This is a genomic window from Paenibacillus sp. 23TSA30-6, assembly GCF_014858585.1.
In the GTDB taxonomy this organism is placed as follows: Bacteria; Bacillota; Bacilli; order Paenibacillales; family Paenibacillaceae; genus Paenibacillus.
The window spans coordinates 57,672-115,342 of sequence record NZ_SLTL01000012.1 but is presented as its reverse complement, the minus strand read 5'-3'; the positions used below and the strand labels follow the sequence as shown (position 1 = coordinate 115,342).

Sequence of the window (57,671 nt, the reverse complement as noted above, 5' to 3'; positions counted from 1 at the left end):
ATTGACCACCCTTACCTGGATGCCGCCAGTAACGGGCTGACGTATGTAGTAGAACGCTTCAAGCAGGAAGGGATTAGCGGACATATTATGCTGGAAAAAGGAGAGCGCTCCAAACTGGCGCAGTTGGCAGCAGATTTGCTGTAGCAGCTCCTATCACTATTCACTATCAATTTTTATATACTGCACAGCATTTTGTTGCAAATAAGAAGACCTCGGGAACATCCCCGGGGTCTCTTATTTTTGTCCATGTATTATTTATAAATAGCTATACAAGGGTGAAAAAGGCTTAATTCAGGCTCAGTTCTAGCTTAACCTCAAGTACCCCCGCTATGGTGCGTACCTCTGTGGCCTTGACATAAGAAATGAGCTGCTGCGGATAGAAGCCCAGATCAAAATCCTTTTCCAGCTTGTTACGGGTCGTATCTGGCAGCTCCAGTCCGTTAAAGACGAGCCGGTCCACATGGAACAAAATCGCATTTTGCGGTTCTTTCTCAACCGTATAGTGTCCCTCTACCCTCAATTTCATGGTCCCCTGTTGACCTTCTACAACAATACGATCCTGCCCGAAGGAAAAGTTGAAGTGATTAAATAATTCATTTTCCGATTTCAGAAAACGGTTAAAATCTTCCTCACGTATGCTTATCGTAATGACTTTGCCGTTTGTAATCATGGCTCCTTGCTGTTGTTGAATAAATTGAGGCAAATCCTGCATCGCTTGAGCCAGCGCTTTAAAATGCTTGTTCACCTCGTAGACGCCTACATTCTCCCAATAGGCTGTCATTTCGCTGATTAGCTTGCGTAGCGTATCCGGGTCATTGCTGTTGTTAACACCGGCATTTACACGCTCCTGAAGCAAAACAATGCGCTTACGTTGTTCCAACAAGTTTGTTTTGACCGTTCCCAAATCCGATGAGGCCCGTGTGACCTGTTCTTCCGTTTTTCGCATATTCCGATAATTGGACTCGTATTCCTGAAGCACATCCTGATCGTGGCTAACCAGCAACAAGTAGTAATCGTACAGGGAGAGAAGCTGTTTAAGATTTTTAGCTCCCAGCACTACACTGAGCAGCTTGTCCCTTTCGCCCATATAATAGGAACGCAGTACAGAACTCGCACGTTTCCTTTGCCTGATCATCTGCTCCTGCTGAGTGGCGAGATTGCTCCGCAGTTCCTGCTGACGTTGTAAAAGTATCTGTTGTTCCTGACTGATCCGCTCAATTTCATGATCAATCTCGACGATTGACAGACTATCTTGCAAAATCCGGTTTGCCTCTTCTGAAGGAGCGGCCAGAACAGGACGTACAGGCATGGTGGTTAGTATCAAAATGATCGTTAGCAGAGTACAACTTATCATTTTTAGAGTGGATCTGTTCATTGGTTTTCCCCTTTTATGTATTCCCGCAAAAAGTCTAACAGTAATATATATGTTCCTTTCTTATTCTTTAACCATTGATTTATTGTACAGCACCCAGAGGATGCTTGAAACCCGAAACTATATTTGTCCACGTATGAGTTCTTATAGAAATGGAAATACAATTTAGTATCAAATAGATTCTATGAACTCTACGAGAGGCATAGAAATGAATAAACAGCTTTTATACCCTATTCAAATACCGGTAAGACCGGTTCATGAAGACGGTTATTTCAGGATGTTGTTAGGAGGGCTAGAGGCATGACTGCAATAAGACAAGATGCATGGAGTGCAGAAGATGATTTGATATTGGCGGAGGTGACATTGCGTCATATCCGGGAAGGCGGAACACAGCTAGCCGCATTTGAAGAGGTTGGGCAAAAAATAGGAAGAACCTCCGCAGCATGTGGCTTCCGCTGGAACAGTTGCGTGCGCAAGCGTTATGATGAAGCCATCAGTATTGCTAAAGCGCAGCGTCAAAAACGCAGTTATATTCGCAAGCAGAGTCCAGTTGGTGTATCTCAGGTGGCGGCTTTTGCCACGCTTGATATGGGTGAAGGGGTATACAGAGCGGATGGAACGAGTGAGGATACGTTGTCCATCGACGCTGTGATCCGCTTTTTGCGTCAATGGAAGGGATCTGTACAGGAAACCAATCGACAAATTAAAATGCTGGAAAAAGATTTACGTGACAAGGAAGAGGAATTAAATCAACTTCGCTCTATTAATGACCGGCTGTCCAAAGAGGTTAACGAGGTGCAAACCGACTATCGTGTTGTAAATGATGATTACAAAGCCCTGATTCAGATTATGGACCGGGCTCGTCGCTTGGCTTTAATCACCGAGGATGAGGAAGAGCTAAAATCCAGATTCAAAATGGACGCCAATGGGAATCTGGAGCGCATTGAGTAGCAAAATTACAGCAGCACATGTTAAATAAAACGTCAACTCGCGCTTTGCCGTAGTTGGCGTTTTTTGTATTTCTCTAGAGTGCATATGATATAGTAGAAAAAAAGATGGAAGCGAGACGATACATAGGTGATTGATATTATTGGAGCAGGTTCGCTCGGATTGTTGTTTGCCGGGAGGCTGGCAGCCTCAGGCACGAAAGTAAGGTTATGGACACGAACGCTTGAGCAGGCACGTATCATTGCATGTGAGGGGATTACTGTGCTTGAAAAAGAGGGACAGGTTGCTGTTCATGTGATCGGAGACACATTGAAGGTAGCGCCGTTGGCAGATTGGCAACGCTTGAATTCACAGGTTTCGCCACGATGGATTTTGATAATGACCAAACAGGGGGCGATTGAGGAAGTATTGGAGCAGATTAAACCTGCGGATAATATCGAAAATGATATCGGAATTATTTGCTTACAGAACGGAATCGGACATATAGAACGAATCAGACAAGCCTGTCCTGAAGCTACGGTATACCCTGCGGTAACGACCGAAGGAGCCAAGAGAATGGGAGTAGCATCCGTCGTACATGCCGGGATGGGGGCTACGGAAATTGGCTGTCCGGATGAACTGGAGGAAGTACAGGCAGGGAGTTTCAAACAATGTGTGCTAAATCGTCTGCTTGCAGCAGGATTTGACGTTTGCTTGTCGAAAGAAATCGAGAACGGTATATACCGCAAGTTGCTGATTAACGCCGTGATTAATCCACTGACAGCAATATGGCGAATCCCCAATGGAGAGTTGCTTTCCGACCCGGGTCGTATACAAATGATGCGTAAGCTATACGAAGAGGGCATTCAAGTGTACGAAGCCAATGGTATTCGGTGGGACAGTGTATGGTGGGCTCAGATTATGAAGGTTTGCCGGGCAACGGCAGAGAATCAGTCGTCTATGCTGACCGATGTACTTGCACATTCCATGACGGAGGTTGCTTCCATTAACGGACAGCTGGTGCAGATGGCAGAGCGAGCGGGGGTTACTGCACCAACCCATGCGGTATTATGGAAATTAATTGAGGGCATGCGGCTAAAAGAGGGGTGATCAGTTGAGTCTCATACAAGGTACCATCATCACATTTAGTATTCTTCCCTTTTTTCCGTTTCTGATCGTGTTTGCGGTTTGCCGCTACCTGCTTAAAATGGAAAAAAAGAAGTCGCTGCTTATATCTATGGACATTACCACGGCTTTTCTGATACTATCCGTCGCGGCGCTCTTTAACGTCATTTTTGCATCACGATTCGGTTTTTATTTGATATTATTGTTGCTTCTTCTGGCGCTGGGTTTAATTGGAGGAGCCCAAAATCGAATAAAAGGTAAGGTCGATGGCAAAAGATTATGTAGAGCAGTCTGGAGATTGACTTTTATAGCAATGACATTGGCGTATATTTTATTAACTATTGTTGGCATATTTAAAAATATATTCAATAACATGTGATATAACATGACATGAAAACCTGAAAAAATATGAATTAATCATGTTTTTTTGAAAAAAAAGCTCAATTTAAAGAAATGTGATGTAGATTTTTTTGACCGCTGGTTGTATAATCTATAAACATATACCACTTTAGAACTAGGGGGAAAACGCTAGATGAAAAGGAAAAGCTTTTTAGTCCTTTTGACACTCATTCTTGCAGTTGGCGCACTGTTAGCAGGTTGTGGCTCCAGCAGCAAGAACGAAAACAATGGCAAGGGCGCGCAAGAAAATACCTCAACTACACCGGCTTCGGCAGACAAACAGATTTTGCGCATTAATTTGCTCTCCGAGCCGCCAACATTCGACCCGGCACAAGCTCAGGACAGTCAAACTAACACGGTTCTGAAAACATTGTATGAAGGTCTTGTACGCATGGGCCCTGATGGCAAAGAAATTCCTGGCGTAGCTGAATCCTGGAAAATTTCCGATGACGGCAAAACCTATACGTTCAAGCTTCGTGATACTGCAAAATGGAGTAATGGCGACCCGGTCAAAGCAAGTGACTTCGTATTTGCTTGGCAACGGGTATTGGATCCTTCAACGGCTCCAGCACCTCCATATGCTTACCAATTGTATTATATTAAAAATGCTGAGGGTTACAACCTGAGCACTTCTAAATCTTTTAAAGGCACTAAAATTACAGACTTCAAAGATGTAGGTGTCAAAGCAGTTGATGACCATACATTGCAAGTAGAGCTGGAACACCCAACTCCTTACTTCCTGGGCTTGACTTCTTTCTACACCTTCTACCCTGTAAACCCTTCTGTTAAGGGCAATGATAAGTGGGCGGTGCAGAAAGACAAGATGATCACTAACGGACCTTACACATTAACAACTTGGGACAGCGGTCAAAAGATCGAAGTGACCAAGAGTGAAAACTATTGGGGTAAAGACCAAATCAAGCTGAACAAAATCACGATGTCCCTTGTAAATAGCGGTGCAACAGAACTGGCTTCTTACAGAAGTGGACAACTTGATTATGCTGGTTTGCCAAACGGTGAAATTCCTACCGACCAAATTCCGGCTGTGAAAAAAGAATTGCCGAACGAATTTGAGGCTAAAGGGATTGCAAGTACGTATTACTATTTGTTTAATGTAACTGAAAAACCATTTAACAATGTTAAAATCCGTAAAGCGTTTGCGATGGCTATTCAACGCCAACCAATCGTTGAAAGAGTAACATTGGGCGGTCAAATTCCTGCATACGGCTTTGTACCTCCAGGTATCAAAGGAGTATCTCAAGAATTCCGTACTGAGCATAAAGACGATTACTTCAAAGAGGACTTCACTGAAGCGAAGAAATTGCTTCAAGAAGGTATGAAGGAAGAAGGCGTAACTACACTTCCTCCGGTAACCTTGCTGTATAACTCCAGTGAAAGTCACCAAAAAATTGCTTTGGCAGTCGCTGATATGTGGAAGAAAAACCTTGGTGTGGACATCAAAACCCAGAACCAAGAGTGGGGCGTATTTATCCAAACACGTAACAAGCTGAATTTCCAAATCGCTCGTGGTGGTTGGTCTGCCGACTACAATGATCCAATGACATTCCTGGATATGTGGACAACGGGCAATGGAAACAACAATGCGGGTTACTCCAACCCTGCATACGATGCTTTGATTCAAGCAGCAAAAACAGAAACCGATCCAGCAAAACGCATGGAAGATTTCGCAAAAGCAGAGAAAATTCTGGTTCAAGACGATATGGTAATGCTTCCGATCTACTACTATTCAAATGTTTCTTTGACGAAACCGAATGTAAAAGACATCGCTCTTGACTTTAGTGGAGCGATTGATTTCACAAGAGCGTATATTACACAGTAACTAAAGCTCAATTCTGAAGTTTGATAGTTACTTCGGGATATATATGTGGGTACAACCATATATATCCCGTTTTTTTGTGTGTCATGGTCTTTTCCATTATCATGTAACCATGCAAATAAGTAGGTTGGACATTCCAATTCTATTTCGATAAAATCGAATGGTGTCGAAAAAAATTTATGGGGGGTGTAAACGGGCAATGACGCGTTATTTGATCAGTAAATTTTTCTATATGCTGCTTTCTTTGTTCATTCTGATCTCTGCGACGTTTTTTCTCATGAAAGCAATTCCGGGTAACCCCTTCATGAGTGAAAAAGCGACTTCTCCTGAGATTCAAGCCCGGTTAATGGAGCAATATGGGCTGGATAAGCCTGTATATGTCCAATATTTTAAATACTTAGGTGATATTGCTTCAGGTGATTTTGGTATTTCTATGAAAAAGCTGAATCAAAGTGTGACTGACATTATTGGACAAACTTTTTCGGTATCGCTTAAATTGGGCTTTGTCGCCATAATTGTGTCGATTATTGTCGGACTCTTGCTAGGTATGCTCGCAGCTTTGTACCATCGCAGGCTTATTGACAACGTAGCAATGATTTTAGCGATTATGGGGATTGCAGTTCCCAGCTTTGTTCTAGCATCGTTGATTCAGTTCTACTTTGCTCAGGAGCTAGGCTGGTTTAATGTTATGGGCTTTGATGGTCCAATGGATTACGTCCTGCCTGTTGTCGCTTTATCCGCTTCGCCAATTGCGTTTATCGCTCGACTAACGCGTTCCAGCATGCTGGAAGTACTTCATGCGGATTATATCAAGACTGCCAAAGCTAAAGGTTTGAAACCTGTTACTGTAATGTTCAAACACGTTGTACGGAACGCCATTTTGCCGGTTGTTACCTATGTGGGGCCGATGACGGCAAATATTATTACCGGTTCTGTCGTTATTGAACGTATTTTCGGGATTGGTGGTATCGGTAAAGTGTTCGTAGAGAGTATTACGACCCGTGACTATACTATGATCATGGGAGTAACTATTTTTTACGGCATTTTGCTGATGGTGGCACGTTTTATTACTGATATTGCATACGGTTTTATTGATCCACGGATTAAGCTGACCGGCGGGAAGGAGGGATAACTTTATGTCTGTGAAAGACAATGCTGTGAATTTGGAGAAACTTCAGGTAAAACCGGAAGACTTTCAGAAAATCGGAGCGGATGAGAGGCAGTCTGAAGTTATTCAGCGCGAAAGCTTGTCCGCCTGGCGTGATGCTTGGGAGCGACTTCGTAAAAATAAGATGGCTATGACAAGCTTGAGTGTTTTGATTCTCATCGTACTTGCTTCTATTATAGGTCCGGAAATTTCGAATTATGATGACCGCACGAATGATTTGTTGAGCACCAATCTTCCGCCTTCCGCGGAACACTGGTTCGGAACAGATGATTTGGGCCGTGATATGTTTGTACGTACATGGATGGGTGCCCGAATTTCCTTGATTATCGGTTTGGCCGCAGCAATGATTGACTTGCTGATTGGTGTAATTTATGGTGGAATTATGGGTTACTTTGGTGGCCGTGTAGATGAAATCATGAATAAATTCTCTGAAATTCTGTATTCCATTCCTTATCTGCTTGTTACGATCCTATTGCTGGTTGTACTGGAGCCAAGTATCACAACCATTATTATTGCGCTCTGTGTGACCGGGTGGATTAACATGTCGTGGATTGTGCGTGGTGAAATGCTACAGCTGAAAAATCGGGAATTTGTGCTTGCTTCCCGCTCGATGGGAGCTGGTGCAGGTCGTCTGCTGTTCCGTCACCTGTTGCCTAACGCAGTGGGCCCGATTATCGTCACATTGACTTTGACGGTTCCAAGTGCTATTTTTTCCGAGGCTTTTCTGAGCTTCTTGGGATTAGGGGTACAGGCTCCTCAAGCGTCGCTGGGTTCAATGATTGAATCAGCTCTGACAGGATGGATGTACTATCCTTGGCGTATGCTTTTCCCGGCAGGTTTGATCAGTTTGATTATGCTTGCGTTCAACCTTTTTGGTGATGGATTGCGTGATGCGCTTGATCCGAAGCTGAAGAAATAGGAGGTGAGATCATGGTGAGTAGCAACAATTTAATTGAGGTTGAAGGTCTTAAAAAGTATTTTAATGTTGGCAAAAACCGTGTGCTCAAAGCGGTGGACAACCTGAATTTTTATATTCGCGAAGGCGAAACACTAGGTATGGTTGGTGAATCAGGTTGTGGTAAATCTACAGCGGGCCGTACCATTCTTCGCTTATATGAGCCTACAGCAGGTAGCGTGCGCTTTAACGGTACGGATATCTACAAATTATCATCAGGTAAAATGAAAGCCATGCGCCGTGATATGCAGATGATCTTCCAAGATCCGTATGCATCCTTGAACCCGCGTTTTACGGTTTCTGATATTATTGGTGAGGCACTGGATATTCATAACATGGCAGGCAGCCGTGCTGAGCGCAAAAAACGGATTGAAGAGTTGCTGGATCTGGTAGGTTTGAACCCGGATCATGCAACCCGTTATCCCCATGAATTTTCCGGTGGTCAGCGTCAACGTATCGGTATTGCCCGTGCGCTGGCGGTTAATCCTAAATTCATTATCTGTGATGAGCCGATCTCGGCTCTTGACGTTTCTATTCAGGCTCAGGTTGTCAACTTATTAAAAGAGCTTCAAGAGCGTCTTGGTCTGACATACCTGTTCATTGCGCATGATCTCTCGATGGTCAAGCATATCAGTGACCGGGTAGCCGTAATGTATATGGGTAAAATGGTTGAGCTTGCAGAAAGCGCGGAGTTGTATGCAAACCCGATCCATCCTTATACGAAAATGCTTCTATCGGCGATTCCGGTTCCCGATCCGGAAGTTGAAGCTAACAAAAAACGGATTATTATGCCTGGCGATCAAGCCGGTCCAATTCATACAAATGATGCATCCGGCAATAAGTCAGGAGCCTATAACCTGGAAAATGCCAAGCTGATCGAAGTGTCCAAAGGACATTTTGTAGCTGAGCCTTACGCCTGATGTTGTTTTATGCACCAACCGCCGAGTTTGCTCGGCGGTTTTTTTGTGAGAAGCTTTGACGCGGACAAGGGCTTTCGGTACAATCAAGCAGTAAGGTTTTGGTGGAGACAGGAGGCAGACCCATGAGAATAATTCCGGCAGAGCTTCGCGGAGGGTCGGCTTTGGCAGAAGATTACATACAGGGTACAGGACGCGCACGCGATTTGTATGAATATGATGTTCTGCATGCCGATGCTTATGCCCAACGAGCGAAGCGACTGGATGAGACGGAGCATCTACGATTAAACCGTAAGGATGTCGTAGCATGTCTCCGCATATACAATGAGCAATACAACGCACACGAGGCGGTTTATGCTTCATTGGATCGGCTGGAGCAACCAGACGCTCTGGTGGTAGCTGGCGGGCAGCAAAGCGGACTGTTCACAGGTCCGATGCTGGTCGTTTACAAAGCTGCTACGATTATTAAGGCGGCCAGGGAAGCGGAAGAACGGCTGGAGCGTCCGGTTATTCCCGTTTTCTGGATTGCGGGTGAGGATCATGACTGGGATGAAGTCAATCATACCTATGTAATGGCGAATGACCCGCAAGCAGTCAAAATCAAGCTCAATAAGCAGCCGGAACGTCGTTCTTCGGTTAGTGCCATTAAGGTCGATGCCGCAGAGTGGAAGCAAGCCATGGCTGATATAGAGCAAAGCTTGCCCGACTCAGAGCATAAGGCTGATATTTTGCGCATGATTGAGCATGGTTTCGATGACTCATACGGACTAAGTGAAAGCTTCGCCAAACTGCTGGGACTTCTTTTCGGCGCCTACGGATTAGTGCTGCTTGATTCTGCTGATCCTTCGTTGCGCAAGCTGGAGGCATCCGTTTTCCGTCGGTTGGTTCAGCACAATGATGAACTGGAGCAAGCTTACCGGGCGACTGCTGCACGGATTGTAGATTACGGCTATCATTTGCAAGCAGATGTTCATGAAGGCGGCGCGAATCTCTTTTATATCCATGAAGAAGAACGCTTGCTGCTGTTCAAGCAAAACGGGTTGTTCACGGATCGCCGCGGTCAGGTGGCATTTACAGTCGAAGAACTGCTCGAAGAGACAGACAGGCACCCGGAACGTTTTAGTAACAATGTCCTAACCCGTCCTCTTATGCAGGACTCACTATTTCCGGTGCTGGCCTCTGTGCTGGGACTAGGAGAAATTGCCTACTGGGCGATTACTCGGGATGCCTTCGGCGTGCTGGGGATGCAGATGCCATTACTGCTGCCACGGATGTCCTTTACGTTGGTAGAGCCAGGTGTGGAAAAGCATATGTTGAAGTATGAATTGAGCTTTGGCGAAGTTAGAGACGGGCTTGAGGAACGGAAAAAGCAATGGATTGTCACTCACGACCAGCTTGGAATGCAGGAGCAGTTTGCAGGGGCCAAGGAAGCTTTTGTTCGTATATACGAACCGCTGATACAGCAGTCAGGCTTGATTGAAAAAGGTTTACTCCGGCTGGGAGAGACCAATCGCGAGAAGATTCTGGAACAGATTTCCTATCTGGAAGCAAAAGTTCAGGAAGCACTGTTCCGGCAAAATGAATCAGCGCTTCGTCAATGGGATCGTATCGAGTGGTCACTTTTTCCGTTCGGACAGCCGCAGGAACGGGTGTATACGATTTATCATTTTCTAAACCGTTACGGCCTTGGCCTGATCGATATGATTATGGATGTGCCTACCGATCTGGCGGGTACGCATCGTGTCATTTATGTATGATTTAGCATGCTAAAAGCAACAACCAATATGAAGGAGGAATAAAATATGACTTCGCATTCTTTGCAAAACAGCATCGTTTACGATATTAAACTGGCACCTGAGGGCCATCTGAAAATTGATTGGGTGGAAGCCCATATGCCGGTTTTGAACCGTATACGTCAACAGTTCGAGCAGGAGCAGCCTTTTAAGGGTCTGAAGGTAACTATTTGTCTACATCTGGAGGCCAAAACGGCCTATCTGGCTAAAGTAGTACAGGCGGGCGGGGCTGAGGTCACGATTACGGGTAGTAATCCATTGTCCACACAGGATGATGTTTGTGCAGCATTGGTTGAAGATGGAGTTACGGTATTGGCTAAATACAATCCGGACCCGGCTGAGTTTAAAAGCTTGCAAATTAAGGCGCTGGAAACGAAGCCGGACCTTATTATTGATGACGGAGGCGACCTGGTTACTCTGTTGCAATCCGAACGACCTGATCTGATTTCTACCATCCGTGGTGGAGCTGAGGAAACGACAACCGGAATTATCCGCTTGAAGGCGCTCGAAAAAGAGGGTCAACTCCACTTCCCGATGGTGGCCGTTAACGATGCTTACTGCAAATATTTGTTCGACAATCGTTATGGTACTGGGCAGTCAGCATTCGACGGTATTATTCGCACAACCAACCTGGTTGTGGCAGGCAGCACAGTCGTCGTAGTGGGTTATGGCTGGTGTGGTAAAGGGGTTGCGATGCGTGCGAAAGGGCTGGGAGCCAACGTGGTCGTAACCGAAGTTGATCCAATCAAGGCAGTAGAAGCGCATATGGATGGTTTCCATGTGTTGCCAATGGTGGAAGCAGCCAAGCTGGGTGACTTTTTCATTACGGTGACTGGCAACAAAGCCGTAATTACCGGAGAGCACTTTGATGTCATGAAGGACGGGGCTGTGCTGTGTAATGCGGGGCATTTTGATGTGGAGGTTAGTAAGCCTGAGCTTGCCAAACGTTCCGAATCCATTCGGACGGTGCGTCGCAACATTGAGGAGTACCGCTTCAAGGATGGACGTAAAATGTATTTGCTGGCAGAAGGACGCCTCGTGAATTTGGCTGCGGCGGATGGTCATCCTGCGGAAATTATGGATACCACATTTGCACTTCAGGCGCTTGGCTTGAAATATGTGAACGATCGTTATAATGAGTTGGGTAAAGCTGTAATTAATGTACCTTATGAAATTGATGAGCAGGTAGCCCGCTTCAAGCTCGATAGCCTGGGAATCAAGATTGATTCTTTAACAGAAGACCAAAAGGTCTATCTGGATAGCTGGAATGCATAACTTGAGCATTGCCGGTCACGTTGGCCGGGTTCAAAGGTTTTAACGTGTAACACAGGTGTTTGTATAGGATGGTATGATGAATGAGACTAGGCCCTTTATTTTCATGTTGTTTCGAAACCTGATGCATATTGTCGGGAGTTCGTCTTCATGGAAAAAGGGGCTTTTTGGCGTGTTACGATACGTGGCAACAATAATAGACATCACCGTACGGATTTGTTGTTTATTACTTTTTGGAAATGTAAAGAAGGTCTTTGATTTTTTAAAGCGAATCTATTATGCTTAGGTGGTGGAAAGTGGGCCAAAGTGGGAGAATGGGGTAAGGGGTGACGAAACCAATGTTTATGGGGGAGTTCCAACATAGCATTGATGAGAAGGGTCGGCTTACTGTTCCGGCCAAGTTTCGTGAACTTCTCGGTGCCTCGTTCGTAGTTACCCGCGGGCTGGACCAATGCCTCTTCGTGTATCCCATGGATGAGTGGGCTGTCATGGAGAAAAAACTTAAAGCACTGCCTTTGATGAAGGCCGATGCGCGGGCGTTTACCCGGTTTTTTTTCTCGGGCGCGACTGAATGCGAATTGGACAAACAGGGCAGGGTAAATTTACCGGGGAATTTGTGCGAATACGCTAAGCTTACCAAAGAGTGCGTCGTATTGGGAGTGTCCACCCGGGTAGAGATTTGGAGCAAGCACACTTGGGAGCAATATTTCAGCCAATCAGAAGAAGCATTTAACGACATTGCTGAGAAATTGGTTGATTTCAACTTTGAATTGTAATTTAGGAGGTCAGCCGTTTGTTTCACCACATTACCGTACTCAAGGAAGAAGCAACACAGGCACTAAACATCAGGCAGGACGGGATCTATGTGGACTGCACGTTGGGAGGGGCAGGACACAGTTCCGTCATTGCGTCACAGCTTGGCCCTGAGGGAAGGCTGATAGCCTTTGATCAGGATGACTGGGCATTGAACAATGCGCGTGAGAAGCTGTCGGCCTACGAAGGAAAGATTTCATTGGTGAAATCCAACTTTCGCCACCTGCAGGACAGGCTGGCTGAACTGGGATTGCCCGAAAAAGACGGCGTCCCGCAGGTCCAGGGTATTTTGTTCGATCTGGGTGTGTCCTCGCCCCAGTTCGATGAGGGGGAACGGGGATTCAGCTACAATCATGATGCGCCGCTAGATATGCGGATGGATCAGAGTAGCTCGCTGACGGCTAACGAGATTGTCAATGAATGGTCTGAAGCAGAGATTGCGCGTATTTTGTTTCATTACGGAGAAGAGAAGTTTTCACGCCGGATCGCGAAGATTATGGTTGAACGTCGAAAAAACAAGCCAATTCACACAACAGGGGAACTTGTCGATATTATCAAAGAAGGAATTCCGGCTGCGGCACGCAGAACCGGGGGACATCCGGCCAAACGCAGCTTTCAGGCTTTGCGAATCGCTGTGAATGATGAGTTGGGTGCACTGGAAGATACTTTGCATCAGGCAGTAAAATGTCTGGCTCCAGGGGGCAGAATTTCGGTTATTACGTTCCATTCTCTGGAGGATCGGATATGCAAGCATATTTTCAAGGAGTATTTGGCGAAAAGCATCTATCCATCTGATTTGCCTATTTTGGAGGACAAAATGATAGGGGATCTGAAGCTGGTGAATCGTAAGCCGATTGTGGCGTCAGAGCAGGAATTGGAGCTTAATCCACGGTCCCGGTCAGCCAAGCTGAGAGTTGCCGAAAAATTGTAAATTTAATGGAGAAGGAGAGGCGACATGGCTTATACACGCGGTAATTTGGCTGTAAAAGAAAGAGCCCGTCAGGAACAGGTTCAGCAACAACGGTATCGTGAAACCACTAAAGTCGTTACACGCCGTAGAGAGCTGCCGATTCGGGAAAAGCTGCTGTATCTTTTGACACTTGTAACGTGCATTGTCATTGCTGGTATGCTGATTGGCAGATACGCGCACATTTATCAAATCAATTATTCGATTAATACAGCGAGCAAGGACATTTCCAAATTACAGACCAATATCGCCCAACTGAAGATTCAGAAGGAACGGCTGGAAAATCAGATTGTACCTACGGCAAAGGAACAGGGATATATCGAGCCGACTAGAGAGCCCATTCGTGTGGAAAAGCAGGCTGCCAACTAGTTAGTTAGGGCATAGCATTAAGCTATGCTCTGACGTACATTTTTTTGCAGAGAGGTTGAGCTATGGTCAAAAGAATAAAGCTTCGCACACTGCTGATAGGGGGATGTATTACCCTCTTTTTTCTTGTTCTGTTACTTAAGGTATTTTGGATTCAGGTCGTGAGCGGGGAATACTGGCATAATCAGGTAGTTACGCAGGTGGAAAGAGACCAGGTGATCCAGCCCAAGCGCGGAACGATTACGGATCGTAAAGGAAATGTACTGGCTACAGATGCCCCTGCCTATACGGTAGTGGTCAACCCAAGCATCATTCAGGAATATGATCTGGAAAACGAGGTCGTAGCCAAACTGCATCAGCTGCTCAAAACACCTGAGGACGAACTGAGAAAGCATCTCTCGGCCAAGGACAAGAAGGGAAACTATTTAAAAAACCGCGAGATCCGTAATGGAGGCTGGAAGGTAGATCCTGAGGTCAAGGTACAGGTGGATACGTTCAAAGAATATTTAAAGGATAAGTACAAAGTGATTGGAGCTGTGGACACGGTTCAGGAATCCAAACGCTATTATCCGGAAAATAAGCTGGCTTCTCATGTTCTTGGCTATTACCGGAAAGACGGTACAGCAGGCATGGGATTGGAAGCCTATTATAATAAAGAGCTCTCGGGCACGGCCGGAAAGCTACTTTATCAGCGGGATCTAAAGGGAGTTCCTCTTCAGGGATCGGAGAGCAATTATGAACCGGCACAAAATGGTAAGAATTTAAAGCTGACGATTGATGACACGATTCAGTATTATATAGAAGACGCTATGCAGGAAGCTATTGCAACATACAATCCGAAAACGATGACGGTTGTAGCGGCAGATCCCAAAACGATGGACGTTCTCGGTATGGCGAGTTATCCTAATTTTAATCCCAATACATACGGGAGCACATCGTCAATGGATTTTTTCCGCAATAATGCAACTCAGTCCATTTATGAGCCAGGCTCTACGTTTAAGATTGTAACCTTGGCTGCGGCAGTTCAGGAAAAGGTATTCAACCCAAATGAAACCTATCAGTCTGGTATGATCCGAGTTGGGGGATGGGATATTCGTGACGTGAGTCGAAATTGGGGAACGTTAACCTATCTTCAAGGGGTTAAGCGTTCAAGTAACGTCGGTTTCGTCCATCTGGGGCTGTATAAGCTGGGCGGCGAAAGGCTGAAGAAATATATCAACAACTTCGGATTTGGTGTCAAAACAGGTATTGATCTTCCGAGTGAGTCTAGCGGGGCCATTACGTTCCACACCCAATACAAATCCGAAGTCGCAACGGCTGCATATGGACACGGACGTGTTCAGGTAACGCCAATCCAGCAGGTAGCGGCTATCTCGGCCATTGCTAACGGTGGTAAGCTAATGCAACCTCATCTGGTGAAGGAAATTACGAACCCGGATACAGGGGAAGTACAGACGATTCAACCGAAGGAAGTCCGCCAGGTGATTTCGCAGGAATCGGCCCTACAGACCAGCAGCTATCTGGAGCAGGTCGTGTCTGACCAAGAAATTGGAACCGGGCGTCTTGCTTATATTGACGGGTACCGTGTTGCTGGTAAAACAGGTACGGCGACGAAAGTCGTGGGCAAAGTGTATGACCATTCGAAGGATGTCGTGTCCTTTATCGGCTTTGCACCCGTGAATGATCCGAAAATAGCTGTTCTGATTGTTATGGACGAACCTAACAAATCGGTAGGTGGCGGTACGGCAGCAGCCCCTGTGTTCAAGAAAATCGTATCCCAGTCGCTGCAATACATGGGGGTTCCCAAAACGGGGGCCAAAGCGAATAATAAATCAGATAGTGCTGCTGTGAAAACGGTGAATTTGCCGACGGTGCCAAAATTAACCGGTCAGGTGAAGAAGGATGCACAAAACGCATTGCTCAAACAGGGGATTGCCTATGAAACGGTTGGCAAAGGCTCCAAAATTGTCCGTCAGTACCCGGAGGCAGGCGTTAAAATGAAGCCGGGACAACGCATTTATTTGCTGACCGAGGATAGTGCCAACATGACCATTCCCGACTTTACAGGTGTCTCGTTGCGTGACACGCTGCAAGTGTTGACGCTCATGAAGGTGGGCGTTCAGGTAAGCGGCGAAGGTTATGTTGTCTCGCAAAAGGCACAAATGGTGAGTGGCAAGCGAATCGTCAGTGTGACGCTCCAGCCGGCCAAAGAAACCGTGACCGGAGTAAAGCCGGAGGAAACACCGGACTCGACTACTGGCGTAGCAACTAACCAAACAGGCAGTACAGCGAAAACGAATACCGATACAAAAACCGATACCACTGTGAGTACCAGCTTTAACGGGGATACTTCCAAGGGTGGGGTCTCCGCTGTAGCCGATGAAAAAAGCGCGGCTGCGATTAAAGGCGAGGATAACTGATAGCTTGTTCTAACGTCCGTTTTTTTGAATATTCATGAGGTAAGACATGTCATGAGTATTTGGAGGAACGGAGGGGAGTGCGTTTGAAGAAATCTAACGTGACCATGCGGCGCAGGCTGGTATGGGGGCTGCTGGGATTGTTTGTACTGTTTGCAGCCTTGTCAGTCCGGCTCGCCTATGTTCAATTGGGTAAAGGGGGCGAACTCTCGGCCAAGGCTGAGGAATCGTGGCGCCGAAATATACCTTTTGCCGCCAAACGCGGCGAAATTTTGGATCGGCAAGGTACGGCGCTGACCTATAATGTCACTTCGCCGACAGTCATGGCGATACCGGTGCAGATCAAGGAGCCGGAAGAAACGGCGCGCAGGCTGGCGCCCTTGCTAGATATGAGCGAGGATAAAGTGCTCAAACTGATTACCAAACGAACAGCAAGCCAAAAACTTCAGCCCGGCGGACGAAAAATTACGATGGAGAAAGCGCAGCAAATTCGTGATTTGAAGCTGCCGGGTATCGTTGTTGCTGAAGACAACAAACGTTATTATCCTTATGGCGATTTGGCGGCTCATATTCTCGGGTTTACGGGAATTGACAATCAGGGGTTGACAGGTGTAGAGAAAAAGAATAATAGCAAGCTTCGCGGTATTGACGGAAGCATTGCTTATCTATCCGATGCAGGCGGTCGTCTGATGCCCGGCTCTTCTGAGAAGTACGTTGAACCCAAGGATGGTCTGAACTTGCAACTGACCATTGATAAGTCTGTACAGTCTATCATGGAGCGGGAGCTTGACCAGGCCATGGTCAAATTCCAGGCTAATTCCGCGTTGGCCATCGCAATGAACCCCAAAAATGGGGAAATCTTGGGTATGGCCGGGCGACCAGGCTATGAGCCGGCGCTATACAAACAATATGCACCTGAAATTTACAATAGAAATCTGCCGATTTGGATGACATACGAGCCAGGCTCCACTTTTAAGATTATTACTTTGGCTGCTGCATTGGAGGAGAAGAAGGTCGATCTCAAAAACGATCGCTTTTTCGACCCGGGGTACATTGAAGTTGGCGGGGCCCGCCTGCGCTGTTGGAAAAAAGGCGGCCACGGTAGCCAGACTTTCCTTCAAGTCGTGGAAAATTCCTGTAATCCAGGCTTTGTAACGCTGGGTCAGCGTCTGGGTAAGGAATCGCTTTTCAAGTATATTCGCAATTTCGGGTTTGGCAGTAAAACGGGCATTGACATGATTGGTGAAGCAAATGGTATCTTATTTAAGTTACCCCAGGTAGGACCGGTAGAGCTGGCGACAACCGCTTTTGGCCAAGGGGTATCTGTGACTCCGATTCAGCAGGTGACGGCCGTGTCTGCTGCGATCAATGGCGGCAATCTGTATAAACCGCACATTACCAAAGGCTGGATTCGCCCAGAGACAGGGAAGGTGCTGGAAAAAGTAGAGCCTGAACTGGTGCGCAGAGTCATTTCAGAGGATACCTCCCGACAGGTAAGGGAAGCGCTGGAGAGCGTCGTAGCCAAAGGCACAGGCCGTCCCGCTTTTATTGAGGGTTACCGGGTGGGTGGCAAAACAGGTACAGCGCAAAAGGTGATCAACGGACGTTACTCTTCCTCGGAGCATATTGTATCCTTTATCGGTTTTGCCCCGGCGGATGATCCGCAAATTGTCGTCTATACCGCTGTGGATAACCCGAAGGGCATTCAATTCGGCGGGGTGGTCGCTGCGCCAATCGTGCAAAATATTTTGCGGGATTCGCTGCTTGCTCTGAAAATTCCACCTCGCACCAATCAGATTGCCAAGGAATACAAGTACGGGGAAAACCGAATTGATACGGTGCCGGATTTGGTAGGTGCTACTGTGGCTGATTTATACGAAGATATGAATATGAACTTTATGCTCGTAAAATCCGGGTCAGGCAAGACGGTGGTCAGTCAGGCACCAAAGCCAGGCTCCCGGCTGGAGCGGGGATCAACAATCCGTATATATATGGGGGATTGATAGGTTCTTTTTATACCCATACTAAGATTAACGAGAGAGCAATGGAGGAATGAAAGATGCAGCTTCAACAATTGGCTTCACTGCTGGCCGCCTCCCGCATTGTGGGGGACGGTACAGTGGACTGCCGAGGAATCGGGGCGGACTCACGCCGGGTACAGCAGGGAGATTTATTTTTGTGTCTGCCCGGTTTTACAGTTGACGGACACGATTATGCACAGCAGGCAGTTGCGTCCGGAGCGGCGGCTTTGGTTGTGGAACGGGAATTGAATGTACCTGTACCACAACTTATAGTCAAGGATGCCCGGTACGCAATGGCGGTTTTGGCTGATTATATGTTTGATTCACCGAGCCGCCGTATGCGCATGATTGGCATAACCGGAACCAATGGCAAAACAACTATAACTTATCTAATTGAAAAAATCTTGAACGATGCCGGAATGAACACTGGACTGATCGGAACGATTCAAATGCGTTACGGTGGTCAGTCCTACCCTATGTCCGGTACCACACCCGAGGCGGTAGAGCTGCAACGCTATCTTGGAAATATGGCGGAGCAAGGGGTCCAATGCTGTGCGATGGAGGTATCTTCACATGCACTGGAGCAAGGGCGCGTGAAAGGAACTGATTTTCGCACCGCTATTTTTACGAACCTGACGCAGGATCATCTGGACTACCATAATACGATGGAGGAGTACCGTGCGGCCAAAGGATTGTTGTTTTCTCGGTTGGGAAATACCTTTTCGCGGGATGCGTCGGACAGTAAATATGCTGTTCTGAATGCGGATGACCCGGCCTCCTCCTATTTTCAGGCTATCACTGCGGCCCAAGTGATTACATACGGCGTGGAAAAGGAGTCGGATGTGCAGGCATCCCATATCGCTGTAGGTGCCAAGGGCACATCCTTCCATATCTCTACTTTTAAAGGAGATACCGATATTGAGCTGCGCATGGTGGGCAAGTTCAATGTGTATAACGCTTTGGCAGCCGTTACAGCCGCTTTATTGGAAGGAGTGTCTCTGCCTGATATTAAGCACAGCTTGGAGTCCATAGCAGGCGTAGACGGACGGGTAGAGCCTGTAGACGAAGGTCAGCCATTTGCAGTTATCGTGGACTATGCCCATACACCGGATGGACTGGAGAATGTGCTCCGCACCGTTAAGGAGTTTGCAGTTGGCAAAGTATGGTGTGTATTCGGGTGCGGCGGGGACCGGGATCGTACAAAACGTCCTTTGATGGGAAAAATTGCTGCTCAATACAGCGATCATGCTTTTATTACCTCGGATAATCCGCGGACAGAGGACCCGGAAGCTATTTTGAAAGACATTGAGCAAGGGCTGATTGATGAAGGTATACCCGCAGAACGTTACGAGCTGATTACAGATCGTAGAGCTGCTATTCATAAAGCTGTTGAAATGGCAAGCCCTGACGATGTAGTATTGATTGCGGGAAAAGGTCATGAGACCTACCAGTTGATCGGAAAAACGGTGCATGAATTCGATGACCGCATCGTAGCCAAAGAAGCGATAAGGGGTTTATCCAAGTGATGAAAAGAACAATCGGTCAAATCGCCTCCATGAGCGAGGGAACACTTCACATAGAGGCGGACGCCGAACGAATGGTTGAGGGCGTTTTTACAGATTCACGCAAGCCGCAGTCCCAGGGGCTGTTCGTTCCACTCACGGGTGAACGGTTTGACGGACATGATTATGTGCAGCAGATTGTGAGCGGAGAAGGCGCAGCTGCTTTTTTATGGCAAAAGGATCACGGTGCACCTCCGGCAGGGAATGCGATTGAAGTAGAGGATACCTTGGTGGCCCTCCAGCGTCTTGCGGCCGCATATTTGCGGGAGACGGGTGTACCTGTCGTAGGGATTACCGGAAGCAATGGCAAAACGACGACAAAAGACATCGTCAACGCTCTGTTGGGTACGACCTTTAAAGTACACAAAACCGAAGGGAATTATAACAACCACATCGGTCTGCCTTTAACGGTGCTGTCCATGCCGCAGGATACGGACATCCTGATTTTGGAGATGGGCATGAGCGGACGCGGGGAAATTCGCCTGCTGACGGATATTGCCCAGCCTGATGTAGCGGTCATTACGAACATTGGCGAATCGCATTTGCTCCAGCTCGGTTCCCGTGTGGAAATAGCACGTGCAAAGCTGGAAATCGTCAGCGGTCTCAAACCCGGAGGCTTGCTGATTTACAATGGAGATGAACCGCTATTGCCGCAAGTGCTCGCGGAGCCCGAAACGGTTAAGCCTGACGGTTTGAAGCTGTTCACGTTCGGTATGTCTGCGGATAACGATGATTATCCAACTGGAATAACTACGGATGGAGAAGGCAGTTTGTTCACGACGGCCCAATCCGACAAGGATGCTTTCCGGCTTCCATTGCTTGGTCAGCACAATGTTGTGAACGGTTTGGCAGCACTGGCGGTAGCGCGTCATTTTGGGGTGGATGCAGACCATGTGCGCGAAGGGCTGTCGGCTTTGAAGTTGACAGGCATGCGCATTGAGGTCGTGAGCTGCACCAATGGGCTTACCGTGCTGAACGATGCTTATAACGCCAGTCCGGCTTCAATGAAAGCTGCAATTCAGACGTTATCCGGTTACGAAACGAAGGGACGTAAAATCGCCGTTCTGGGTGATATGCTAGAGCTGGGTCCCGAGGAAAAGCAATTCCACGAGGAAATTGGGCTTTTTGCAGCGAAACATGACGTAGACGTGCTGTTCACCTACGGTGTGTTGGGCACGTCCATTGCGCATGGGGCGCAAGCGTCCATGCCGTCTGATGACGTACATGCTTATGAAGGTAAGCAAAAGCTGATCCAAGACCTGCAAGCTTACCTCCGTGCCGATGATATCGTGCTGGTAAAGGCATCCCGAGGGATGCGACTGGAAGAAATTGTGGATGCGCTGAAAAACGGTCCACTACAGAACTGATGTTGACGAGAGGGAGACTCCCATGGATATTCAATTATTACTGCTGACGATCGTCGTATCGTTTATACTGGCGGTCATTGCCGCTCCAATACTCATTCCGCTGCTGCGGCGAATGAAATTCGGCCAGCAGGTCCGGGATGACGGGCCACAAAGCCATCTTAAAAAGACGGGTACGCCTACTATGGGTGGAATCGTTATTCTGGTGGCTTTTACGCTGACCTTTCTTAAGTTTTCGGCGATTAAAAATACGGATTTTTACGTCCTGCTGGTTGCTACGCTGGGTTTTGGGCTGATTGGCTTCCTGGACGACTATATCAAAATTGTATTCAAGCGTTCGCTTGGACTAACAGCCCGTCAAAAGCTATTCGGGCAATTGCTGTTCAGTGGAATCATGTGCTGGCTTCTGATGAGTAACGATCACAGCACTGCCATTGGAATTCCGGGAACTTCCTGGTCGTTTGATTGGAGTGGCTGGTTCTATTATCCGTTCATCGTCATTATGATGCTGGCGATTAGCAACGCCGTCAACTTCACAGATGGGCTGGACGGGCTGCTGTCCGGTACCAGTGCGATTGCCTTCGGTGCTTATGCCATCGTAGCTATTCAAGCAACCTCGCTTCCGGCTGCGGTTTGTTCAGCGGCCATGATTGGTGCTGTACTTGGCTTTCTTGTATACAACGCACATCCGGCCAAGGTATTTATGGGCGATACAGGCTCGCTGGGAATTGGAGGCGCTATAGGTGCCATCGCTATCGTCACCAAAAGCGAAATTTTGTTCATTATTATTGGTGGTGTATTTGTAATTGAAATGCTGTCCGTAGTTTTGCAAGTAGCTTCCTTTAAAACACGTGGCAAACGTATTTTTAAAATGAGCCCGATTCATCATCATTTCGAGCTGTCCGGCTGGTCCGAATGGCGCGTAGTTATTACATTTTGGGCTGTAGGACTGCTGCTGGCAGGACTCGGACTTTATCTCAACAAGGGGTTGTAGACAAATGAATCATCCAGACACATACCGAGAGCAAGAGGTCGTTATTATAGGCCTGGCCAAAAGTGGCGTGCAAGTCGCCAAGGTACTGCACCAGGCTGGGGCCAAGCTGACAGTCAATGATAAAAAAGACAGGGAACAATGTCCCGAAGCTTCTGAATTAGAGGCTTTGGGAATTTCCGTTTTATGCGGCAGTCACCCGGAAGGGCTAATTTATCCGGGAGTGAAGCTGGTTGTCAAAAATCCGGGTATTCCTTATACGGCCCCGCCAGTGCAGAAAGCTGTCGAACTGGGGATTGAGGTCGTGACCGAGGTCGAGGTCGCCTATCATCTATGCAAAGCGCCGATGATCGGGATTACAGGCTCGAATGGGAAAACGACCACGACCACTTGGGTAGGTAAGCTGTTAGAGGCATCCGGCATGAAGCCGATCGTGGCTGGTAATATCGGCACGCCATTATGTGAGGCCGCTGTGGATGCCAGATCGGACGAGTGGATGGTGGTGGAGCTGAGCAGTTTTCAGTTAAAAGGAACAAAGGATTTTAAACCTGCTGTAGCCTGCTTGCTGAACGTGGCTGAAACCCATCTGGATTATCATGGTGACATGGAGGATTATGTTGCGTCCAAGGCGCGTCTGTTTGCCAATCAAACGGCGGCTGATACTGCGGTATTGAACTGGGATGATCCCGTTTGTCGGGAGCTTGTGCCCTATATCAAAGCGAAGCTGCTCCCGTTCTCAATGACGGAACGTTTGCAGGAAGGGTTGTTCGCTGACCCGCCATACATACCGGATGTGACGGATGACATCGAACGCAGCATCGTATATCGCGATGCGAGTGGTGTGGTGCATCCGATTATAGGCGTTGCCGAGATTGGTCTTCCGGGCCGCTTTAATGTGGAAAATGCCCTCGCTGCTTGCGCGATTGCTATTGCTGCAGGTGCGGAGCCGTCTGAATTGGCGGGACCGCTAAGCGCTTTTCGTGGAGTGGAGCATCGGCTCGAATATGTTGGAGAACATGCCGGGGCAGCTTATTACAACAATTCTAAAGCAACCAATTCCAAAGCGACGATGATGGCGCTGTCTTCCTTCAAGCAACCTATTGTATTGATTGCCGGAGGATTGGACCGGGGTTCGGATTATGCAGAGCTCGTACCGTCCTTGCAGGAGGGTGTAAAGGCTGTTGTGCTGCTGGGCGAGACTCGGCATAAGCTGGCAGACCGGGCACGTCAGGCTGGAATAGAGCGTATCGAGGTCGTCGATAATGGGGAGGACGCCGCCGCTACGCTCGTGGAGGCTGTGAACAAGGCTGCTAAACTTGCTGAGCCGGGAGATGTTGTATTGCTCTCACCCGCGTGCGCAAGTTGGGACATGTTCCGGTCCTATGAAGAGCGTGGACGTATTTTTAAAGAGGCGGCGCATAAATTGTAAGTAGGGGGGTTGGATAAGCCCCTACTTTTATGCAAGGGGTGGCCTCCTGATGAAGCAATCTCGTCCAGCGCCGGATATATGGCTTTTCGTCTGTATTTTGAGCTTGTTAGCCATCGGCATGGTTATGGTATACAGTGCGGGCGCCGTCCTCGCTTTTCACGAGTACGGGGACTCCTACTATTTTGTGAAGCGGCAATTGCTGTTCGCCGGGCTAGGTCTTGTAGCGATGTACTTTACTGCCCGAACGGACTATCGGATCTGGCAGAAGTATGCCAAGGTCGTACTGCTGATCTGTCTCGCTCTGCTGGTTGCCGTACTCATTCCCGGTATTGGTGTAGTCAGAGGCGGTGCACGAAGCTGGCTCGGTATCAGTTCTTTTGGCATTCAGCCATCCGAGTTTATGAAGCTGGGCATGATTCTTTTTCTCGCCCGCTGGCTCAGCCGCCCGGATTATGATATTAATTCCTTTATGCACGGCCTGCTGCCCCCGCTTGGACTCATGGGACTGGCCTTTGGCCTGATTATGCTCCAGCCCGATTTGGGTACAGGCACAGTGATGATGGGGGCGTCCATGCTGATCGTATTTACGGCAGGCGCACGTATGAAGCATTTGGGACTGCTGGCATTAACGGGAGCGGTCGGATTTGCGGCACTGATTGCGGCTGCGCCTTATCGGCTCCAGCGGATCACTGCGTTTCTGGACCCATGGTCCGACCCGCTTGGTGCAGGCTATCAGATTATTCAATCGCTGTACGCCATTGGACCTGGTGGGCTGGCAGGCTTGGGGCTTGGCATGAGCCGCCAGAAATACAGCTATGTTCCCGAGCCGCAGACGGACTTTATTTTTTCGATTTTGGCGGAGGAGCTTGGCTTTATCGGTGGAATGACGGTGCTGGCGCTCTTTCTGGTTCTCGTGTGGAGAGGAATGCGCGTCGCTATCACCATTCCGGATACTTACGGCAGTTTGCTCGCTGTGGGCATTGTAGGAATGGTTGCCGTACAGGTGGTCATTAACATAGGTGTCGTAATCGGCTTAATGCCGGTGACAGGAATAACACTGCCCTTAATCAGCTACGGAGGCTCTTCTCTAACGTTGATGCTAACAGCGCTGGGCATTTTACTGAATTTATCACGTTATGCGAGGTGAACGTTTATGCGCGTCGTGTTGAGCGGCGGCGGTACCGGAGGACACATTTATCCGGCGCTCGCCGTAGCCAGACAGTGCGAAGAGATTGATCCGGACGCTGAATTTTTATACATTGGCGGTCAGCGGGGACTGGAAAGTAAGCTGGTTCCTCAGGAAAAAATTCCATTCGAGGCTATTGATATTACAGGATTCCGTCGCAGCCTGTCTGTAGAAAATATAAAAACGATTATGCGCTTCTTCAAGGGGGTCCGCAGATCCAAAGCATTATTGAAAAAATTCAAGCCGGATATCGTTATCGGCACTGGGGGTTATGTATGTGGCCCTGTCGTCTATGCAGCTTCCAAGTTGGGGATACCCAGCATTATTCATGAGCAAAACGCAATTCCGGGCCTGACCAATGCGTTTCTGAGTCGTTACGTGGATACGGTGGCTGTCAGCTTTGAGGGCTCGGAAGGAGCTTTCCCCAAAGCTAAAAATGTACTGTACACCGGGAATCCGCGCGCTACAACGGTACGTCAGGCTAACCGGGACCGGGGCTTTGCTACCATCGGGGTTCCAATGAACAGCTCGGTCGTGCTTGTGGTCGGTGGCAGCAGGGGAGCAAAGGCCATCAATGATGCCATGATTGCAATGGCTCCGCAACTTTCGCAACTGAAAGACGTCCATTTTGTATATGTGACTGGTGAATCTTACTATGAGCAGACGTTGGACAGCATACGGGATCAGATCGGCTCACTACCCAATCATCTGCATGTGCTTCCCTATATTCACAATATGCCGGAGGTGCTGGCTTGTACCTCTTTAATCGTTAATCGCGCCGGCGCATCCTTTTTGGCTGAAATCACATCATTGGGTATTCCATCCATTTTGATTCCATCTCCCAATGTGACGAACAACCATCAGGAGGCCAATGCCCGTACACTTGAAAAAGCAGGGGCTTCGGTCATGATTGTGGAGAAGGACCTGAACGGTTCGTCCTTGTTTCAATCCATTGCGGGGATCATGGAGGATGAGGCATTGCGCAGCCGAATGGCTGAATCAGCGTCTACGCTTGGCAAGCCTGATTCAGCTGATATTTTAGTAAAAGAAATGGAGCGTCTTGCCCGTAAAAGTTAGACCGCAGCGCAGACTGGGCGGTTGTCACACACCGGATGGTATTGACATAAGATACCCTATACATTGTGACCATCACTCAGGCTGCCGGTTGTCAGGTGAGAGCCATACAACCATGCGGGGCAAGCAACAAGGAGGTTTCAGTACAAATGCAGCAATGGATGCCATTATTAGCGGAGCATGATATCGGAAAAGTGCTGGAGCATGAGCCGCTTTCCAAATATACGACGTGGAAGATTGGGGGTCCGGCGGATGCACTTGTCATCCCGGATACCAAGGAGCAGCTAGCAACTTTACTGCGGCTGGCTGGCGAGCACGGAATCCCGTGGATGCAGTTGGGACGGGGCTCGAACATGCTCGTTTCCGATAAAGGAATCCGGGGTCTCGTGATAAAACTGGGACCGGGATTTGATTATGTCCGTTTTGAAGATGAACGGATCGTCGCCGGTGGAGGCGTGTCACTAGTCAAACTGTGTGTCATGGCCAGCAAGCAGGGGCTATCCGGCCTCGAATTTGCGGGAGGTATCCCGGGATCGGTTGGCGGGGCTGTCTACATGAACGCCGGTGCCCATGGGTCTGATGTGTCACAAATATTCCAGTCCGCTGAGATTGTGCTGGATACAGGGGAATTGGCTGTGTATGATGCCGAACAAATGCATTTCAGCTATCGCCACTCCGTGCTGCACGAGCAGCGAGGAATGGTGACAGAAGCGGTGTTTCGGATGAAGCAGGGCGACCGAGAGGAAATTTCGGAGGCGCTTGCGGCCTTCAAAGATCGTCGCAGGCAGACTCAGCCGTTACAGCTGGCCTGTGCGGGAAGCGTGTTTCGCAATCCGCCAGGAGACTATGCGGCCCGTCTTATTGAAGATGCAGGTCTCAAGGGCTTAAAGGCTGGAGGCGCTGAAGTTTCCGTACAGCATGCCAATTTCATTGTAAATACCGGTCAAGCGACAGCAGAGGACGTGCTTACCCTAATGAAGCATATTCAAAGTACAATATCATCTCAAACCGGCATCAAGCTAGTTCCGGAGGTTTTCGTAGTGGGTGAGCGGTAAACTCGGAGGTGATACATTGGACAAATTGGTGATTGAGGGAGGCCGTCCCTTGTCAGGCACCATACGTATCCATGGGGCAAAAAATGCGGCACTGCCTATTCTTGCGGCAAGCTTGCTTGCACAAGGTAAGGTAGAAATTCGGAATGTGCCCCATTTATTAGACATTAAGGTCATGCTGCACATCCTTGAGAGACTTGGCTGTACATGCCGACATGAAGAGGAAACGGTATACGTGGATACGTCGTCCGTCCGAACGTTCCAGATTCCGGAAGATTTGATGAAGCAAATGCGCTCGTCTATCTTTCTCATGGGACCGCTGCTCGCCAGATATGGAGAAGTTTCCATTTACCAACCGGGAGGCTGCGCCATAGGCGAGCGCAAAATTGATCTTCACCTGGAGGGCCTCAAGGCGCTTGGAGCGGAGATCGTGGAAAAAGAAGAACAAATTACATTTCGGGCCCGCAAGCTGACTGGAACGGATATCCATCTGGATTTCCCGAGCGTGGGGGCTACAGAAAACATTATGATGGCCGCTGCGTTGGCCGAAGGCCAGACAACGATTACCAACGCAGCGAGGGAACCTGAGATTCAGGATCTTCAAAACTTCCTGAATGCGATGGGAGCTCGTATTATCGGAGCGGGGACGGATACGATTACGATTACGGGAGTCAACTCCTTGAATCCGTGTACGTATGAGGTTATTCCCGACCGTATTGTGGCCGGGACCGTTATGATCGCGGCTGCGGCCACGCGTGGCAGTGTGTCGTTGACGCACTGTAATCCCTCCCATTTGTCCGCTCTGATTCACGTCCTCAGGCGGGCTGGTGTTCAAATCGGCATCTTGAATGATATAATGACCGTAAGCTGCATGAGCCGCCCCAAAGCGGTGGAAAGGATTGTTACCTCCCCTTACCCGTCTTTTCCGACGGACTTGCAGTCACAAGTCATGGTTCTGCTTTCTCTGGCAGATGGCTTTAGTGTGATGAAAGAGACGGTCTTCGAAAGTCGATTCAAACATGTGGATGAATTGAATGTGATGGGTGCCGATATTACGGTTGATGCGAATGCCGCCTTTATACGGGGAGTTCCCCGTCTGTACGGGGCCACGGTAGAGGCTACCGATCTACGCGCGGGGGCTGCGCTGGTTATAGCGGGCCTGGCAGCTCAAGGCCTTACCATTGTCGAGCAGGTACACCATATTGACAGAGGGTATGACCGGATTGAGCGTCTTTTCCAGGGACTGGGTGCACGAATGAGCCGTCAGTCTCCGGTGCCGGAGCAACTGGATTTCGTAAATTAATGCCTGTAATGTCCCTCCGTTAGCGGAGGGACCAAAGGCTTTTGTGGAGAGAAGTTATGCCAAACGCTCAAATACCTGTTCTTAAACAGAACAGAATGAAAAAAAGAACAAGTCGGAAGATTGCCATCCTGCTCATTTTGTTGTTTATCGTACTGCTTGCTGTTCTCTTTTTCCGTTCCTCGTTAAGCCGGGTTTCTGAAATCCGTTTTGACGGTAATGTATTTTCGACTCGGGAACAGTTGCTTAATCGAAGTGGTCTGGCTATCGGGGATCAGTATTTCGGAGTCAGTTCTTCAGGCATTTCCAATAAGCTGCGAGAGATTCAGTCGATTCAACAAGTAACAGTGGACAAGCAGTTTCCAGGAGTTATTGCTGTTCATATTAAAGAGTATGCTACGGTTGCTTACGAGTTGCAGAGTGATGGGAGCCTGCGCGCCATTCTTGCAAATGGGACAAGCGTTGGCGTGGGCAGCAGCGGAATTGCAGTTGAGAAGCCCATTTTGACCAAATGGAAATCGGATGATCCTTACAAAGCAAAGCTGTGTGATGCGTTATCTCGGATTCCGGGGGAATGGACAGCCGACATTTCGGAAATCATTCCCGCGCCGATCCCTTCTTTTCCGGACCGCATAAAAATGTATACACGCTCTCAATTTGAGGTCATTACGACGGTTTCTCTTCTGAACTCTAAAATCAGCTATTTGAATCAGGTGCTGGAAACAGAAGAGCCCGGTTTGATCACCATGCTGGAGGCAGATTCCTACGTTCCGTTCAAACAGGACACGAGCGAAGAGGGCCAAGAAAAAGATACTACTCAGTGATGTGAAAAAATGCTAGAATTGATTTTATGGGTAATAGACTTGCCTCCTTCTTTTTTCTTCGAATTTTTATGTGACTACAACCATAAATTGGCTTCTAAAAAGTTTGTAGAAAAAAGAGGGAAAGCATGGAGTATGTTGAATATGTAAAGAGTGTGTTCAAAGAACGAAATTCATTTTGGAGTCAGGAGGTGCCACAGACTTGAGCAACAATGACATCATTGTTAGTTTGGACATCGGTACATCCAAAGTTCGGGCTATTATTGGGGAAATGAACAATGGAACCTTTAATATTATTGGAGTTGGATCTGCCGACTCGGAAGGGATTCGCAAAGGTGCAATTGTAGACATCGATCAAACCGTGCAATCAATCCGTAACGCCGTGGATCACGCAGAGCGCATGGTTGGTATTCAAATAACAGAAGTGTATGTGGGGATTTCAGGTAACCATATTGGCCTGCAAAATAGTCATGGTGTAGTAGCCGTGTCCAACGAGGACCGTGAAATCGGTGAGGAGGACATTGAGCGTGTGCTCAAGGCAGCCGAAGTTATTGCAGTACCACCAGAGAGAGAAATTATTGACGTGGTAGCCAAGCAGTATGTCGTGGATGGCCTTGAAGGTATTCAAGACCCTCGAGGTATGATCGGAGTTCGTTTGGAAGTAGAAGCTACGATTGTTACGGGAGGCAAGACGCCGATACATAATCTGTTGCGCTGCGTTGAGAAAGGCGGCTTGAGGATCAAAGATTTAGTGCTGCTGCCTCTGGGTGCCGGACAATTGTCACTTTCGAAGGATGAGAAGGTGATGGGTTCGGTGCTGGTGGATATTGGTGCAGGCTCTACAAATGTTGCTATTTTCCAGGAAGGAACGATTGTTGCTACATCTACACTTCCCATCGGTGGAGAATTTGTAACCAATGACATTGCCTACGGACTGAGAACCCTTACCGATCAAGCCGAAAAAGTAAAGCTTAAATACGGCTGCGCATGGTATGATGATGCGGCAGCCGATGTGGTCTTTAAAGTGACCCGTATCGGTAGTAATGTCGATAAGGAATTCAATCAGCAGGACTTGGCTGCCATTATTGAGCCGAGGGTGCAGGAAATTTTTCAACTCATTCAGGCGGAAGTTAAGCGCTTGGGTTACACAGAGCTTCCGGGGGGTTATATACTTACCGGAGGCACCGTCTCCATGCCTGGTGTACTTCAGGTGGCACAAAGCGAACTGGCCGCTTCTGTAAGGATCGCCGTACCGGACTTTATCGGTGTAAGGGATCCGGGCTACACAAGCGGAGTCGGCATCTTGCATAATGCCATTCGCTACTATCGCGGAAGATCGACCAGCGTTAGCAGCAGTAGCGGTGGAAGTTCCAAGAAGCCGACCAACCGAACCAAGAGTAGTCCCGCTGCGGAAGGCGAGCAAAAGCAGGGGTTGATTGAACGCTTAAAAAACATGTTCAGTGAGTTTATATAACGTTCATTGCTAATTATGCCAATCATGGACGGGCCATCCATGCACATTGAGGGGGAGATGGAATAGTATGTTGGAATTTGATTTTGAAATGGAGAGCTTGGCTCAAATTAAAGTGATCGGCGTCGGAGGCGGCGGCAGCAATGCGGTTAACCGAATGATCGAAAATGGTGTTCAGGGTGTGGAGTTTATCACCGTTAACACGGATGCTCAGGCGCTTCATTTAGCGAAGTCTGAGCATAAGCTTCAAATTGGTGATAAGTTGACTCGCGGCTTGGGTGCCGGTGCTAATCCGGATGTGGGTAAAAAAGCGGCTGAGGAGTCGCGTGAACTCATTATGAACACGCTCAAAGGTGCGGATATGGTATTCGTGACAGCGGGAATGGGTGGCGGTACAGGTACCGGAGCAGCCCCTGTCATTGCTGAAATTGCCAAGGAATGCGGCGCGCTGACTGTAGGCGTTGTAACACGACCATTCACATTTGAAGGGCGCAAGCGCTCCAATCAAGCCGAACTGGGCATTGAGGGATTAAAAGAAAAGGTAGACACCTTGATCGTAATCCCGAATGATCGACTGCTTGAAATTGTGGACAAAAAGACCCCAATGCTGGAAGCATTCCGTGAAGCGGACAATGTTCTTCGTCAGGCGGTACAAGGTATTTCTGATTTGATCGCTGTACCGGGTCTGATCAACCTTGACTTTGCTGACGTAAAAACGATCATGACGGAGCGTGGCTCAGCCTTGATGGGAATTGGCGAAGCAACTGGCGAGAATCGGGCGGCTGAAGCAGCACGCAAGGCTATCATGAGTCCGTTGTTGGAAACATCGATTGAAGGCGCACGGGGTGTGATTATGAACATCACTGGCGGTAACAATCTGTCTTTGTACGAAGTGAATGAAGCGGCTGAAATTGTAACGTCGGCTTCCGATCCGGAGGTCAACATGATTTTCGGTGCTATCATTGACGAAGAATTGAAAGAAGAGATCAAGGTTACCGTCATTGCCACTGGCTTTGAAGGTAAACCAAGCCAACCAGCACCGGGGCGTAAACCGGCTGCCAACCCGGCGGCACCTGAATCGGCGGAGAAGGGTTCTCCTAACTTGCGTCCGTTCGGCAACACTCAGAGCAGTGATCAACTCGATATTCCGACATTTTTACGTAACCGTTCACGCAATAATAACAACGATAACTAGATTGAAATCAGATAGCCCGTATTCTCCTTGGAGATACGGGCTTCTTTCTGTTTTCTGCATCTTGTGTTCGATTCGTTAGCCGATTCCAATGTAAGAACTCCATTTTTACCATTTCCCGTGCTTCTCCCCTTTCCGACAAAATTAGTCGGTCACCGTCCCCATCGTTAGACAGACTTTGAACAGCATGACTACTATACTTAAGCCTATCCTGCAAACGCTGGGCGGGTGAATCTTTGGTTGTTTATATCGACTTAATTTTTTTGTCCAATTTGTTCATTGATGGTGTACTGCTGATGGCTACCGCCTGGATGAGAAAAATTCGTCTGGTGTGGTGGCGGCTGCTTGCTTCGGCTGTCATCGGTGCGATGTACGTGGTCATGATGTTTGTGCCGGAGCTATCCTTTTTATTTACGTTCCTGATTAAGCTGGCATTATCGGTCATTATGCTGTTGGTGGCTTTTGGATTTGGCAGCATGCAAAAGTACCTTCGTACAATGGGTGCTTTTTATATGATCAATTTTGTAGCAGCGGGAGGAATTCTGGGGATACATTATTTACTCCAGAGTACGGGGGAATTATTTAATGGCATCTGGTACACGGCTTCAGGTGGAATGTCCTTTGAGCTGAAAATTGCATTCTGGTTTATTTTATGCACGTTTGGCGGAGTGATGCTTTTCTTTCGTATTGTGCAATCTTCAAAGCAGCGTACGGAAAGGATGAGTGGATTTCTGGGTGAGGTGCAGGTATGGATCGGGCAGGATCATATTGAGTGTACAGGCTTGTTGGATACGGGGAACCAGCTTCATGATCCTTTGACACGGACACCCGTGATGATCATGGAGGCAGCCTTGTGGGAGGCATATTTACCCTCTTCCTGGCTCCAAAAGCTATCTGAGGGAAATGTGGATCAGCTGGTGATGGAGTTGGGAGACGAATCGTTCAACTGGCAGGATCGAGTTCGTCTCGTACCCTATCGTGGCATTAACCGTAACCACTCCTTTATGCTCGCACTCAAACCGGATCGCGTAGAGGTGGTGATGAATGGAGCTCGCTATGTGCATTATCGGGTGCTGATCGGCTTGGATGGGGGTACGTTGTCAGCAGAGGGAAAATACCGCGCGATTATTCACCCGGACGTGACGGCACACGCGGAGGGGGCTGCTGAGCTGGACCAGAAGCAGGAAGCATACTTTGAAACGCAGGACGATGGTCGTGGGCACACGATCAGGTCTGAAGGCAACCAGGCTATGGCTGTAACGAATGAAGGGATGCAGTGAGATTTTGCACCATTTTCAGAAGGGGGAGAATGACATGCGGGAACAGATGAAATTCAAGATGAAAATCAGGTTGACTTTACAGTTGCAATATTATCGTATTTTATTTTTATTTGGGTTGAAAAGTGAAGAGATTTATTATATTGGCGGCAGCGAGGCGCTCCCCCCGCCGCTGACGAGGGATGAGGAAGAGTATTTGCTTGGAAAACTCTCTTCCGGAGATGCTGCAGTACGGTCCATGTTGATTGAACGGAATTTGCGGCTGGTGGTATATATTGCGCGTAAGTTTGAGAACACAGGAATCAACATTGAGGATCTCGTATCCATAGGGGCGATCGGACTTATCAAGGCAGTTAACACCTTTGATCCCGAGAAAAAAATCAAGCTCGCTACCTATGCTTCTCGATGCATCGAAAATGAAATTTTAATGTATTTGCGCCGAAATAGTAAAACGAGAACGGAAGTTTCTTTTGACGAGCCTTTGAATATTGATTGGGATGGGAACGAGTTGCTGCTTTCCGACGTGATGGGAACGGAAAATGATACCATTTACCGCAATATCGAGGAACAGGTTGACCGAAAATTATTGCATAAGGCGCTGGATAAGCTGACGGATCGGGAACGACTGATTATGGAGCTGCGTTTTGGCTTACAGGACGGGGAAGAGAAGACCCAGAAGGATGTTGCTGACCTGTTGGGTATCTCACAATCCTATATTTCGCGTCTGGAAAAACGTATTATAAAGCGCTTACGGAAAGAATTCAACAAAATGGTATGACGTTTGGGGATATTCGGAAGCGATGGAAACGGCGAATAAAAAAACACCCTCAGGAGATAATGTACATTAATGTTGCTCCTTGGGAGGTAAGACACGATGACCCGAAACAAAGTGGAAATTTGCGGTGTGGATACCGCCAAACTGCCAGTGCTAACCAATGTGGAAATGCGCGAGCTGTTCACATCACTTCAGCAAAATAATGAACGATCAGCCAGAGAAAAATTGGTTAACGGCAATCTACGGCTCGTCCTGAGTGTGATTCAGCGCTTTAACAATCGGGGAGAGTTTGTTGACGATTTGTTTCAGGTAGGATGCATCGGCCTGATGAAGGCGATTGATAATTTTGATCTTTCGCAAAACGTAAAGTTTTCCACTTATGCGGTTCCGATGATTATCGGTGAAATACGCCGGTATTTGCGGGACAACAATCCGATCCGTGTATCCCGTTCGCTGCGAGATATTGCATATAAGGCGCTTCAGGTGCGGGATAGTCTGACAAATCTGAATTCGCGGGAACCGACGATTTTTGAAATTTCTGAGGCGCTGAACGTGCCTAAGGAAGATGTTGTGTTCGCATTAGATGCGATTCAGGACCCGGTTTCGCTGTTCGAGCCGATATATCACGACGGGGGCGACCCAATCTATGTGATGGATCAGATCAGTGATGACAGAAATAAGGACGTCTCATGGATTGAGGAAATCGCTCTGCGGGAAGCGATGCATCGCCTGGGCCAGCGTGAAAAGATGATATTGTCCATGCGTTTTTATGAAGGAAAGACGCAGATGGAGGTTGCCGACGAAATCGGTATCTCTCAAGCCCAGGTTTCAAGATTAGAGAAGTCGGCCATACAGCAAATGCAAAAGCATGTGAAGTCGTAGTTCTTAAGGGAAGAGAAGCTTGGAAGGCATACCGATAAAAACGATCCTGTGTGGATCGTTTTTGCGTTTACAGGACATTTTTTGGGTTCTCCCTCTCATATAGTGAAATAAAGGATGTGATACGTGTGAGTGCACCGGAAACGTCGGTAAGGGCCATGAAAATTTCCGAGTTTCAAACAAAGGATGTCATTAACATTGTAGATGGGCGACGATTGGGACAAATCAGTGATTTGGAGATTGATGTACGACAGGGCAAAATCGAGGCCATTGTTGTCCCCGGCAGCAGCCGTTTTATGGGCTGGTTTGGAGGGGGAAGCGAACTGGTCATTCCTTGGCGCAACATTGTGAAAATTGGCTCGGATGTGGTACTTGTACGATTGGAGGGATTGCATGAGCAGCAGGGTGATGGTGAGGAAAAAATATATATTGAGCGCCAGGAACGAAATGATCGACGGGGATTTTGAGCTGTAGGAATATGTGCATTTGACAGCTATGTGAAGACACGGCGGCGGCTTTTTGGTACACTGGGCAGTAGAGGTGAAAACGAATGGAACCGTTTGTAGTGAATACCGGAGCAACGGGTGTCGCGTCAACGACAGATGGCGCGCATCCCTTGCCAGAGTTATTATATATTCAATCCTGGGAGAAACAGGTTCGTGGATTGACTGCAGGTTTTACCGGACGCCATGGCGGTGCCAGTGAAGTGCCTTACGAAAGTCTGAATTGTGCGTTTCATGTAGGGGATGACCCGGAGAAAGTTATTCGCAATCGGCAGCTTATTGCGGAGCAGCTCGGATTTGTGCCTGAAGCCTGGACCTGTGGAGAGCAGGTGCACGGTAATCACGTTGCTGTTGTAAAGGCTGCTGACCGCGGGCGCGGCTTTGTGGATCGTGCATCCGCTTTTCAGGATACAGACGGACTGTTGACCGATGTACCAGGCATTTTACTGACATCCTTTTATGCGGATTGCGTGCCGTTATATTTTTGTGATCCGGTGCGGCGTGTGATTGGGCTGGCACATGCGGGCTGGAAAGGAACGGTTGCCGAGATTGCGCTGAAAATGGTGCAAACGATGCAGACCGAATATGGATCGCAGCCGTCTGATTTGCTTGCAGCCATTGGCCCTTCCATTGGTGCAAAGTCATACGAGGTGGATGAGCACGTGATGAGCCAAATTCGGGTTTTGGAGCATGATTGCCCGGGTAATGATAAATGGGAAGGTACTGTCTATTTCCCATTAGGCGGCGGAAAAACGCTCCTTGACTTGAAACAATGCAATCGACACATTATGATGAAAGCAGGAATATTGCCGAGCCGTATCGAATGTACTACCTTATGCACGAGTAGCCGCAGCGATTTGTTTTTTTCGTATCGCAAGGAAGGCGGCGTCACAGGGAGAATGGCGAGCTGGATTGGTCTGGAAGAGAGGTGAGTCCTCCCGTGTCTTTGGAGGAACGAATTAAAGAGGTGAACGCCCGTGTGGAAGCGGCATGTGCCCGCAGCGGACGTTCGCGTGAAGAAGTAAATGTGATCGCTGTCACGAAATATGTTTCGGCAGCGGCGATGGCTTTTGTATTGGACAGTGGCTTGGAGCATGTTGGCGAAAATCGCTGGCAGGATGCTGCGGATAAATGGAGCAAGCTGGGTGACCGGGGAACATGGCATTTTATCGGTCATCTGCAAACGAATAAGGTTAAAGATGTTATTGGAAAATTTGAATTTATACACTCGCTTGATCGGTTGTCGCTGGCTCAGGAATTGGACAAGAAGGCGGCTGTTCTTGGACTAAGGATCAAAGCCTTTGTGCAAGTTAATATTTCAGGGGAAACTTCTAAATATGGTCTTTCTCCTGAGGCGGTGGCCCCTTTTTTGAAACAAATTCGTGAGCTTGAGCATGTGGACGTGATTGGCTTGATGACGATGGCTCCCCATGAGGAAGACCCGGAGAATACCCGGCCTGTATTTCGGGGGCTACGTGAATTGCGTGATGCGATAAATGGACAAGCTTTAACAAGAGAACCTATTGTTCACCTGTCGATGGGCATGTCTAATGATTTTGAGGTTGCGGTTGAAGAAGGAGCGACCTGGTTACGGCTTGGTTCTGTACTGGTCGGACGAGAGGAGGATTTCCATTGGGCGTAATGAATAAGTTCATGAACTTCCTGGGACTTCAGGAAGAAGAGGAAGTTGTAGAGCGAGAGGTTATGAATACGCCGGAAGATCAAGAAATTGAAACCCCAAGCTTTGATAAACGTAAGAACCAGAAGGGCAATAATGTTGTCAGCATCCATTCACAGAAAAATGTGAAAGTTGTCCTGTATGAGCCGCGTTCTTATGATGAAGCACAGGAAATTGCCGACCACATTCGTTCCCATCGTACAGTCGTGGTCAATTTGCAACGCATCCGTAAGGATCAGGCGCTGCGCATCATTGATTTTTTAAGTGGTACTGTATATGCGTTGGGCGGGGGGATTTCCAAGGTGGGCAATAATATTTTCCTGTGTACACCGGATACGGTTGAAATTCAAGGCTCCATTACGGAAATACTAGCTGACACTGAACAAGAACTTAACAGAATGAGGTGAGCTTTTCTTGATCGAGGTAATCGGTTGGCTATTTCAGATTTATTCTTACATGATCATTGCATATGTCCTGATGTCGTGGCTTCCTAATGCAAGAGAGAGTGTGATCGGTGATTTACTTGCCAAGTTTGTGGAGCCGTATTTGTCTCCTTTTCGCAGATTTATACCGCCAATCTTCGGGATGATTGATATTTCACCCATCGTTGCGCTGATTGCTCTGCGTTTTGCGTCGTATGGTTTGATGTCTTTAATTAGGAATTTCGTCTAGGAGGACTTATGCGAACTGAGATTTATGAGCATTTTCACCCGGATGAACGGGATTATGTAGATCGCGCTTCCGAATGGATCAGTCATGCGGGGGCTTATCATGAGCAGAAGCTGACTGATTTTTTGGACCCGCGCCAACTGTACATATTGGAGACGCTTGCTTCGAAGGAAGACAAGGTCACGATTAGGGTAGATGGCGGTTATGAGGCATCGGAACGAAAGCGGGCGCTAATAGCGCCCGATTATTCGTATGTGGACGGAGAGAATATGGGAATTCAGGTTCTTTCCGTCACGTCCGATGATCATAAAATTAACACGCTGGAGCACGGGGATTATCTGGGTGCAATATTAGGACTTGGAATCAAGCGTGGAAAAATAGGGGATATTCATGTGCTGGACGACGGGTGCCATGTATTGGTGGCTTCAGAGATCAGCGATTTTATTACGATGCATTTACAGCAGGTTCATCGTGTTCATGTATGGACAGAACTGTTGCCTCCAGAAAATCTGCGGACGAAGGACGTTACATTGGAGCCGCTGGACCTGACGGTGGCTTCTTTGCGTCTGGATGGCATTGCCAGTGATGTGTACAAGCTGAGCCGCAGCAAGATCTTAACACCGATCCGGGCGGGACGGTGCCGGGTAAATTGGAAGGTGGAGGAGAATCCATCCACTTCACTTAAGGCGGGAGACGTTATTTCCATGCAGGGATTTGGGCGTTTCAAAGTGCTGGAAACAGACGGCATGACAAAAAAAGGGAGATTCCGTGTCAAAATTGGCAAGTTTATATAGTTGGAGGCAGGATTCACGAGCTTTCTGTCGAAAGAATTAAGCTATAGCGAAGAACTGGAACGATTTTGCTCTGTACAGTATTCACAAAACGGGGTATGATGACCGATAGATGATAGTGAGCGTCGTGACGCGGAAAATGTTTTTTTGTCAATCTTATAGGAGGTGGACGGCATGCCATTAACGCCATTGGATATACATAACAAGGAATTTGCCCGCCGGCTTCGCGGTTATGACGAAGATCAGGTCAATGAATTTTTGGATCAGGTGATCAAAGATTACGAGGGCGTTATCCGTGAAAATAAAGAACTGAGTACACAGCTGTTGAATGTTCAGGACAAGCTCGATCATTTTTCGACCATTGAGGATACGCTGAGCAAGACGATTATCGTGGCGCAAGAAGCGGCTGATGAAGTCCGTAACAACGCCAAGAAAGAATCGCAGCTCATCGTGAAGGAAGCGGAAAAAAATGCGGACCGTATTGTGAATGAAGCGTTATCCAAATCCCGCAAAATTGCGTTGGAGGTCGAGGAACTGAAGAAGCAGGCTTCGATTTACCGGGCACGTTTTCGTACATTGGTGGAGGCGCAGCTTGATTTGTTAAGTCATGACGGATGGGAAGCGCTTGAAAATCGTGAACGCGAAGTGCTGGAGCGCGAGCGTGAAATGAAAGAGATTTATTAATCGTCATCCCGAACAGCGATTTCTAGTCCTTGTCAGGGTTGACTTTTACCTTTAAACAGGCTATAACTGTAAATACTATACTGAATATCACGTTATCCATTGTGGGTAATGAGTCGTTATTCAGGGCAGCGAAGCTGCTGATTTAATATCCCGATGAATTTAACATTTGGAATTCGTTGATGGGAACGAGTACGTCATGATTTTGTTCCTCAGAGAGTTGGCCTTTTTCCGGTGCAAGCCAACGTTCAGAACATGACAGAAGATCCTCCCTGAGAAGTGAGCTGAAGCGCTTGGATTTTATCAGGTGTGTGTAAGCATTCACCGTTCGCCATACGTTATAATGGCGCCCTGCTGTAGTTGAGTAGGGCTCGGAGAGCCGTAACGGGACCAGTCTTTTTGAGATGGTCTGTTTACGGAATCAGGGTGGTAACGCGAGCACAGTCTCGTCCCTTACAGGGACGGGGCTTTTTTGTTGCTTTTTTTCAGAGAATGCTACACCAACCAATGATGATCAGAGAGGGAGTATGACATTATGAACAGAGTAGATGTCAAAGAAAAGGCACGGTCCCGCGACCTGCGCATCCTGAGCAAATGGAAGCAGGAGGACACGTTCCGCAAAACGATCACGCATCGTGAGGGTAAGCCAAACTATGTATTTTATGAAGGTCCGCCAACAGCTAATGGTAAACCGCATATCGGTCACATGCTGGGCCGTGTAATTAAGGATTTTGTCGGCCGTTACCAGACGATGAAGGGGTATCGTGTCGTACGTAAGGCGGGTTGGGATACCCATGGGTTGCCGGTAGAATTGGGTGTACAGAAGCAACTGGGCATTTCCCATAAGCCTGAAATTGAGGAATACGGCGTTGAAAAGTTTATCAAAAAATGTAAAGCCAGCGTGTTTGAGTATGAGCAGCAATGGCGTGATCTGACCGAAGCTATCGGCTACTGGACAGACCTCGATAATCCATACATTACGCTGGATAATAACTATATCGAGAGTGTGTGGAACATTCTGGCGACGATTCACGAAAAGGGTCTGCTGTATCGCGGTCATCGCGTAAGTCCGTATTGTCCAGATTGTCAAACAACGCTGAGTTCCCATGAAGTGGCACAGGGCTACAAAGATGTAAAAGACCTGAGTGCCACGGCCAAATTCAAGCTCCATAGCAGTGGTGAATATGTGCTGGCCTGGACGACAACACCTTGGACCTTGCCGAGTCACGTGGCACTTGCCGTCAATCCTGATCTGGAATACGCTCGTGTAAAACAGGAAGACGGTGTATACATCGTTGCCAAAAATCTCGTCGAAGATGTGATTAAAGGCGATCATGAAGTGATTGGCACGCTGCCGGGTTCGGAACTGGTAGGTCAAACGTATACTCCGCCATTTACTTATTTCCAAGTCGAGAAGGGCAATCAGATTCTGGGTGCGAAGTTCGTAACGGACTCCAGCGGTACAGGTATCGTTCATATGGCTCCTGCGCATGGTGAAGATGATTACCGGGTATGTCGTGAAAACGGCGTTGGATTCATTAATGTGGTGGATCTCCAAGGTAACTACGTGGAGGAAATCACTGATTTTGCAGGCCGTTTTGTAAAGGACTGTGATGTGGATATTGTTAAAATGCTGTCGGAAAAAGGCTTGCTGTACAGCAAGGAAAAATACGAGCATAGTTATCCGTTCTGCTGGCGCTGTGATACTCCGCTATTGTACTATGCCATGGATAGCTGGTTTATCAAAACAACTGCCATCAAGGATCAACTGATTGCCAACAATAACGAAGTTGAATGGTATCCGGGTCATATACGCGAAGGACGCTTCGGCAAGTTTTTGGAGGAATTGGTGGACTGGAACATCAGCCGTGATCGCTATTGGGGCACACCGCTGAATATCTGGGTTTGTGAAGAAACCGGAGAGCAGTTCGCTCCGCATAGTATTGCTGAACTACGGGAACGTGCGATTGGCGATGTACCAGCGGACATTGAGCTGCACAAGCCATATGTGGATGAAGTCAAGGTTCGCAGTACATGCGGCAAATACGAAATGACCCGTACACCGGAAGTAATCGACGTATGGTTCGACAGCGGCTCCATGCCTTTTTCCCAACATCATTATCCGTTTGAAAATAATGAAACATTCGAGCAGCAATTCCCGGCAGACATGATCTGTGAAGGTATTGACCAGACTCGTGGCTGGTTCTACAGCTTGCTTGCTGTTTCCACCATGCTGACAGGCAAAGCCCCTTATAAAGCAGTTATGGCGACAGGCCACGTACTGGATGAGCAGGGACAGAAAATGTCCAAATCCAAGGGAAATGTGATTGATCCGTGGGAAGTGATTGACGAGTACGGTACAGATGCTTTCCGTTGGGCTTTGTTGTCTGATAGTGCACCGTGGAATAGCAAACGTTTTTCCAAAGGCATTGTAGGCGAAGCCAAATCGAAGCTGGTAGATACGCTCGTAAATACACATGCTTTCCTGACCTTGTATGCGGATATCGACGGGTTTGATCCGGCACAGCATCCGTTCAAGCCATCAGCACACAAGCTGGATCGCTGGATTTTGTCCCGCCTCAACAGCTTGATTCTGGTGGTGGACAAAGCGCTGACAGTGAACGACTTCCTGAATTCGTCCAAAGCGATTGAGTCGTTCGTGGATGAACTGAGCAACTGGTATATCCGCCGTTCGCGCGACCGATTCTGGGGCAATGGCCTTACAGAAGATAAATTGGATGCGTACCGCACACTGACTGAGGTGTTATTGACGACAGCGAAGCTGCTTGCGCCGTTCACGCCGATGCTGGCTGAGGATATTTACCTAAACCTGAGCAACGGGGAAAGCGTTCATCTGGATGATTATCCGACTGCCAATGAAGACCTGATTGATCTGGAGCTGGAACGTGATATGGAGACGGCTCGCCGCGTAGTAGAACTGGCGCGCAACGTCCGTAACGAAACGGGACTGAAAACGCGTCAGCCGTTGTCTGAATTGATTTTGTCCATGGATCAGGATTTTGAGCTGAGTGGTTATGAGGAAATCATCAAGGATGAGATCAATGTGAAACATATTCATGTTGAAACGGACGACAGTGGCTTTGTAGACTTCACACTGAAGCTGAATTTGAAGGTAGCGGGCAAGAAATACGGCAAAAATGTCGGCTTCCTGCAAAACTTTTTCAAAGGAATGTCTGCGGAGGACACTCGTTCGGTTGTAGAAAAAGGAGTGCTGAACGTGGCTTCTCCAGAAGGGGAAGAGTTACAGGTTACAGCCGAGGAATTGCTGGTGGAGAAAAAAGCGAAGGAAGGCTTTGCTTCCGCTTCCGGCTACGGTTTAACAGTAGCGTTGAACACGGACATTACGCCTGAGCTGGAGCAAGAGGGTTGGGTACGTGAGGTTGTTCGTGCGGTGCAGGACTACCGTAAAAAGCTGGATCTGCCAATTGAAAAGCATGTCGCACTGACGCTGGATGTAGATAGTGAGTTGCGTCAGGCGATCGAAAACTTCGATTCGGTGTTGCGTGAGAACGTATTGGTAACCACGGTGACATTTGGTCAAGCCGAGCCTGTGGAACGCGTTGAAGTGAACGGTAAAACCATCGGCGTGCATATTGGGGAATAATTACAAGACCCCTGTCCCATAATACAATAACAGGCAGCATATAAAAACGAGCCTAAGCATTGGAAACGGATGGATGATCTCCGTTACTTGCTTCGGCTCGTTTGCTGCTTTTAGGGCAGCGCGGGAAAAGGGGGATTGTGCATGACAGCACGATCAAGGTGCAGACAGGTGAGAAGCCGCCAAGGCATGAATAGAAGAAGTACGGGGGTTGTAGCCACAGATCAAGGTAATGCAGGTGATCGGGCTGACCAACTAAGCCGTGTGGAAAAGCTGGTGCGTTCTGTGGCGCAGCAGTTGGAAAGCACGCGCATTGCTGACTATGCCCTGTTGCTTAACAAGCCTTGGCGACTGCTCTGGCTAAACTTAATATCAGGTCTGTCCCGGGGGCTCGGTATCGCGCTTGGTTTTACTTTTTTCGCGGCGACCATTATTTATGTGCTGCAAGTATTGGGAGCGCTGAATTTGCCGATCATCGGTGATTATATTGCTGATATTGTACGGATTGTGCAGCGGCAATTGGAGCTAAACACCTATTAGGTACTCGTTGCCTGTTAGGATTTGATTTAACTATTCGTCTTCGTGCGTATCCGGCTCCAGCAAACCTTCGCCCTCGCCATCATCCAGATAACGCTGATAAATGGAACTGCGGACAACCGATACATTTTTTCCATATATGTCTGTGGCTACAAAACTTTCGTAAGGCTCTACGAAGCCCATATTATCATCGTTGGCCTCAATTTCCATATCGTCGTAGCTATGAATTTCTCCACTTTCAGCCATGGCTGGTGTATTCGATGTACCCCAGCTTTCAACGATTTGCCAGGCATCCTCACCGTCAAAGCCGTTTTGATCTTCACGCTCATCTAGACTAGTTCTGCCGAATGCGGGAGCAAGGAATTCCTCTTCCACTGGGCGTCGGTTGGAGACTTCTGTTTCAGGGCTGTATTCTTTACAGTAAATGGTATAGGGAACAGCCAACAGACGCTCATAAGGAATCGGTTTGCCGCTAGCTGCACAAATGCCATAGGTTCCCTTATCCATTGCCATTAAGGCTGATTCGATACGTTCTAATTGAAATTCGTCATGCTCCAACAGGGAAATGTCCTTGGCTCTCTCATACGTTTCGGTAGCCAAATCGCCCGGATGATTATCAATAGGGGAAAGCTCGCCGGTCTGATCGCGTTGGGAATCACCAAGTCCATAATGATCGTTGTCCTGCAAACGATGCTCAATCTCCTTTTTACGTTCCAGCAGTTCGTTACGCAATCCCTGCAATTGTTGCTCCGTCAATGGGGACATGGAATCCTCTCCTTATTCTAGGTTTAACCTGCGCGTGCGCTATGTCGGTTATGCTCCTTGTAGTTTGCACCGGGAAGACCTCTTTTACATAGGAAATTCTGATCAAATGCGCTGGAGTTGATTTCATTCGTAATCCAGGCTCAATAGCTTGGGGGATTCGTGGACGATCTGAGAAGGCTTATGCTACAATAAATGGGTTCGACAACGGATATAAGCAGATCGGAGTGACGAAGGACTGTGATTTATTTTGGTATTGCGCTAATTATTTTTTTGATTGATCAGGGAGTCAAATATTTGGTGGCTACGCGCATGGAATTGTACGAGCAGATACCCGTCATCGGCAATTTCTTTCTAATCACGTCCCATCGTAACCGGGGAGCCGCTTTTGGGATTTTGGAAGGCCAGCGTTGGCTGTTTATCGTGATTACGATTGTGGTGGTGATCGGTATCATATGGTATTTGCGGAAAACGGTTAAGGCCGGGCAGAAATTGCTTCCAGTTGCATTAAGTTTGGTACTTGGAGGCGCGGTCGGTAACTTTTTGGATCGGGCTATTTCAGGGGAAGTGGTTGATTTTGCTCAATTCAATTTTGGAAGCTATACGTTTCCGATTTTTAATGTGGCAGACTCAGCGATTGTCATCGGTGTAGCACTGATTATTTTGGATACATTGCTGGAATCGCGTCGGAACAAAGATAATGGCAGTGATAGCATTGAAGGGAAGTCATAGTATGAAAGAAGTAAACGAAAACGGCGAAGCCACAGGTCTGTCTTATGAGGACGAACTTGAGGGTGAATCCCTGGAATGGACAGCGGAATCCGGGGATGCCAAAACGCGTATAGACAAATATATCGCCGAAGAAATGAAGGATGTGTCCCGTTCCCAGATTCAACTGTGGATCGGGAACGGTCGGGTGCTGGTGAACGGCACAGCGATCAAGGCGAATTACAAGCTGGCAGAAGGTGATCGAATATCATTGTTCGTACCTGAGCCGGAGAGTGTAGATATTGTACCGGAAAATATTCCGCTGGATGTTGTTTATGAGGATTCGGATGTCATTGTCATTAACAAGCAACGTGGTCTGGTTGTACATCCTGCACCAGGACACTCTTCGGGAACACTGGTCAACGCGCTCATGTACCACTGTCATGATCTTTCCGGCATTAACGGAGAATTGCGTCCTGGTATCGTCCATCGTATTGATAAGGATACATCAGGACTGCTGATGGCGGCCAAAAATGATCAGGCTCACGCCTCGCTCGCAGCGCAGCTCAAGGACCACAGTGTCACTCGCAAATATATAGCGCTGGTTCACGGCCATCTAAGTCATGATCAGGGAACAGTAGATGCTCCCATCGGGCGTGATTCGGGGGACCGCAAATTGTTCACTGTGACAGAGCGCAACAGCAAGCATGCAGTTACCCATTTTCTCGTGATTGAGCGTTTGGGAGATTACACCTTGCTGGAACTTCAACTGGAAACAGGGCGTACGCATCAAATCCGTGTACACATGAAATTTATTGGGCACCCGTTGGTCGGTGATCCGATGTATGGACGTAGCAAAGGGATCCATATGGACGGTCAGGCTCTACATGCTGCAGTATTGGGCTTTAAGCATCCCACCACTGGAGAGTACATGGAGTTCAGTAGACCGATTCCTCCCGATATGGAAGATGTATTGGCATCTTTACGCAGTCGGTAAACCATCACAAATTGCATTCGTATTCACAAACCTGAATAATGATTAAGCATAACCGCCTATGGGCGGTTATTTTTTGTTATTGGGCAAGGTGTATGTAAAAACAACTATGGATAATTATACAGTAAAGATGTATAATTATTTAAGTGCTTCCGGTGGCTCCGGTTGAACAGGTGTTGACACGTGATTTTCAATCTGTCATACTTCTTGTAGTTGCGATGAACTTTGTCCAAAAGATGGCTTGCCATCTTGCACTATGAGAAGCTGGATAAAGGAAATCCTGAATAGCACCTTTAAATCAGTCCCGTGAGGCTGGCAAGGTAACGTGAATGGATCACTGATTAGTGCATCCGCTGCGGCGGTATGTCTTCAGTGTATCCGAGAGATCGGAGAACGGTGGAAGACTGTTCATACGAGACTCCTTGCCAAACTTGGGCAAGGAGTCTTTTTTGTATCCGAACACGGGACCAGGTCTGAAGGGAACATAACCTGAGGAGGCTGGAAGCATGAGTAATGAAACACATGTACTGATGGATGAAATTGCGATTCGCCGGGCTTTGACACGGATTGCACATGAAATTTTGGAAAAAAATAAAGGAATTGACAATTGTGTGCTGGTAGGCATTCGAACGCGAGGGGTTCATCTGGCGCAGCGTCTCGCTGCAAAAATCGCTGAAATTGAGGGCGCTCCGATTCCATGGGGGGAGCTGGATGTCACAGCTTACCGCGATGACCGGGGGAACAATGCCGAAGCCAAGGGAAATGGAAAAGAGCTTTTGATGAATCCCACTGACGTATCGGTTCATGATAAGAAAGTCATTCTCTTCGACGATGTGCTGTACACAGGCCGTACCATTCGCGCGGCGATGGACGCATTGATGCACTGCGGACGACCGCAAATGATCCAGCTGGCGGTGCTGGCAGATCGCGGACACCGTGAGCTTCCGATTCGTCCGGATTACATCGGCAAGAACATCCCGACCTCCAAATCCGAGGAAATCGTAGTTGCGCTTCAGGAGACGGACGGTAAGGACGAAGTGACGATCAATCAGAACCGGGGGGAACAGGCATGATTACAACAACCAGTCAACTTAGAGAACGCAGCCTGCTCGGATTAAAAGAACTTAGCCGAAATGAAATCGAGTCCATTCTGGATCGCGCTCATTATTGGGAATCACAGCCGGAAAAGCTGGTTCCAGTGCTACAATCACGCTTTGCGGCTAACATGTTTTTTGAAAATAGCACCCGCACCCGCTTTTCTTTTGAAATGGCGGAAAAACGCTTAGGCGCTCAGGTTTTGAACTTTTCCGCTGCGGCCTCCAGTGTAGAAAAAGGGGAATCCATCTACGACACGGTGCGCACGCTTGAATCCATGGGCATCGACGCAGGAGTCATTCGGCTGAAGCCAGCCGGAGTGCTGCAGGAGCTTGCTGAGAAGGTCAGTGTCCCACTGGTAAACGCTGGTGATGGCAACAACGAGCATCCAACGCAGGCGTTGCTGGATCTGTACACGATGCGCAAGACTTTCGGCGAGCTAAAAGGCTTGCGAGTATCCATCATTGGAGACATTCTGCACAGCCGTGTGGCTCGATCGAATCTGTGGGCCTTGCAAAAATTTGGAGCCCAGGTTAGCTTCTGCGCGCCGGACAATATGCAGGCATCTGATCTTGCGGCGCACGCGTCTTATGTACCGATGCAAGAGGCATTGCAGGCAGACGTAGTTATGATGCTTCGGGTACAGCTGGAACGACACGCCGAAGGAATGCTGCGCTCAGCGGATGAGTATCGCGAGCAGTACGGCTTGACAGAGCAAAGAGCAGCCAATCTTAAACCCGGAACGATCATTATGCATCCGGCTCCAGTGAACCGGAATGTGGAAATCGACAGTGCAGTCGTGGAAAGCGAGCAATCACGGATTTTCCCGCAGATGGCAAACGGGGTTCCAATCCGCATGGCGGTTATGGAACGGGCAATGAAGCTGTAGAAGCTGTCCCGCAGGATCGCGGAACTAGCATTGGTAACGGTTAAAGCAAAGCATAACAAGCAGCGGCAAAAGTTGCAGAAAACCTGAGCGGAGGAACTTTTTACATGAACCAATTAATTATGAACGCAAGCGTATTGAACGAACAGGGCGAAGCTGAACTGAAATCTATTCTGATCGCGGATGGAAAAATCCTAGCAATCGTAAATGCGGACGCTGGAGTTAGTCTACTCGTGGAAGAAGGGGCATCCGAGCAGGAGAGCCAAGTCGAAAAAATCGACGCCCAAGGCAAGCTGGTGATTCCCGGTTTGATCGACATGCATGTGCATCTGAGAGAACCTGGCTTTGAATATAAAGAAACGATTGAAACGGGCAGCCGCGCGGCGGTGAAAGGCGGATTTACGACGATTGCCTGCATGCCGAACACACGCCCGGTGACAGACAATGCGGATACGGTTCAACTGGTACTGAAAAAGGGCCAGGACGCCGGGCTTGCCAAGGTACTTCCTTACGCAGCCATTACTAAAAACGAGTTGGGCCGCGAGCTGACGGACTTTGAAGCGCTCAAAGCAGCAGGCGCAATCGGCTTTACTGACGACGGTGTCGGGGTGCAAAGCGCGCAAATGATGAAGGACGCCATGGCGCGGGCCAAAGCGCTGGATATGCCGGTTATTGCTCACTGCGAAGATAACACGCTTGTTGAAGGAGCGGCGGTGACAGACGGCGAATTTGCCAAGCGTCACGGACTTAAAGGCATTCCGAACGAATCTGAAGCGATTCACGTCGGACGGGACATTTTACTATCCGAGGCAACCGGGGCACACTATCATGTATGCCATGTCAGCACGGAGCAGTCTGTGCGGTTGATCCGCCACGCGAAATCTTTTGGCATCAAGGTAACGGCTGAGGTATGTCCACACCATCTGGTATTGTCGGATGAAGACATTCCGGGGCTGGATGCGAACTGGAAAATGAATCCTCCGCTGCGCTCCCCGCGTGATGTGCAGGCCTGCATCGAGGGACTGGAGGACGGGACGATCGACATCATCGTAACCGACCATGCGGCACACAGCGAAGAAGAGAAGGCAAAAGGCTTGGAACTAGCACCTTTCGGCATCGTTGGCTTTGAAACAGCTTTTCCGCTGCTGTACACGAAATTTGTAGCTACCGGAAAATGGACGCTGGACTTTCTGGTACGGCGCATGACGGCTGACCCGGCGCGTGTCTTCCGCCTCGACACAGGGCGCTTGGAAGAAGGAGCCCCCGCCGACCTGACCATGATTGATCTGGAGCAGGAGCAGGCCGTTGATCCGCAAACATTTGCCAGCAAAGGACGGAACACTCCTTTTACAGGCTGGAAACTTAAAGGCTGGCCAGTGAAAACTTGGGTAGACGGCAGACTGGTATGGTCTGCTGACGAAGTGAAATAAATACAAACCACTAAAATAATAGAACCTTATAGCAGGAAATCATACAGAGGAGTGAGACGGGATGCAGGCAAGATTGTTGCTTCAGGACGGCACGCTGTTTACAGGCACAGCATTTGGTGCGGACGGTGAAAAAACAGGCGAGGTCGTTTTCAACACAGGGATTACAGGCTACCAGGAGGTACTGACTGATCCCTCTTATTGCGGACAAATCGTAACGATGACTTACCCGCTGATTGGCAATTACGGAATTACTCGGGATGACTTCGAGTCGGTACGGCCTTATGTGCATGGCTTTGCCGTTCGACGTTACGAGCCGGTGCCAAGCAACTGGCGTGCCCAATACAGCGTGGACGATTTGCTGAAGGAATATGGCATCATTGGTATTAGCGACATCGACACCCGCATGCTTACCCGGATTATTCGCCATCACGGCACGATGAAGGGCATTTTGACGACAGGCACTCAGCCTGTGGAAGAACTGAAAGAAATGATGGCTGACCTGACGATTGAAGAACTGCGTAATCAGGTTCCATTGACCTCAACGCCTCATCCGTATAGCAGCCCTGGCAACGGGGAGCGGATCGTACTGATTGACTATGGTGCTAAGAGCGGTATCTTGCGCGAGCTGAATAAACGGGATTGTGATGTGGTTGTTGTTCCACATGATACAACGGCAGAGGAAATTCGTCGCTTGGACCCGGACGGAATTCAGTTGTCCAACGGCCCTGGAGATCCCAAAGACGTACCGCATGCCGTACGCACGGTGGCTGAACTGCTAGGGGAATATCCGATCTTCGGAATTTGCCTGGGACACCAGCTGTTTGCCTTAGCTTCGGGAGCGGATACGGAGAAACTGAAATTCGGTCATCGCGGCGGTAACCATCCGGTGAAGGAACTGGAGAGTGGACGCTGCTTCATTACTTCACAAAATCACGGCTACACGGTGAATGAGGGTTCGATCGAAGGAACCGAGCTTGAAGTGACGCATATTAATAACAACGATAAAACGATTGAAGGCCTTAAGCATACCAAGTATCCCGCGTTTTCGGTGCAATATCATCCGGAGGCTGCGCCTGGACCTTACGATAACGGCTACTTGTTTGACCGCTTTCTGGACATGATCCGTGAGCACAAAAGAAATCATCCAAAGCAACCGCGTCAGGCTGCTATCGCCGCCGCAGTGAGAGGAGAGCGCTAATATGCCGAAAAATACAGAACATAAAAAAATACTCGTAATTGGTTCCGGCCCTATCGTGATTGGTCAGGCTGCGGAATTCGACTACGCTGGTACACAAGCTTGTCAAGCGCTCAAAGAAGAAGGCGTCGAGGTAGTGCTGATCAACAGTAACCCGGCAACCATCATGACAGACACGAACATGGCGGACAAAGTATACATCGAGCCGATTACACTTGATTTTGTAACACAAATTATCCGTCAAGAGCGTCCGGATGGCCTGCTTCCTACACTGGGAGGACAAACAGGACTGAATATGGCGGTGGAGCTGGCTCGTGCCGGAGTACTGGAGCGTGAAAACGTCAAGCTGCTGGGAACACAGCTGACTTCGATTGAAAAAGCCGAAGACCGTGACTTGTTCCGCGATTTGATGCGTGAGCTGGAACAGCCTGTACCTGAGAGTGTCATTGTTACAACGTTAGATGAATCGCTGGATTTTGCTAACGAAATCGGTTATCCGATTATCGTTCGCCCGGCTTATACGCTGGGTGGAACAGGCGGCGGGATCTGTGTAAACGAAGAAGAACTGCGTGAGACGGTAAGCTCTGGCTTGCGTTACAGTCCAATTGGACAATGTCTGGTGGAAAAAAGCATCGCAGGCATGAAGGAAGTCGAGTATGAGGTCATGCGTGACGGCAATGATAACTGTATCGTTGTCTGCAATATGGAAAACTTTGATCCGGTCGGCGTACATACTGGCGACAGTATCGTTGTAGCGCCGAGTCAGACGCTGTCAGATCGCGAGTACCAGATGTTACGCTCCGCTTCCCTGAAAATTATCCGTGCTCTCAACATTGAAGGCGGATGTAATGTGCAGTTTGCACTTGATCCACACAGCTATCAATACTATGTCATTGAAGTAAATCCGCGGGTGAGTCGTTCCTCAGCGCTGGCTTCCAAGGCGACTGGATATCCAATTGCCAAAATGGCTGCCAAAATCGCGCTGGGCTACACGCTGGATGAAATCGTGAACCCGGTAACGGGACAAACGTATGCTTGCTTTGAGCCTACTCTGGATTACATCGTGAGCAAAATACCGCGCTGGCCGTTCGATAAATTCATTTCTGCCAACCGCAAGCTGGGCACGCAAATGAAAGCAACTGGCGAAGTGATGGCTATCGGACGCACGTTCGAAGAGTCCATCCACAAAGCGGTACGGTCGCTGGAAATCGGTGTACATCGTCTGCATCTTAAGGGGGCCGATCAACTGTCGGATGAGGTACTCACGGAGCGCCTGATTAAAGCAGATGATGAGCGCTTGTTCCTGGTAGCTGAGGCATTCCGTCGTGGCTGGGAGCAGCAGGAAATTCAGGATTTAACGAAAATTGACTGGTGGTTCCTTGACAAGGTAGAGGGCATCGTCAAGTTCGAAGCCAAAATGGCTGAAGAGTCCGAACTGACCTACGAAAGACTCTATCAGGCCAAACGTAATGGCTTTACGGACCGCTCCATCGCCGAGGTTCGCAGTCTGGGCCAACCGGGTGGCAGCATGACAACCGAGCGCGAGGTACGTGAGTTCCGCCTGAGTCACAACCTGCGTCCTGTCTATAAAATGGTAGATACATGCGCAGCCGAGTTTGAAGCTACAACGCCGTACTACTACTCCTCTTATGAGGTGGAAAACGAAGTGATTCCATCCAATAAAGAGAAAGTCATCGTACTCGGCTCCGGGCCGATTCGGATCGGGCAAGGGATTGAATTTGATTACTCCACCGTACATGCGGTATGGGCCATTCAAAAAGCAGGCTACGAAGCAGTAATTATCAATAACAACCCAGAAACGGTATCTACGGACTTTAACACATCCGACCGTCTCTACTTTGAGCCGCTTTTCTTCGAGGATGTTATGAATGTCATCGAGCAGGAAAAACCGATTGGCGTTATCGTCCAGTTCGGCGGTCAAACGGCCATTAATCTCGCAGCTCCGCTTAGTGCGGCAGGCGTGAACATTTTGGGTACGAGTCTGGAAAGTATCGACGAAGCGGAAGATCGGAAAAAGTTTGAGCGGCTGCTGTCACGTCTGGCTATTGCACAGCCTAAAGGCAACACGGTCATCTCGGTAGATGAAGCGGTAGGAACTGCGCAGGCGCTGGGCTACCCGGTGCTGGTGCGTCCATCCTACGTCCTCGGCGGACGGGCGATGGAGATTGTATACTCCGATTCGGAATTGCTGCGCTACATGGAAGAAGCCGTTAAAATCAACCCTGAACACCCGGTGCTGATCGACCGTTACATGCTGGGCAAAGAAGTTGAGGTTGACGCCATCTGTGACGGCGATACGGTACTGGTGCCGGGCATTATGGAGCATGTGGAACGGGCTGGGGTTCACTCAGGTGACTCTATCGCGGTGTATCCGCCGCAGCACTTGTCCGACGAACTGAAGCAAAAAATCGTGGAAATCACGATCAGCATCGCCAAGGAATTGAAAACGATTGGCCTGGTGAACATCCAGTTCGTCATTCATAAAGATGAGGTGTATGTGATCGAGGTCAACCCGCGTTCCTCGCGGACGGTTCCTTTCCTGAGCAAAGTCACGAATATCCCGATGGCGAATCTGGCGACACAGGCCATTTTGGGCGGCAAGCTCAAGGATGCGGGCTATACAGAAGGGCTATGGCCTGAAAGTAATTATGTCTCGGTCAAGGTTCCAGTATTCTCTTTTGCCAAGCTGCGCCGTGTAGAGCCGACCCTGGGGCCAGAAATGAAATCGACGGGTGAAGTGATGGGACGCGACATTCAGTACGCCAAAGCGCTGTACAAAGGACTCGTAGGTGCTGGTATGAAAATCCCATCTACTGGAGCGATCATCATCACGGTGGCGGATAAGGACAAAGAAGAAGCAGTCGAGTTGATGCAGGGCTTTTACAGACTGGGCTACAAAATTATTGCAACAGGTGGAACGGCGGCTGCGCTGGAGCAGGCTAACATTCCAGTGAAGACGATCAACAAGCTGAGCGAGGGAACCCCGAACATCTTGGATATGATCCGTACGGGTGAAGCCAACTTCGTCTTCAATACGCTGACCAAGGGGAAAACGCCAGAGCGTGACGGATTCCGCATCCGCCGTGAAGCGGTTGAGAACGGCATCGTCTGCATGACCTCGCTGGATACTGTACGCGCTTTGCTGAGAATGCTGGAGACGATTAACTTTACATCCGAATCCATGCCGGTTCTGAGCCACTAACACGATACGAATAGAGGATGAAAAATAAGTAGTACAGGAAAGGACATCATCAGCTTCGGCTGACGGATGTCCTTTATCACGGGCAAATATACCCGAATTGACGTGAAAAGGGGATGCAGGACGGTGAACGAAGCATTTCAGCAGATGGCAGGACGGTTGATGGTCGCGTTAGATTATCCGGATGCGCAGCAGGCGGAGCGGCTCATTCAACAGCTGGAGGGTATTCCCTGTTATATAAAAGTAGGCATGCAGCTGTTTTATAGCGCAGGGCCAGCTTTTGTAGAGCAGCTAAAGTCGAGAGGATACTCCGTATTTCTGGATTTGAAAATGCATGATATCCCCAACACCGTACGGGGAGGTGCGGAGAGCATCACCCGCCTGGGTGTGGATATGTTCAACGTACACGCTGCCGGAGGAAGAAATATGATGGCAGCCGCCAAGGCTGGGGCCGAAGCCGCTGTTTTGGCAGACAGTTCACTTGCCATGCCGCTCATTATAGCAGTTACACAGTTGACCAGTACGGACCAGACAACCATGAATAAGGAGATAGGCATTCCCGGTACAGTACAGGATGTGGTCGTTCGATACGCACAACTGACCCGTGAGGCGGGATTGGACGGAGTAGTGGCATCCCCGTTGGAAGTGCCTGCGATCCGCGCTGTATGCGGGGCGGACTTCAAGACGATTACCCCTGGCATACGTCCGGCAGGCAGCGCTACAGGCGACCAGTCACGTGTAGTGACACCTGGACAAGCCATCGCCCAAGGCAGCAGCTACATCGTCGTTGGACGCCCCATTACGGCTGCATCAGACCCGCGTGCCGCAGCGGAACACATTATTGAGGAGATGAACCAAGTATGACTACATTAAATAATATCCCCGAGCAAATTGCATCCCATCTGTTACGAATTCAGGCGGTAGCGCTACGTCCGCAGCAGCCTTTTACATGGACATCCGGCATTAAATCACCTATCTACTGTGACAATCGCCTGACCATGTCCTACCCGGAGGTGCGCGAGCTGATCGCTGATTCGTTCGCTGCTGTGATCCGTGAGCAATACCCTGAAACCGAAGTCATAGCAGGCACGGCTACAGCGGGCATTCCTCATGCTGCCTGGGTGGCGCAAAAGCTTAATCTGCCGATGGCGTATGTAAGGGACAAAGCTAAAGGACACGGCAAAGAGAACCAGATCGAAGGTCGGATTAGTGAGGGGCAAAAGGTTATTGTTATCGAGGATCTCATCTCTACTGGCGGCAGCTCCATCAAAGCAGCGCAGGCCGTAGAGCAAGCAGGCGCCCAGCCGTTAGCTGTACTCGCTATTTTCAGTTACCAGCTTGATAAAGCGACTCAAGCCTTTGCAGAAGCAGGTGTGAAGCTGCAAAGCTTGTCCAATTACACGGCCCTGATGGACGTTGCCTTGCGTGAGGGAACGATTCAGGAGGAAGAACTGGAGCTGCTGCGTTCGTGGCGTCAGGACCCGGCCTCCTTTGGCAAATAAGGCTCAGCATATTGAGTGCAACGGCGCCGTTTATTAAAGCGACTCATACTCGTTGCTAACCGTTGTAGATTGTTATAACTCAGGCTGTGTAAATCGAATTCGATCCGGTTACACTAACTCCTACCATCATGTGAAAAGAGGGAGTTCGGATGTATTGGATTTACTACGGCAGACTGTACACGACCAAATTTCAGGCAGGATGTCTGGCAAAAAGGCTGGAGCACGATGGCTGGATGTACGGCTACAACGATCCCCGCGCAGTGGAGGTGTACCGCTCGCGCAAAGGACGTTATGGCGTTCGATTTATTCCCTAGATTCATAAAAATAAATAAAAAAAGAAAAATTTTCGGAAAACTATTGACGAAACACAAGAAAATGTTGTATATTAATTAACGCCGCTGTTTTATGTAAATGTAGCGTGAATATACATATTTTTTTGAGGGCCCTTAGCTCAGTTGGTTAGAGCGGTCGGCTCATAACCGATTGGTCGGGGGTTCGAGTCCCTCAGGGCCCATTTCCTCAAAAACCCTTGCCTAGCAAGGGTTTTTTGTTGTTTGTAAAGGTTGAGAAAATGGGGGAAAGTAGCATTTGAAAGGGGCTGATTATAATTTGCGAACGTATTTGCGAACGTGAATTTTTTTCGTAGTTTATCACCTTTACTAAGTTGTGTGACAAATGGTAAATCTGCAGGTAAGAAATCATATTGAAGTATTGTTTCTTTGTTGACCCAACGTAATTGATCATGGCCTACTAATTAAATTTCACCAGATATCCATGTTGCCCAAAATGCAATTAAATAAGAAATTTATAAAGTTCCACTAATAACGAGATCTGCTTTTTTAAATGGCTTATGAGCTTCTACATAAATGTCTTCTGAAATCATCCAATTATCTTCCCACATCCCACGAGCACAGTCTCCGTCTCTTTCAAGACCTCTTGAAAGCCTAATTTCTCGTGGACAATCAACCCAAATTTTAAAATCATATTTATCCTCCAGTTCCTTTCGGATGGAATATACTCCTTCGATTATGACAATGCCGCCAGCAGGAACAGTATGCCATTCCGCTAACTTATCCGTCTCCCAATCATAACGTTGATAACGCCCATCCCTTTCTTGTCTTATTGGCTCCAGTACCTGATTTAAAAGACGTTTCCAATCAAAATCAGCACCAACAGGCTTTTTTGAAGGGTGTGTATTTATAATGTCAGAGGAGGGGAGATAAAAATCATCCTTGTGAACAATAGTTGAATTAGATAGTTCTTCTTTTAACTTGTAAGCGAATGTACTTTTACCAGAACCACCACAACCATCTATCCCAATCAGCAAAGTAGATTGCTTTTTAGATTTTTCGTTTATAGCATTTACGAAGTTTTGAAAAGAGTTGAAATGCCCCTCTATTATTTTAAAATCGCTCATAAGTGATCACCCTTTCCATTCAGCAATCCTGCCCTTTAATGAAATATCCAATATCTATTATTTGGTAAATTATGATAAGCTAAGTTTATCATAGGCCGCTTCCGTTGAGAACGGACAGCTTAACGGTATGTATCTCATCAACCCACAGTGAGTTTACACTTAGATCTAAAAGAGGACTCCACTGGCTGAATGCTGGTGTGAGTCCCAATGTATTTCTTTAGATGACTTTAAACGTGAGCATTTCATTGGAGATGATTAATTAAGGCAGTAGGCCTGCTCCGAGGTACTTATTCTTTGAAGTCCTCCATGAATACGTCGCTATAGCTAAATCCCATCCACCCTCAGGTCTGTACTTTTTCCAATATTGTTTAACGGTTCCCTTTATATCAACTTGTACACCCTGATCACCCATAATGGAAAGTTTATTAAATAATGTACCATTTCTATATTGATAAGCATAAAACTGTGTGTTTGATGGTCCATATTCAAACGTTATTGCTACGTGCTTTTCTTTTTTAGATACTTGATAAATCTGGATAGTTGGCTGTTCAAAAAATTCATCACTTATTATATTTGTGTTAATTAATACAACAGCCCCTTTAGAATTAACAAGAAAAAAATTACCCGCTTCAGTAAGTAGGAAGTATTCCTTTTTACCATCTCCGTTTAAATCTGCAGATTTGCTTAGTGTTACAATTTCACGAGGATATTTTTTCTTTAGGATCTCTTTGGCATTGATTTCCGCAGCAAATGTTGGAAATTGGAGGAATACAGAAACAATGATTACTGAGAAGAATACTAATATAAATTTCTTCATTTTTATGACTCCTTATCCATTTAACTTTCAAAACACAAAATTAGTCTATCAGAACTAGGAATATTTTTCTAGATTGATTCATCTTGTTTAGAATGTATGTTCGTAATATAATTTTTACAACGGCGAGGTAAGCCGGAGTGGGATGATCAGGAAGTGCAACTTTTAGAGCAGGCGCTGATCAACTCCTACAATTCACGTACGGCTGTCTCACTGGTTGTATTTAGCCCATTCGACAATGCGGAGTTAACAGGTCTGGTTATATCTATAAATAGTGCTCGCAGAGAAGTGAAGTTCTTGCGGAGAAGATGATTTCAGTTGGGTAAAGCTAGAAATATATTCTTACCTTTCACATATAAAAAGTAGCGATTGTGAAGATCAATGCCTTTTTATCAAGTTAAATTGAATTCCTCAATAATCTCTTTGGGGTATCTTTATTGATTTC

At 48.1% G+C, this 57,671-nt stretch carries 53 protein-coding genes, 1 tRNA gene and 1 other annotated feature (1 of these 55 only partly in view); of the genes, 50 read left to right on the top strand and 4 right to left on the bottom strand.

The annotated features are described in order from the left end of the window. Window positions 1–144, top strand: partial view of a PhoH family protein gene (locus tag E0698_RS13380; protein WP_134913475.1) — the end only. 1,188 nt of this gene lie to the left of the window's left edge; the window shows 144 of its 1,332 coding nt (coding positions 1,189–1,332); its start codon lies beyond the left edge, outside the window; its stop codon occupies window positions 142–144. 142 nt (window positions 145–286) lie between these two features. Here E0698_RS13380 and E0698_RS13375 read toward each other — a convergent pair whose 3' ends face one another. Further along, window positions 287–1,375: a hypothetical protein gene (locus E0698_RS13375; protein WP_192511879.1), complete on the bottom strand. Its 1,089-nt coding sequence runs from the start codon at window positions 1,373–1,375 to the stop codon at window positions 287–289. Window positions 1,376–1,672: 297 nt separating this feature from the next. Between E0698_RS13375 and E0698_RS13370 the strand changes: the two genes are divergently transcribed. The 37 genes from E0698_RS13370 to E0698_RS13190 all read left to right on the top strand — a co-directional run bounded on the left by E0698_RS13370 (window position 1,673) and on the right by E0698_RS13190 (window position 43,206). Beyond that, window positions 1,673–2,323, top strand: a complete 651-nt coding sequence (locus E0698_RS13370) for an RsfA family transcriptional regulator (RefSeq protein WP_192511878.1) — start codon at window positions 1,673–1,675, stop codon at window positions 2,321–2,323. Window positions 2,324–2,449: 126 nt separating this feature from the next. Continuing rightward, entirely contained in the window at window positions 2,450–3,409 is a 960-nt protein-coding gene (locus E0698_RS13365; RefSeq protein ID WP_192511877.1) for a 2-dehydropantoate 2-reductase, read from the top strand. A gap of 4 nt (window positions 3,410–3,413) precedes the next feature. After that, complete coding sequence (locus E0698_RS13360) at window positions 3,414–3,803, top strand: DUF3397 domain-containing protein (protein WP_134913479.1); 390 nt, start codon at window positions 3,414–3,416, stop codon at window positions 3,801–3,803. A gap of 153 nt (window positions 3,804–3,956) precedes the next feature. Next, on the top strand, window positions 3,957–5,663 hold the full coding sequence (locus E0698_RS13355) for a peptide ABC transporter substrate-binding protein (protein ID WP_192511876.1): 1,707 nt from the start codon (window positions 3,957–3,959) through the stop codon (window positions 5,661–5,663). 196 nt (window positions 5,664–5,859) lie between these two features. Then, the gene (locus E0698_RS13350; protein ID WP_014282453.1) at window positions 5,860–6,792 is read left to right on the top strand and encodes an ABC transporter permease; all 933 of its coding nucleotides are present in this window, start codon (window positions 5,860–5,862) and stop codon (window positions 6,790–6,792) included. Between the two features lie 4 nt (window positions 6,793–6,796). After that, window positions 6,797–7,747: an ABC transporter permease gene (locus tag E0698_RS13345; RefSeq protein ID WP_192511875.1), complete on the top strand. Its 951-nt coding sequence runs from the start codon at window positions 6,797–6,799 to the stop codon at window positions 7,745–7,747. Between the two features lie 11 nt (window positions 7,748–7,758). Beyond that, a complete protein-coding gene (locus tag E0698_RS13340; RefSeq protein ID WP_187644770.1) occupies window positions 7,759–8,703 on the top strand; it encodes an ABC transporter ATP-binding protein in 945 nt (314 codons plus the stop codon). A gap of 122 nt (window positions 8,704–8,825) precedes the next feature. Then, window positions 8,826–10,457 (top strand): bacillithiol biosynthesis cysteine-adding enzyme BshC, encoded by a 1,632-nt coding sequence (gene bshC, locus E0698_RS13335; protein WP_192511874.1) that lies wholly within the window; start codon window positions 8,826–8,828, stop codon window positions 10,455–10,457. A gap of 45 nt (window positions 10,458–10,502) precedes the next feature. Beyond that, on the top strand, window positions 10,503–11,768 hold the full coding sequence (locus tag E0698_RS13330) for an adenosylhomocysteinase (RefSeq protein ID WP_192511873.1): 1,266 nt from the start codon (window positions 10,503–10,505) through the stop codon (window positions 11,766–11,768). A 335-nt stretch (window positions 11,769–12,103) separates the two neighbouring features. After that, the gene (gene mraZ, locus E0698_RS13325) at window positions 12,104–12,541 is read left to right on the top strand and encodes a division/cell wall cluster transcriptional repressor MraZ (RefSeq protein WP_007431201.1); all 438 of its coding nucleotides are present in this window, start codon (window positions 12,104–12,106) and stop codon (window positions 12,539–12,541) included. A gap of 17 nt (window positions 12,542–12,558) precedes the next feature. Next, window positions 12,559–13,509: a 16S rRNA (cytosine(1402)-N(4))-methyltransferase RsmH gene (rsmH, locus tag E0698_RS13320; RefSeq protein ID WP_134913483.1), complete on the top strand. Its 951-nt coding sequence runs from the start codon at window positions 12,559–12,561 to the stop codon at window positions 13,507–13,509. 24 nt (window positions 13,510–13,533) lie between these two features. Next, window positions 13,534–13,914 carry a hypothetical protein gene (locus E0698_RS13315; protein WP_025685739.1) on the top strand — a complete coding sequence of 127 codons (381 nt, stop codon included), beginning with the start codon at window positions 13,534–13,536 and terminating at the stop codon, window positions 13,912–13,914. Window positions 13,915–13,976: 62 nt separating this feature from the next. Next, window positions 13,977–16,331 carry a penicillin-binding transpeptidase domain-containing protein gene (locus E0698_RS13310; protein WP_192511872.1) on the top strand — a complete coding sequence of 785 codons (2,355 nt, stop codon included), beginning with the start codon at window positions 13,977–13,979 and terminating at the stop codon, window positions 16,329–16,331. Window positions 16,332–16,414: 83 nt separating this feature from the next. Next, window positions 16,415–18,331, top strand: a complete 1,917-nt coding sequence (locus E0698_RS13305) for a stage V sporulation protein D (protein ID WP_149093320.1) — start codon at window positions 16,415–16,417, stop codon at window positions 18,329–18,331. A gap of 56 nt (window positions 18,332–18,387) precedes the next feature. Then, window positions 18,388–19,875, top strand: a complete 1,488-nt coding sequence (locus E0698_RS13300) for a UDP-N-acetylmuramoyl-L-alanyl-D-glutamate--2,6-diaminopimelate ligase (protein WP_192511871.1) — start codon at window positions 18,388–18,390, stop codon at window positions 19,873–19,875. Continuing rightward, the gene (locus tag E0698_RS13295; RefSeq protein ID WP_192511909.1) at window positions 19,875–21,278 is read left to right on the top strand and encodes a UDP-N-acetylmuramoyl-tripeptide--D-alanyl-D-alanine ligase; all 1,404 of its coding nucleotides are present in this window, start codon (window positions 19,875–19,877) and stop codon (window positions 21,276–21,278) included. Before E0698_RS13300 ends, E0698_RS13295 begins: the two co-directional genes overlap by 1 nt. A gap of 22 nt (window positions 21,279–21,300) precedes the next feature. Further along, window positions 21,301–22,269, top strand: coding sequence for a phospho-N-acetylmuramoyl-pentapeptide-transferase (gene mraY / locus E0698_RS13290; RefSeq protein ID WP_192511870.1), 969 nt, complete (start codon window positions 21,301–21,303; stop codon window positions 22,267–22,269). Between the two features lie 4 nt (window positions 22,270–22,273). Continuing rightward, window positions 22,274–23,695, top strand: a complete 1,422-nt coding sequence (gene murD, locus E0698_RS13285) for a UDP-N-acetylmuramoyl-L-alanine--D-glutamate ligase (RefSeq protein WP_192511869.1) — start codon at window positions 22,274–22,276, stop codon at window positions 23,693–23,695. 49 nt (window positions 23,696–23,744) lie between these two features. After that, window positions 23,745–24,842 carry a stage V sporulation protein E gene (gene spoVE / locus E0698_RS13280; RefSeq protein WP_149093324.1) on the top strand — a complete coding sequence of 366 codons (1,098 nt, stop codon included), beginning with the start codon at window positions 23,745–23,747 and terminating at the stop codon, window positions 24,840–24,842. A 6-nt stretch (window positions 24,843–24,848) separates the two neighbouring features. Beyond that, window positions 24,849–25,958: an undecaprenyldiphospho-muramoylpentapeptide beta-N-acetylglucosaminyltransferase gene (gene murG / locus E0698_RS13275; protein WP_192511868.1), complete on the top strand. Its 1,110-nt coding sequence runs from the start codon at window positions 24,849–24,851 to the stop codon at window positions 25,956–25,958. Between the two features lie 146 nt (window positions 25,959–26,104). After that, window positions 26,105–27,010 carry a UDP-N-acetylmuramate dehydrogenase gene (gene murB / locus E0698_RS13270; RefSeq protein WP_192511867.1) on the top strand — a complete coding sequence of 302 codons (906 nt, stop codon included), beginning with the start codon at window positions 26,105–26,107 and terminating at the stop codon, window positions 27,008–27,010. Next, window positions 27,000–28,310 (top strand): UDP-N-acetylglucosamine 1-carboxyvinyltransferase, encoded by a 1,311-nt coding sequence (gene murA, locus E0698_RS13265; RefSeq protein ID WP_187644771.1) that lies wholly within the window; start codon window positions 27,000–27,002, stop codon window positions 28,308–28,310. The genes murB and murA overlap by 11 nt, the downstream gene beginning before the upstream one ends. A gap of 56 nt (window positions 28,311–28,366) precedes the next feature. Further along, window positions 28,367–29,131: a cell division protein FtsQ/DivIB gene (locus E0698_RS13260; protein WP_192511866.1), complete on the top strand. Its 765-nt coding sequence runs from the start codon at window positions 28,367–28,369 to the stop codon at window positions 29,129–29,131. Between the two features lie 199 nt (window positions 29,132–29,330). Beyond that, window positions 29,331–30,602, top strand: coding sequence for a cell division protein FtsA (gene ftsA / locus E0698_RS13255; protein WP_134913489.1), 1,272 nt, complete (start codon window positions 29,331–29,333; stop codon window positions 30,600–30,602). Between the two features lie 67 nt (window positions 30,603–30,669). Beyond that, window positions 30,670–31,794: a cell division protein FtsZ gene (gene ftsZ, locus E0698_RS13250; protein WP_044649277.1), complete on the top strand. Its 1,125-nt coding sequence runs from the start codon at window positions 30,670–30,672 to the stop codon at window positions 31,792–31,794. A 233-nt stretch (window positions 31,795–32,027) separates the two neighbouring features. Further along, window positions 32,028–33,071, top strand: a complete 1,044-nt coding sequence (spoIIGA, locus tag E0698_RS13245; RefSeq protein ID WP_192511865.1) for a sigma-E processing peptidase SpoIIGA — start codon at window positions 32,028–32,030, stop codon at window positions 33,069–33,071. 34 nt (window positions 33,072–33,105) lie between these two features. After that, window positions 33,106–33,846, top strand: coding sequence for an RNA polymerase sporulation sigma factor SigE (gene sigE / locus E0698_RS13240; protein ID WP_014282431.1), 741 nt, complete (start codon window positions 33,106–33,108; stop codon window positions 33,844–33,846). Between the two features lie 96 nt (window positions 33,847–33,942). After that, window positions 33,943–34,725, top strand: a complete 783-nt coding sequence (gene sigG / locus E0698_RS13235) for an RNA polymerase sporulation sigma factor SigG (RefSeq protein WP_025684639.1) — start codon at window positions 33,943–33,945, stop codon at window positions 34,723–34,725. A gap of 125 nt (window positions 34,726–34,850) precedes the next feature. Then, window positions 34,851–35,189, top strand: coding sequence for a YlmC/YmxH family sporulation protein (locus E0698_RS13230; protein WP_134913491.1), 339 nt, complete (start codon window positions 34,851–34,853; stop codon window positions 35,187–35,189). 83 nt (window positions 35,190–35,272) lie between these two features. Beyond that, window positions 35,273–36,157 carry a peptidoglycan editing factor PgeF gene (pgeF, locus tag E0698_RS13225; protein ID WP_192511864.1) on the top strand — a complete coding sequence of 295 codons (885 nt, stop codon included), beginning with the start codon at window positions 35,273–35,275 and terminating at the stop codon, window positions 36,155–36,157. Between the two features lie 8 nt (window positions 36,158–36,165). Next, on the top strand, window positions 36,166–36,867 hold the full coding sequence (locus E0698_RS13220) for a YggS family pyridoxal phosphate-dependent enzyme (RefSeq protein WP_192511863.1): 702 nt from the start codon (window positions 36,166–36,168) through the stop codon (window positions 36,865–36,867). Next, window positions 36,858–37,310, top strand: a complete 453-nt coding sequence (locus tag E0698_RS13215; protein ID WP_025684635.1) for a cell division protein SepF — start codon at window positions 36,858–36,860, stop codon at window positions 37,308–37,310. The genes E0698_RS13220 and E0698_RS13215 overlap by 10 nt, the downstream gene beginning before the upstream one ends. Before the next feature lie 7 nt (window positions 37,311–37,317). Further along, window positions 37,318–37,575: a YggT family protein gene (locus E0698_RS13210; protein ID WP_134913494.1), complete on the top strand. Its 258-nt coding sequence runs from the start codon at window positions 37,318–37,320 to the stop codon at window positions 37,573–37,575. An 8-nt stretch (window positions 37,576–37,583) separates the two neighbouring features. After that, window positions 37,584–38,366: a YlmH family RNA-binding protein gene (locus tag E0698_RS13205; protein WP_192511862.1), complete on the top strand. Its 783-nt coding sequence runs from the start codon at window positions 37,584–37,586 to the stop codon at window positions 38,364–38,366. Window positions 38,367–38,537: 171 nt separating this feature from the next. After that, entirely contained in the window at window positions 38,538–39,047 is a 510-nt protein-coding gene (locus tag E0698_RS13200; RefSeq protein WP_134913496.1) for a DivIVA domain-containing protein, read from the top strand. Window positions 39,048–39,214: 167 nt separating this feature from the next. After that, window positions 39,215–39,501, top strand: a binding site (T-box leader). A 78-nt stretch (window positions 39,502–39,579) separates the two neighbouring features. After that, the gene (ileS, locus tag E0698_RS13195; protein WP_192511861.1) at window positions 39,580–42,669 is read left to right on the top strand and encodes an isoleucine--tRNA ligase; all 3,090 of its coding nucleotides are present in this window, start codon (window positions 39,580–39,582) and stop codon (window positions 42,667–42,669) included. A gap of 186 nt (window positions 42,670–42,855) precedes the next feature. Next, window positions 42,856–43,206 carry a DUF5665 domain-containing protein gene (locus E0698_RS13190; protein ID WP_192511908.1) on the top strand — a complete coding sequence of 117 codons (351 nt, stop codon included), beginning with the start codon at window positions 42,856–42,858 and terminating at the stop codon, window positions 43,204–43,206. A gap of 30 nt (window positions 43,207–43,236) precedes the next feature. Here the strand turns inward: E0698_RS13190 and E0698_RS13185 are convergent, their stop codons facing one another. Next, window positions 43,237–43,968: a TraR/DksA C4-type zinc finger protein gene (locus tag E0698_RS13185; protein ID WP_137063760.1), complete on the bottom strand. Its 732-nt coding sequence runs from the start codon at window positions 43,966–43,968 to the stop codon at window positions 43,237–43,239. Window positions 43,969–44,205: 237 nt separating this feature from the next. Between E0698_RS13185 and lspA the strand changes: the two genes are divergently transcribed. The 11 genes from lspA (at window position 44,206) to E0698_RS13130 (ending at window position 55,509) form a co-directional block, all read left to right on the top strand. Beyond that, window positions 44,206–44,697, top strand: a complete 492-nt coding sequence (lspA, locus tag E0698_RS13180; RefSeq protein ID WP_149093331.1) for a signal peptidase II — start codon at window positions 44,206–44,208, stop codon at window positions 44,695–44,697. A gap of 1 nt (window position 44,698) precedes the next feature. Next, on the top strand, window positions 44,699–45,670 hold the full coding sequence (locus E0698_RS13175; protein WP_192511860.1) for an RluA family pseudouridine synthase: 972 nt from the start codon (window positions 44,699–44,701) through the stop codon (window positions 45,668–45,670). A gap of 503 nt (window positions 45,671–46,173) precedes the next feature. Further along, a complete protein-coding gene (gene pyrR, locus E0698_RS13170; protein WP_192511859.1) occupies window positions 46,174–46,740 on the top strand; it encodes a bifunctional pyr operon transcriptional regulator/uracil phosphoribosyltransferase PyrR in 567 nt (188 codons plus the stop codon). Further along, the gene (locus tag E0698_RS13165) at window positions 46,737–47,651 is read left to right on the top strand and encodes an aspartate carbamoyltransferase catalytic subunit (RefSeq protein ID WP_192511858.1); all 915 of its coding nucleotides are present in this window, start codon (window positions 46,737–46,739) and stop codon (window positions 47,649–47,651) included. The genes pyrR and E0698_RS13165 overlap by 4 nt, the downstream gene beginning before the upstream one ends. Window positions 47,652–47,755: 104 nt before the next feature. Continuing rightward, window positions 47,756–49,078, top strand: a complete 1,323-nt coding sequence (locus E0698_RS13160; protein WP_192511857.1) for a dihydroorotase — start codon at window positions 47,756–47,758, stop codon at window positions 49,076–49,078. Between the two features lie 61 nt (window positions 49,079–49,139). Next, window positions 49,140–50,276, top strand: coding sequence for a carbamoyl phosphate synthase small subunit (locus tag E0698_RS13155; RefSeq protein WP_044648411.1), 1,137 nt, complete (start codon window positions 49,140–49,142; stop codon window positions 50,274–50,276). Between the two features lies 1 nt (window position 50,277). Beyond that, complete coding sequence (gene carB / locus E0698_RS13150) at window positions 50,278–53,496, top strand: carbamoyl-phosphate synthase large subunit (RefSeq protein ID WP_192511856.1); 3,219 nt, start codon at window positions 50,278–50,280, stop codon at window positions 53,494–53,496. 66 nt (window positions 53,497–53,562) lie between these two features. Beyond that, a complete protein-coding gene (gene pyrF / locus E0698_RS13145; protein ID WP_273042151.1) occupies window positions 53,563–54,357 on the top strand; it encodes an orotidine-5'-phosphate decarboxylase in 795 nt (264 codons plus the stop codon). After that, on the top strand, window positions 54,354–54,995 hold the full coding sequence (gene pyrE / locus E0698_RS13140) for an orotate phosphoribosyltransferase (RefSeq protein WP_044648414.1): 642 nt from the start codon (window positions 54,354–54,356) through the stop codon (window positions 54,993–54,995). Before pyrF ends, pyrE begins: the two co-directional genes overlap by 4 nt. Before the next feature lie 149 nt (window positions 54,996–55,144). Further along, window positions 55,145–55,309 carry a hypothetical protein gene (locus E0698_RS13135; RefSeq protein WP_014282411.1) on the top strand — a complete coding sequence of 55 codons (165 nt, stop codon included), beginning with the start codon at window positions 55,145–55,147 and terminating at the stop codon, window positions 55,307–55,309. A gap of 126 nt (window positions 55,310–55,435) precedes the next feature. Then, window positions 55,436–55,509: transfer RNA gene (locus tag E0698_RS13130), tRNA-Ile, on the top strand. Window positions 55,510–55,800: 291 nt separating this feature from the next. Here the strand turns inward: E0698_RS13130 and E0698_RS13125 are convergent. Next, window positions 55,801–56,412, bottom strand: coding sequence for a uridine kinase family protein (locus tag E0698_RS13125; protein ID WP_192511855.1), 612 nt, complete (start codon window positions 56,410–56,412; stop codon window positions 55,801–55,803). A 259-nt stretch (window positions 56,413–56,671) separates the two neighbouring features. Continuing rightward, window positions 56,672–57,229: a hypothetical protein gene (locus tag E0698_RS13120; RefSeq protein WP_192511854.1), complete on the bottom strand. Its 558-nt coding sequence runs from the start codon at window positions 57,227–57,229 to the stop codon at window positions 56,672–56,674. Between the two features lie 153 nt (window positions 57,230–57,382). On the opposite strand from E0698_RS13120, the gene E0698_RS27675 reads away from it, so the two are divergent. Next, window positions 57,383–57,538 (top strand): hypothetical protein, encoded by a 156-nt coding sequence (locus E0698_RS27675; protein WP_443146912.1) that lies wholly within the window; start codon window positions 57,383–57,385, stop codon window positions 57,536–57,538. The last annotated feature ends 133 nt before the right edge of the window (window positions 57,539–57,671 follow it).

Coding starts and splice junctions, on each gene's coding strand:
- E0698_RS13205 (WP_192511862.1), top strand. CDS start 37,584: ATGCGAACTGAGATTTATGAGCATTTTCACCCGGATGAACGGGATTAT.
- E0698_RS13340 (WP_187644770.1), top strand. CDS start 7,759: ATGGTGAGTAGCAACAATTTAATTGAGGTTGAAGGTCTTAAAAAGTAT.
- E0698_RS13330 (WP_192511873.1), top strand. CDS start 10,503: ATGACTTCGCATTCTTTGCAAAACAGCATCGTTTACGATATTAAACTG.
- E0698_RS13185 (WP_137063760.1), bottom strand. CDS start 43,968: ATGTCCCCATTGACGGAGCAACAATTGCAGGGATTGCGTAACGAACTG.
- murB (WP_192511867.1), top strand. CDS start 26,105: ATGCAGCAATGGATGCCATTATTAGCGGAGCATGATATCGGAAAAGTG.
- bshC (WP_192511874.1), top strand. CDS start 8,826: ATGAGAATAATTCCGGCAGAGCTTCGCGGAGGGTCGGCTTTGGCAGAA.
- ftsZ (WP_044649277.1), top strand. CDS start 30,670: ATGTTGGAATTTGATTTTGAAATGGAGAGCTTGGCTCAAATTAAAGTG.
- E0698_RS13355 (WP_192511876.1), top strand. CDS start 3,957: ATGAAAAGGAAAAGCTTTTTAGTCCTTTTGACACTCATTCTTGCAGTT.
- E0698_RS13295 (WP_192511909.1), top strand. CDS start 19,875: ATGAAAAGAACAATCGGTCAAATCGCCTCCATGAGCGAGGGAACACTT.
- E0698_RS13175 (WP_192511860.1), top strand. CDS start 44,699: ATGAAAGAAGTAAACGAAAACGGCGAAGCCACAGGTCTGTCTTATGAG.
- E0698_RS13375 (WP_192511879.1), bottom strand. CDS start 1,375: ATGAACAGATCCACTCTAAAAATGATAAGTTGTACTCTGCTAACGATC.
- E0698_RS13200 (WP_134913496.1), top strand. CDS start 38,538: ATGCCATTAACGCCATTGGATATACATAACAAGGAATTTGCCCGCCGG.
- spoVE (WP_149093324.1), top strand. CDS start 23,745: ATGAAGCAATCTCGTCCAGCGCCGGATATATGGCTTTTCGTCTGTATT.
- pyrR (WP_192511859.1), top strand. CDS start 46,174: ATGAGTAATGAAACACATGTACTGATGGATGAAATTGCGATTCGCCGG.
- E0698_RS13190 (WP_192511908.1), top strand. CDS start 42,856: ATGAATAGAAGAAGTACGGGGGTTGTAGCCACAGATCAAGGTAATGCA.
- murD (WP_192511869.1), top strand. CDS start 22,274: ATGAATCATCCAGACACATACCGAGAGCAAGAGGTCGTTATTATAGGC.
- pyrF (WP_273042151.1), top strand. CDS start 53,563: ATGTCCTTTATCACGGGCAAATATACCCGAATTGACGTGAAAAGGGGA.
- E0698_RS13370 (WP_192511878.1), top strand. CDS start 1,673: ATGACTGCAATAAGACAAGATGCATGGAGTGCAGAAGATGATTTGATA.
- E0698_RS13350 (WP_014282453.1), top strand. CDS start 5,860: ATGACGCGTTATTTGATCAGTAAATTTTTCTATATGCTGCTTTCTTTG.
- ileS (WP_192511861.1), top strand. CDS start 39,580: ATGAACAGAGTAGATGTCAAAGAAAAGGCACGGTCCCGCGACCTGCGC.
- mraY (WP_192511870.1), top strand. CDS start 21,301: ATGGATATTCAATTATTACTGCTGACGATCGTCGTATCGTTTATACTG.
- carB (WP_192511856.1), top strand. CDS start 50,278: ATGCCGAAAAATACAGAACATAAAAAAATACTCGTAATTGGTTCCGGC.
- pgeF (WP_192511864.1), top strand. CDS start 35,273: ATGGAACCGTTTGTAGTGAATACCGGAGCAACGGGTGTCGCGTCAACG.
- mraZ (WP_007431201.1), top strand. CDS start 12,104: ATGTTTATGGGGGAGTTCCAACATAGCATTGATGAGAAGGGTCGGCTT.
- E0698_RS13125 (WP_192511855.1), bottom strand. CDS start 56,412: ATGAGCGATTTTAAAATAATAGAGGGGCATTTCAACTCTTTTCAAAAC.
- E0698_RS13315 (WP_025685739.1), top strand. CDS start 13,534: ATGGCTTATACACGCGGTAATTTGGCTGTAAAAGAAAGAGCCCGTCAG.
- sigE (WP_014282431.1), top strand. CDS start 33,106: ATGCGGGAACAGATGAAATTCAAGATGAAAATCAGGTTGACTTTACAG.
- E0698_RS13310 (WP_192511872.1), top strand. CDS start 13,977: ATGGTCAAAAGAATAAAGCTTCGCACACTGCTGATAGGGGGATGTATT.
- E0698_RS13345 (WP_192511875.1), top strand. CDS start 6,797: ATGTCTGTGAAAGACAATGCTGTGAATTTGGAGAAACTTCAGGTAAAA.
- E0698_RS13300 (WP_192511871.1), top strand. CDS start 18,388: ATGCAGCTTCAACAATTGGCTTCACTGCTGGCCGCCTCCCGCATTGTG.
- E0698_RS13260 (WP_192511866.1), top strand. CDS start 28,367: ATGCCAAACGCTCAAATACCTGTTCTTAAACAGAACAGAATGAAAAAA.
- sigG (WP_025684639.1), top strand. CDS start 33,943: ATGACCCGAAACAAAGTGGAAATTTGCGGTGTGGATACCGCCAAACTG.
- E0698_RS13120 (WP_192511854.1), bottom strand. CDS start 57,229: ATGAAGAAATTTATATTAGTATTCTTCTCAGTAATCATTGTTTCTGTA.
- E0698_RS13165 (WP_192511858.1), top strand. CDS start 46,737: ATGATTACAACAACCAGTCAACTTAGAGAACGCAGCCTGCTCGGATTA.
- E0698_RS13155 (WP_044648411.1), top strand. CDS start 49,140: ATGCAGGCAAGATTGTTGCTTCAGGACGGCACGCTGTTTACAGGCACA.
- E0698_RS13135 (WP_014282411.1), top strand. CDS start 55,145: ATGTATTGGATTTACTACGGCAGACTGTACACGACCAAATTTCAGGCA.
- E0698_RS13160 (WP_192511857.1), top strand. CDS start 47,756: ATGAACCAATTAATTATGAACGCAAGCGTATTGAACGAACAGGGCGAA.
- murG (WP_192511868.1), top strand. CDS start 24,849: ATGCGCGTCGTGTTGAGCGGCGGCGGTACCGGAGGACACATTTATCCG.
- pyrE (WP_044648414.1), top strand. CDS start 54,354: ATGACTACATTAAATAATATCCCCGAGCAAATTGCATCCCATCTGTTA.